The sequence below is a fragment of the Parabacteroides sp. AF19-14 genome (genome assembly GCF_003635485.1).
GTDB classification, from domain to species: Bacteria; Bacteroidota; Bacteroidia; order Bacteroidales; family Tannerellaceae; genus Parabacteroides; species Parabacteroides distasonis.
In genome coordinates, this window is sequence record NZ_QTMJ01000002.1 from 173,014 (window position 1) to 230,684 (window position 57,671).

Genomic DNA, 57,671 nt, shown 5'->3' on the forward strand with positions numbered 1-57,671 from the left:
ATAAGCTAACGCGATTTCGATAGAGTTCAAGTCCTCTCGTTGGATATTCTCTATCAAAGCCATCTCCACCACGTTCTCGTCGGCCGCCGTCTTAATATAAGCGGGAATACGCTCCAAACCTGCTTTAAGCGACGCACGATAACGGCGTTCGCCAGAGATGATCATATATTGCTCGGGGCCGATTTCCTTCAACGTAATCGGCTGTATCACGCCTAACGAACGGATAGAGGTAGCCAACTCCTCCAAGGTCTCTTCCTCAAAGACGGATCGAGGTTGTTCCGGATTAGGCTGGATCTTGCTTAACTCGATCTCACTAATAGACGATGAACCACCTGTCTTCAGGTCATCCATCGTAATTAACGCGTCTAATCCACGGCCTAACGCCGATCTTTTTAATGCTGCCATAATCCTTTATTTTTTTCAACAATCTCCTGTGCCAACTGCATATGGTTGATAGATCCTTTCGAATCCGCGTCATACAATAAGACAGGTTTACCGTAACTGGAAGCCTCGCTCAACTTCACGTTTCGTTGGATCACGGTAGTAAATACCAAATCGCGGAACGGACGTTTCACTTCCTCATAAATCTGGTTCGCCAAACGCAGGCGGGAATCATACATAGTCAAGAGGAATCCCTCTATCTCCAGTGCCGGGTTCAGCTTTGATTTGATAATCTTGATCGTGTTCAACAGCTTACTGATACCTTCCAAGGCGAAATACTCGCATTGTACCGGGATGATCACCGAATCGGCGGCTGTCAAGGCATTCACGGTTATCAATCCCAAAGAAGGAGAGCAGTCGATCAGGATAAAATCGTACTTCTCTTTCAGCGGTGTCAATATCTGCTTCAATATCCGTTCACGATTCTCCAAGTTTAGCATCTCGATCTCCGCTCCCACCAAATCGATATGAGAGGGGATGATATCCAGTCCTTCCACTTCAGTCTGTGTGATAGCGCCACTCGCGTCCTCACCGTTCACCAGACATTCATAGATAGAAAGTTCTACATTACGTATGTCCACACCCAGACCGGATGAGGCATTCGCCTGCGGATCAGCGTCTACGACCAGCACCTTTTTCTCAAGAGCGGCCAATGACGCAGCCAGATTAATCGTGGTGGTTGTCTTCCCGACTCCACCTTTCTGATTTGCTAAAGCGATAATCTTTCCCATACTATACCTAATTAATTCGAGGGCAAAACTAAACATTAAAAACTGAACCAAACAGGGTTCAATCAAAACAATGCTTGTTTTGTTGATAAATCGCCCTAACTGTTGATAACTCGCAAATATAAGCAGAATAAATCAAATAGAGGGTTATAAGGCTGGTATATAGGTGTTTTTTTGGAAATGATAACGAAGTTTTAAACAAACAGAGGCTCCTCTCACATCTTATTTCTCCCAATCAATACGATAATAATACCCTGCGTCCGGACGAGAGAGCATCTCCTTTTGCGTCATCATTGCTTGTTTTTATATGGAGAACAGCGCTTTCGTTAAAAGTGAGAGGTTTCTTGAACTTAATAATAGCGGTATGGTAATTATCGTCCGTCCTACAGGCTAGTTCCTCTATACGTTGATTTTCCGAACTGATCTTTGGCGAAATACTTCCAGACCACCTATAGTTATACTCTAGTTCCGTAAGCAGAGGTCTTTTACATTGAATCAAGCGATAAGTCTCAAAGGTGGAATGTACTCCATCATCACACTGGAAAATAAAAAAAGAGGAGATCTTCTTATACTCTACCGGATAATTACGAAGAATAACCCGACTTTCGAGAAAATTCTCTAATCACAGGCAAGCCTAGTGATTAATGCAAAGTTAGAATATATTTTCATATCGAAAAACAAAAGGGCTCATCAAAATACATCAGCAATGTTTATTTATTTATTCTTAGCCTTCCCCTTTGAGGATTTTCGCAATTATCATTCTGACAATTTGTAATATCAACTCCCGGAGAATCGATTTTTCCGGGCATACGGACAGTTCGTGCGCAAATACGAGAAAAAAATTCGACAATCATCTGCATAACAATCCTTTATCGAAAAATGGCCTTTCATTCTAGCGAGATTTATTCATCGTAATTCATATCCATTGAGTTCTTCGAGCGATTCCATAGGGTTACGACCGGGAGGTAACAGGGTTACGATGCCCATTCTAGAGTATTGACAACCCTATTCTTGACTACTTACGATGCCCAACGGCACTACTGGCGTTGCCCAACGCGACCTATCGCATATGCTTTAACCGCCTATCGTGTGCAAAAAGGGGACTTTTCCTGTCAAAAACGCCCGTTGAAGCCACCGCTTTCCCTCTATTTCTGCGTCTTTACAAGAGGGCTTTGTCACGCATATCCCCATTTATCCATCAAAAAGTTCGGATAACTGCGGTTTCGCTTACACCCAGACAAATAGGCAAAACCACAAAAGCCCCGCCGAAGTACATCGACGGAGCTCTATCTTATGAACTGTGTCTTTCCTTACGGAAATTCGATCAGTTTTCTACTTATTTAACGATCGTCTTAACAGCCTCTTCACCATCAACAGCTACAGCTACGATACCAGCAGGTACAGCGATAGTTGCGTTGTCTGAAGTAAGAACTGTCTCAGCAACAACCTTACCTAAGATGTTAGTGATAACTACTGACTTACCAGCAGCACCTTGAACAGTTACAGTACCGTTACCAGCTACTACGGATACACCTTCTACAGCTACTTCGTCGTTAGAAGTTACCATATCGTCAGCTTCATCTTTCTGGTATGCGTTGAATACCAATGCACCGTCGCTACCAGTCTTAGCAGCAGAGAACTGAGAATCACCACGAGTTAATACCAAGCAACCATTCTGCATCTTTAACCATGCAGCAAACTCAGGAGCGATTGAACCAGAAACTACCTTGTCATAACCAGCAGCAGCCTTACCAGCATTACCTGTAACAGCAGCATTAGCAGCCTCAGAGTAAATATTAGACTCGAACAAGAATTCATTAGCTTCGCCTTCTTTATCTACAGAACCAGCCTTATCAGGATTTACATAACGGAATGACCAAGTTACATTCTTGTGATTGTCACCAGTCAAGTCAACGATAAAGTTAGTCAACTTATTGTCACGATAGTTCTTGAAGATAGTAGCAGTATCTAATTTAGCAGGTTCCATCTTCTCGAAACCATTTGTCAAAACAACCAAGCTATCACCAACCTTAATAGCTTTCACGAAACCTACGCGAGTGTAACCACCATCGATATCCATGTACGGAGTCTTGAATTTCTTAGCAATCACTGAGTCAGCGAAGCTTACCAAGTACTTACCGTAGATGAAGCCTTCACGGCCTTGAGTTGCGTGAGAACAATGTGCGGCATCAACTTTGTTACCTGCGTTATCATAGTGATTATGCTCATATGTACAAGGAACACCCGGAATAGCGTCTTGATCATCGCGAGCGACAGAGATCAAATATTGAGGTTTAACCAAACCTGAACCACGTTTAACCCAAGCTGTATCTACAGTAAACGCTAACTTACCATTTGCTTTATCCTTAGCCCAGATACCTGCGTAATCAACAGTCTCAGCTGTCAAGTTCTTGTTCCACTCATCCATCAAGTATTCCTTACGGATCTTTTCAACGAAGATCAAGCTATCAGTTGAGTCATCAGTATTCTCACCTAAAGCGGCGTTGTTGAAATGACGATACAACGGAGTGTTGTCCGGAGCGATAGCAAATGCAGAGGTACGAGTCTCACCCAATACTTGAGCTTTCAAAGTAGCGGTAGCATCGTAGTCAGATACACCAGCCTTTTCTTGGCTAGCAGAATTAATCTTACCATCTTCAGCAGCCTCAACAATAGCATAATAGTGAATACCCTTAATATCATTATTCTCCTTGAAGTAAACAGAGTCAGTCTTTGTATCAGCATAGTGCTTGCTCAAGATATACTTGTTCTCAACAGCTCTACCGTGATTACGGAATGTCTTATCACCGTCCATGATGATATACATTGTTCTTACCGGCTGTACCAAGCCCGGGATACGACCTGTAATCTTCTTATCTGCGTTACCAGCAACCTCATCAGTCGGAGCATAACCATAAGCATGTTCTTTATAAGAAGACTTGATAGTGAAGGCCTTCTTACCTTCCAATACATTCATTGTAGAGTCCTTAACACCAATGAACTTATCATCTGCATACGGATGCCAATAGTTGAATGTATACTTGTTAGTGATCAACTCATCTTCAGTCAAGTGCTTGTAACCAATATACTTGTTAGTATAAATCTCCTTAGCAACAGGAATGAATTCCAATGAGTCAGTTGTTGCTATCGCGCCAGCAGCTGCAGAAACATACATATAAGAAGCACCCTCAGCCTTGTTCAATTGCATAGAAGCGATATTAACAGCAGTATTATCGAACTCACGGTTGATAGCCTTAACCGGAGAGATATTATTCTTATCGGTTACATTATTCTTCAATACAACCCATTGATAAGCTGGCATATGATTAGCATCCTGCAAATCCAAAGTTACCCATTCTGCAGAACCACCGTTATTATGGATCGGAGATGCCAAGAACTTACCCGTCTTATTGTTTTTGATCAAATAAACGCCATCAGCAACAGTTGTCTTAGTTGTCGGCATAGCCTTGCAACCAGAGAAACCTAACTCGATCTTAGTATTTTGATCTTTATCGACAGTCAAGATGCGAACCTTATCTTTAAGCAACTCTTGCAAAGAGATATGCTGATCTGTCTCTTTGGCAGCAGTAGCATCATTCCAGTAATCAACAGCAACACCAGCAGATGTTTCCTTCAATGTGACTTGCTTAACTTGGATCTCTAAGCTATCGTTTGAAGGCCAATAAGTAAACATAAACTTATATTGGTCTTTCAAATCAGAAGCTTCAATTGAATCCTTCGGAGTAGCATGAGTCTTCGTGCCAGTCTTATACGTATCTTTCAATTTGCTCCAGTTGTATGCTAAGAACTTAGCTCCACCTACCGCATTCGTATAAGCAGTATCCACATACAAATAAGAAGAGTCTGATCTCAACACATGGAAATAAGCCTTAGTAGTAGAAATGTCGGCAGCATCAGCTGTTGCCTCAACAGTAAACTTCTTTTCAACAAATGGATTCACAGCACCATCACCTAATACATCCGGAGTAAACTTCAAGGTGATTCCAGCTTTCTTATCTTGAGTACCGAAGATAGTGTTTAACTCATCGACACCTAAAATAGGTAATTTATCAGCTTCAACCAATTCAAACTCAGTAAACTTAGCAGCAGTGATTCCAGCAGAGGTAGCAATAGTTTTAACCATCTCTATCGCTGACCCGTTCACTTTCAAACCGATTACAGAGTCATTCGTGAAATAAGAATAGATTACTGATTTCTCAACACCATTCTTAAATACCGGAGAGAATTTCCAACCAGAAAGGTCACCACCTACAACAGCTGGAACAGAAACTAACGGAGATTCAGCCTTACCAGCGATCTTGTTAATGTCAAGACCTAAGAATTTTCCGATTTTGTTCGTAAAGTCAAACTTTGGATTCTGTCCTTGATTCTCAGAGTTAACTGTTACGCACCACATTGTACCACCTAAGTTTGCTGAAGTGTGATCAACCATTTTGATTTCATCAGCACCCGTCGTAGTCTCTGTAATGCTCAAGAATTGCGTACCGGCCTTAAGTTGATAAAGGCCGCTGTTCGCTCCTTCATTCAGTTTAATGGCACCATTAGCCGAGACCGCACCTAACAGTGCAGCACCAGCCAAAAGAGTAGAAAACTTTTTGTTCATAATTAAATAATTTAATATTAATACTAAAGTGTAATAAGCTCGTTCATTGGGCTGCCTTCACAAAACCATAATATTGGCAGCCGACTTTATCTATCATTTGCAAAGGTACGCGTTTCTTCGATTCGCGCAAATCTTCCCTATTATTTTTTTGTCATCCTACACGCTTTCTTATCAATCAAATAGGCTATTCATTACGAAATAGCGGATTATAACCACGAACTACCCATCCCTTACCTATATCCCCCACTCCATAAAAGCCATTCTCTAACCAAGGCCAAGCATAATAATCCCTCAACCACCAATCAACATAAATATAATGTACACGTACATTATTATTTATGTTATAAAGATTACTTCCACTGGAATTACCGTATCTTGAAAGGATACAAAGTACTATTTACCTCCCCATAGGATATATACTGCAAGTGCCAAAGGATATATACTTCCCCAACCGAGTAAGTATAACTACTCCCAAAATCCTCGCCCGTTACCGAGCCTTCCTCACACCCAATCCCAATACACATCATCCCTATCAGACCTACATCAAAAGCCTCATCCTTCAAATTCGTTCATTTTTTGTGATCACTCAAACGACTAACATGAAAAGAGATTCTATAAACGAGCTACTTAGATGGAAAGAAGAACATAGGAGAAAGCCCTCGCAAAAATCCCAGATTTGCGCCAAGAGAGGTCACTAACAATAAGAAACCTCCTTAAAAGCATAACGACGGATGCTTCCATCCCGTAACGCTAGCAAAAGATGCCCGGTTGATTCAATATCATGGATACAGGCCTCGAATTCTCCCGCCTCATCCCTATAGGCATGATAGCCCTCCCTTCTATACAACGCGAATTGATAGCGGATACGAATATCCTCGTATTCCTCTTGGAGGAGAGATAAATAATAGCGATAGAATACTGAGAGGAAACGATCTAAAACCTCTTCCCGGTTTACTTCATTGCCTGTTATTTGAAACAAGGAAACAGGATTCGGAGCATCTCCCCGAAACACCGCTTGATTCAAGTTTATGCCGATCCCGATGATGGAGCAATATAGATTATGCCCTGATAGATCGTTCTCGATCAACATTCCGCAAATCTTCTTATCTTTCCAATAAATATCATTCGGCCATTTCACTGTGACATGATCCGTATATAAGTCTAACGTCTCTTTCACGCTCAAGGCCGCTATTTGAGAAATCAAGAATTGGCGATTTGCCGGGATGCACGTAGGGTACAGGACTGTACTAAACATCAAGTTCTTTCCCGCCTCAGACTCCCAGACATTCCCGATCTGCCCACGTCCGGCTGTCTGGAAATCAGCGACAACTACACTTCCTTCCGGAAGAGATTCTTTGATGATCAACTCACGAAGCAGGCTATTCGTAGAAGTGGTTTCCACCACACGCAAGATGCGGGGAGATTCATTATCAGTGCTCATCATTATAAATCTCCCTTATATTTTTTGGTAGTTTAGCGATCACCTCCCGGTAAGAGTGGAAGATCCAACGTTTAACCTCCTCGTCCTCCATATCCCGATCCAGATAAATGCTATTCCAGTATTTCTTATTAAAATGATAAGCCGGCTCAACCGCCGTATACCGTTCCCGTAACTCTTCCACATAGTCCGTACTGCATTTCAAGGAGACATGAGGCTCCTCCGCATCCAAAGGAAGCAGCAGGAACATCTTATTCTCTACCTTAAAGACCAGCGATACCTCATCGAACGGGAAACACTCGATGGTATTCTTCAAGGAAAGGCAGTATTCACGTACTTCTTCTATATTCATAACTTTTATCTTTTAACGGCAAGGAGCATAGAAAGCATCTTCGATATGGTCGATCAGGAAACCCGTCTCTTTCTTGATCAATGTCACGATATCAAAACGGACTGGTAAGTCTATATTAAAATAACGGACATAGGCATCCGCAGCGGCGACAATCCTCCGAATCTTCTTGGTGTCTACCGCATCTTCCGGTGAAAGCAAAAAATCCTCAGAGCGTGTCTTTACCTCCACCACGATTAACTCATCTTCCTTGACAGCGATAATATCCAGTTCATAATGATGCCAATGCCAATTGGTATGCAACACGTTATATCCATGTTTTACCAGATAGGCACGAGCCTCAGACTCACCTTCCCGACCCATATCGTTCTGTCTTGCCATCGCATTAATTTGCACAAATATAGCCATTTTCTTTGTTATTCGGCTATTCACTCGTACATTTGCAAATGTATGAGAGAAGAACGTAAATATTCATCGGCTCACCCCAATCATCCGAGGGTACACAAAGTGACCTTTATGCTGAATGACGAAGAGCATAAAGCGGTAAAACGTTACCTTTCACGCTACAAGATCGAGAATAAGTCCCGTTGGTACCGAGAGACGATCCTTTCTCACATCCTCAAGACCTTGGAGGAGGATTATCCGACTCTTTTCAACGAAAATGAGATGAGAAGATGAATCCTTTCAATGACGAATATTTCATGAAGCAAGCGTTGGTGGAAGCTCGTGCGGCAGCGTCCGAGGGTGAGGTTCCCGTAGGAGCTGTTATCGTCTGCAACAACCAGATCATAGCGAGGGCGCATAATCAAACCGAATGCTTGAACGACGTGACCGCACATGCCGAGATGTTGGCGATTACGGCCGCCGCCGGAGTCTTAGGAGCGAAATACCTGACAAATTGTAGTCTATACGTAACCGTGGAACCCTGCATAATGTGTGCCGGCGCGATCGGATGGGCACAATTAAGTACGATCGTATACGGGGCATCCGATGATAAAAGAGGTTTCTCCAAATTCGCCCCTCAAGCCTTCCATCCGAAAGCGATTATCAAAAAAGGTATCCTTGAAAAAGAGTGCGCGGAAGAAATGCAGCGTTTCTTTAAGCAAAGACGCTAAGCTCTATTTAACTTCCTCGTAATCCACATACTCCCCTTCATCCTTGGCGAATATCTTCTTACGGTGCACATAAGGTGTACGATCATCATCATCGTCCCGGGCGGTAGTAGTCGTAGAACGATGTCCGGAAGTATTGCTATTTGTTTGACGACGTTGTTCTCCCTTACGAGTGCTGTTTCCGCTACCAAAAAAGATGTTCTTAAAGGTACGCAAGATGGAGAAACCCATCAGAAACACCAACAGGATAAAGAAAAAGAATATTACAAACAAAAACTTAAACATAATCCGATACTTAAATGATTCTTTACTATCACAAACACAAAGATAAGAATTCTTGTTTATCCCTTTTTGTTAAAAATAGACAAGACTATATATAACAGGATGGTTCCAGAGATTCCCAAGAATCCCCATAACGCCACGAAAATAATGGCACAAGCGATCAATATATAGCGAAGCTCATTACCCTTCCACGCTAAGGATTTCACCTTCAGCGAGAACATCGGTATCTCAGACACCAACAGCAAGGAGGTAATAAACGCCAAGATAACAGTCACCAACACGAACAAGCCTTCATTCGCATGGACAACCGGTAAAACAGAATACCCCGCCGAAGCCCAAAATAAAGCATGCGCCGGAACCGGCAAGCCGATAAACGAGGTAGTTTGCCGTTCATCAATATTGAACTTAGCCAAACGCAAACCTGAAAACGTAGGGATCACGAACGCCAGATAAGGGATATACGTATTCAAAGAGCCAAAAGGCAAAGCCGTAGAAGCCTCTCCCAACAACCAATAGACCACCATGCCCGGAGCGAAGCCGAAACTTACCATATCCGACAAGGAATCCAATTCCTTTCCCATCGGCGAGTAAGCCTTCAATAAACGAGCGGCAAAGCCATCGCAGAAATCAAAGACCGCGGCTATAATAATCCAAATCAACGCAGATAAAAGATTTCCGTGCAAGGCCATAACACTGGCGACACAACCGGACAGAAGGCTTAGACACGTAATTGTATTAGGAATATATTTTCTTATACTCATTTTGACAAACGGGCTATAGGCGTTTGATTGCCTGTTACTTTTTGATCCATCTCTATTAACACCTCTGTTCCTACCGGCAGGTAGACATCCACGCGAGAACCGAATTTAATAAACCCCATTTGCTCGTCCACATGACATTTCTCTCCCGGCTTGGCATACGTAACGATGCGGCGTGCCATCGCCCCGGCAATCTGACGAGCCAAGACATCCACCCCGTTCCTCGTGGTAATCACGACCGCCGAACGTTCGTTCTCCGTACTACTCTTCGGCAGATAAGCCGCCATAAAACGCCCGTTCTGGTGGGAAACATGCTTAACGGTACCGTTTACGGGAAACCAATTGGCATGTACGTTGAAGATAGACATAAAGATAGATATCTGTAGGCACTTCTTATGAAGGATCTCGTTCTCCATCACTTCCTCGATGGCAACGATCGTACCATCGGCGGGAGCGATCACCAAGCCTTCCGAATCATAAGGAAACCGACGGAAAGGACTACGGAAGAAGTTTAATACCAATAGGAACAATACGGTAGAAACAAAAGCGACAGAATAAAACAGCATACCCTTACCTACCGTATGGTACAAAGTTATATTCACAATAAATAATATTGTAAACAACGTAAGTAGTAAACCAGTTCCTTCTTTATGTACTTTCATTCTTCTTTGACTGTATCGTTTTATACTAAGAATCTGCAAAAATATTCATTTTTACCGAATATCAAAAATATATCACTTATTCACTGCCTCTATTTTACCTAACTCTACGTACCAAAGGTATCCATCGACCCGCTCGAAACCCATTTTACGGATTAATTGCAAGTAATTTCTTACCTGATTAGGATGGCGTTTATCTTGCCGTTCGCCAAATTTATAATCCACGACAATTACCTTGTCGCCTTTTATCATCACCCGGTCCGGACGTTTAGACAAGCCTTTACCGAACAGGATATCCACTTCATTCAAGACACGGGCGGAACCATCATACCAAGCCTTTACCTCCTCCGCTTGCAATAATACTTCCAGACGGTCGATTAACTCCACCGCTTCCTCCCGATTAATCACCCCGGCTAACCGATAACTTTCGACCGAAGCGGGAATATCTTTCGGCGTACGTATCCGGCTCAATACTTCATGCATCAAGGTACCGTGCTTCCGCCTAGCATTATCGAAAAAGAACCCTTTCCCATGCAGGCGTAATTGTAAACGATCATCCGGGGAAACGGAATACAGGCGGCTCATGGGGATTTCCTCCAAGGTATCTTCTGCCGTTCTACCCGAAGCTGGACGCCACCATTCACCCATTTCAAACGTATCATCCCCGATCTCCGTCTCCACCCCCGCCCACAATAGATCGGCGATGGAAGTTATCTTCTCAACCTTACCTTCCTTGTTGATCTTCCTCGGACGTGGGGAGAATACGATCAGTTCTTCTTTCGAACGGGTAAAAGCGACGTATAAGGTGTTCAAGTTATCGATGAAAGCATGCAAACGTTCCTTGAAATAATCCTTGGCGAAAATCGTGCTACTCAGGATCTGTCCGTAACGGACAGGAACTAAGTGCAGGCGGTCAAACGGCTTCTTCTCCGGGTGGCACCAAAGGATAACGGGCTTTGTCGGCTTATGGTCGATCTCCCAGTCCCCGAAAGGAATGATAACGACCTTAAAACCTAAGCCCTTGGATTTATGTACGGTCAAGATGCGGATAGCGTTTTGCCCATCCGGGGTAGCGATCGTCTTTCGATAACCGGTCTCGTCCCACCATCTCAAGAAACGGTTCAAATCTGCGCTTTCTTTTTGGGCGTACTCGGAAACCATATCCAGAAAGGCTTGCACGAATACCTGTTCCGTTTCCGGGAAGTAAGCGGAGAAGTTACGGAAGAGCCCTTCGGTTACCTCGTACAAGGATTGCCGGGAGATAGACTGAAGGTTTTGGAAAACAGACTCGTCCGCCTCGCTCTCCCCGAATTTTCCGGTTAATACTTGATAGGCATACATCGCCAATTTCCTGTTCGTCCGGTCCTCCGAATTTCGCAAATAGCGCAATACGGCGATCAGGAAACGGACCGCCGGAGAACTACCCACGAACAGGGCATCATCGGAGATGATATCGTAATTGTACCGGTCGGACGGATGCTCTTCCTTATAGGCTAGCAACGTATCAGCCACTAAAGCGCCTTCTTGATTGGTACGCACGAGTATGGCGATGTCTTTTAGCGCGTAACCGTTATCCTGCAAGCGCTCCAAGGTAGCCGGCAAGCGCTCCATCGCCTCTTGCTCCCACTTCTTCTCCTCATCGCCGGACAAGAAATCGATCCGTACATGTCCGTCCTTCTTCTGGAAAGGGGGAGGGACACGCTGAATGCTCTTATCATAAGCGGTCATGATCTTCGTGAAAAAGGCCGTGCGTTCTTCCTCGTTTAATGAGGAGGTTTTCAACGCTTCATTATATAGATCTTGCAGGATTGCCGGAGCGGTGGTGAAGAACCCGTTATTAAACTCCACGATATGGCGGCAGCTTCGCCAATTATCCATCAGGGTTTCCTCACGGACCTGTTCCTCCTCGAAATCCCTGCGGACTTGCTCGTCCAATAGCTTCCAATCCGAGTTACGGAAACGATAAATACTTTGCTTCACATCGCCAACGATCAAGTTCGCCCTACCATTCGCCAGACTCTCCTCCACCAAGGGCCGGAAATTATTCCACTGCATGCCGCTGGTATCTTGGAACTCATCGATCATATAATGATCTACGTGCGTACCCGTCTTCTCGTAGATAAAGGGGGCGTCGCTGCCACTGATGACCTTATTCAGCAACTCGGTCGTATCGGCGATCAGCATCACATTCTTTTCTTCCCGGTAAGAGGCGATTTGCCGGGAGATATCGGTTAAGATCCCTAACGTATAATAATAACGCACGATCTCCCGAGCCGTGTTATAGGCCGTCAGGTTGGCGAACAGGGATACGATATTCTTTACGCAGGCATTCAACCCTTCCTCATATACACACCCGATGATCTGCCGGAGACCCGGTGGAGTCGTCTTGGTCGTATAGGCCTCCGGATTATCCGGCAAAGCTTGGAACGTGGCTGTCGGCTCTTTCATCTCACCTTTCGCCAGCTTCTCGAAATAGAAAAACGGGGAACGGCTTCCCCCCTTAAAATCCGAGGGTTGTAACGCAAACTGTTTCAACAACGCCACTCCCTCCTCTCCTAAACGTTTCGCCTCCGCCTCTACGGAGCGGATAATGGCGTATAGCTCATTCTTATAGGCATTAAGGGCCTGCTTATCCGCGATATCTCTGCCTACCTCCTCGCTGAATGCCTTATAACTCTCTTTAAAGACCTCCCGACTGAGCGACATGATATCCTTCCGCAAGCTCCAGCCGCCACCATCCTCGATCTTGTCCTCGGCGAAACGCAGCAACCAACCTAGCAAATCCTTGCTCTCCGGCTTCTCCAGATCGGCCAGCAGGTTATCGATCGCCTCGGTCAAGACCAGTTCTTGGTCCATCTCGATGCCATAGCCGCCTTGCAAACCGATCTCGCGGGTAAAGGCACGCATCGTTTGCTGGAAAAAGCGGTCGATCGTACTGATATTAAAGGCGGAGTAATCGTGCAGGATAGCGACCAAAATCTTCCGGGCCTGCTCCCTCACCTGCCGCTCCGTTAAGGAATAGGCGGAAGAGAGTAGCTGGATATAATCGGACGTGCGGCCGGAAGCAAGGTGATAAAGTTCTTGGACGATACGGGTTTTCATCTCATCCGTCGCCTTATTCGTAAACGTCACGGCCAAGATCCGGCGGAAAGCGCCCGGCTGGGAGAAGAGTAACATCAGGTACTCCCCTGTCAATTTATGCGTCTTGCCCGCCCCGGCGGAAGCCCTATAGATTGTTAGCATAGCGATCGGGGATTAGATCGTACGGCTTTTCGAATAGCCCTCTTTCCGGAGGATATCCAACACCTTGGCACGCAGGTCCCCTTGGATGATTATCTCCCCGTCCTTCGCGGAGCCGCCTACGCCGCATTTCACTTTCAAGAGTTTCCCCAAGGCGGTCAGATCCTCGGAAGTGCCCCGGAACCCGGTGATCAAGGTAACCATCTTCCCTCCCCGGTTCCGTTTGTCCAATGAAATACGCAAAGCTTGTTTCTCCTTCGGCAACGTATCTTCCTCCTCCGTATCTCCCGTATTATATTGAAAATCGGGATTCGTGGAGTACATTACGCCTAATCGATCTTTCCAGTCGTTATCCTTCATATATACTATTGTTTTTAATGGTTCAAAGCTACGGATTTATCCCGAAATAGGCAAACAAGCATTTCTTTTCTCCCAATGATGTTTTTCGGGGAAATAAAACACGTCTTTTTGTGACCCAATATTATAATTTATTTCTTACGTTTACATATTCTAATTTTGGTTTCACTTAAATCTAGCAATAAGATGAAGAGTAGTTTGATTTACTATTCAGCGATATCCATATTTTTCTTTCTTTCTTGTACGGGATCTAAAGAAAAGAGAAATATGGAATCAGATATCATCACCGTGAATCTGGAAAGGAGAGATAAGATCTCCACAAAAGACCTATTCTCCGATATCCAAGTCATCCCACTGGAGACAACGCCGGAATCGCTGATCCGTGATATAACCCAGATCAAGTTTTTTGAGGACCGATATTATATCCATGATTATCGAAGATCCCAAATCTTCGTTTTCGACCGGGAGGGACGTTTCCAATTCGCGCTTAACGAAAAAGGAGACGGCCCGGGGCAGTACCTAAATCTATCTGATTTCGCGATCGATACAGTCCGCAGGAATCTTGTAGTACTCTGCGCCGTCAGCAACGCTCTCTTTTTCTATGACCTAGGGGGTAAATTCATCGAGAAAAAGAGACTTCCGGATATTACTGGAACCTACAATTCTTTCCAGTTCCAAAACAAGGATACGATCGCTTTCTTCACCTATGATAATGACAATCGCCTGAAGTTCTATTCCCTATCAAGAAATGAGATAATCGATGAATACTTCCCGGAAGAGAGAAAAGATATATTTTGCAGGGGTGTATTTCCATTCCCACACGCTCTCCGCAGATCTTTGACTAACACGATTTATTCACTTTCAGGAGCGACCTTGACTGAGCTTTATCGCTGGGATTTCGGAGATTTAAACAATGACATTGAGAATTTAAAGTTTCGTCCCAATATGAGCAAGCAAGAACAAATCCAATACGTAAAGGACGCCTATTCCTCCAAGAGCGTAAATTATGTAATAGATTCACAAGGGCAAAACAGGAGATACCGATATGCCATGGTTGTCCGTAAAAACAAATACATCCACTTGTTCTATAATAGGGAAAAACATGATTTGCTTCAATTCGAGCGAACCAAGGAAGGCTTGCAACTTTACCCGATCTACTTCGGAGAAGACTTCATCCTTTGTACCCCGGAAGGAGGGCTTCCACTAAATGATCTATTTCCCGAGAAGCTAAGAAATGAGGATCAGCAAAGAATCATTCAATCGCACTCGGAAGAAGAGAATCCAATCTTAGTAAAATATGTTTTCAAAAATGAAGAGTAACCAGAATACTTCTTCCTTCCACCCACAAAAAAAACTCTGCCGGATCAGCGCCTCAAACACTCGATCTGGCAGAGTAAACCTCAAATTCAATTATCTCTTAGCGAAATCAATAATCATTTTTCTTTTATACTTAAAATTCAAGTCTCCATCATCCGCATGTACAATCCAATCCCCCCCAACAAGATAATTAGAATAGATACACATTTTTTCATTTTCTTGTGTTTTTAGATTGATATAATAAGATTATGCTCACAATTCAGCGGAAATAGACTTAGAAAAAGTACGGTTGCAAGTTCGTGAAAAAAATATTAATACAGCAAAATAAATCAATCATATTCAAGAATAATTTCCATTTTCAAAACTCATCATAAAGATTTATCGAATGAACCTTTAATATCTAACACACTAGAACACCATATGCCGCTATCCAGAGATATGGAATATCTTTTGTTATTGTACACATTATATGTTTCCTTAGAATAGATACCCTAATAATCATGATTACTATCTATAGTAAACCCGATCTACTATACATAGTAATTCAAAATACTATGGATAGAAATTCGAAGAGACCAAGTCTCGTTTACATAAATAGTTAAATATCAATATTATGCAATTATAACAGGTAAAAAACAGACTTATTGTATATTTTTTCGAAATAAAATTCAGTACGATTGTCCAGCGCAAAAATATTATACGCCACCAAACATCATATGTCTCAACGAGGAGTCGCACACGTATCCGTATCAAAACCATTATTTTATGAAGATGACAGACAAAGCCTTTGCTTTATAAAAGCGGATTCACTACATTTGCTACAAAATTTTCTATTGATGCTTATATCGCTTAGAATCATCGACCATGAAAAATACAATTCCTCTCATATTACTTTTATTTTGTATCCATTTGGGCGTGGGCGCACGACCCTCAGAAGGCAAGTCGATCGTCGTACTGCACTCCATCAACTTCGAGGAAAGCTGGACGAAACAGACCTATCTTGATATAGAAAATAAATTCGGGAAGGAAGGGTTTACCGTAAAGGCGATTCCCTTACAGATCCCCGGAATCCGCACGATGGAAGGTTTTCAAGAGAAGAGAAAAATGATCCTAGAGAGAGTACCTGTGCCACCCACCTTAGTCGTATGCATAGGAGATCCCTCTTGGCTTATCACCCGCCCGTTGTTTGACAAGGAATGGAAAGATGTTCCCTCTATCATCTGCTATGCCAGAGATAATATGTACCCGAAAGAAGAATATCTGATAGATCTGGATACCAACGCGCTCGAGACCTTAACCCCCATCACGGACGTAGTAAAAGGCTATAACGCCACTTTTATAAAATACTCAGTCTATATCAAGCAGACGATCGAGCTAATCAAAAAGCTACAACCGGGATTAACCAAGCTGGCCTTTATTTTCGACCATCGTTATATAAGTCTGCAAACGAAAGCGGATGTGGAGGCCGTGCTACGGAAAGATTTCCCGGGCATCCAATTCGAACCGCTGTCTACGACTTCCATTTCCACCGAGAACTTATTGGACAGGCTGGCCTCTTTCGACAATAAGACCGGCGTCCTTTATTACTCATGGTACAGGACCCAGAAGGACAACGAGAATCGTTACCTAGTCGATAACGTCCAGAAAATGATTAACAGCTTCTCAGTTCCCCCCGTCTTTACCTTGCAAGACGTACAAACAGAAAACGGGAATTTCGCCGGGGGATATTATGTTTCTCCGGAGGATTACGCGCAGGTGACGGCCAACACGATCGAAATGATCCTCTCGGGAAAAGATTGCAAAGAAATCTCTACCCTGACTTCGGAAACCCCGAAGACTTACCTGAATTACCAACACCTATTGCTTCACCAAATCGATCCCGGCTTATATCCCCCAAACGCCACTTATTTCCAAGAGCCTCCCGGTTTCTTTCAGAAATACAAGGTCCATATCATAAGCCTACTCGTCATTCTGGTGTTATTGATAACGATAGGGATATTACGGGTACACCTCTTTATCCAAAAGCAAAAGGGCAAAGACAAGGAACTACGAATCGCACGCCAAGCGCAGGACTTAAACCAGAAATATCAACTCGTCTTGAAAGCCAGCAACATGATGACATGGACGTGGGACGTAAGAGCCGAGATCATAGAGTGCAATAATGTCTACCTCACCCAAAGATCCGCCCGTGACAAAGGCGTAAACGGGATATTCAAGATGTCGCCCGATGAGTTCTATAGCGGCGTGTACCCGGATGACCTAGACCGGCTCCGTGATAAGATGGAAGCACTTGCCTCCGGCGAGGGCCAACCGGTAGATGAGGAAATCCGCTACCTAGACGATACGGGGGAAAACTATATATGGATAGAAATTTACGCCATCACCGGCAAGACCGATCCCGTCGGTAAACCTATCTACCTGATCGGGGGAACTGCCCTGATCCACCAACGCAAGCTGATGGAGCAGGAATTGAGGGACAAAGCGAAGGTAGAGGAATCCAACCGGCTGAAATCAGCCTTCCTAGCGAACATGAGCCACGAGATACGTACCCCGCTGAACGCTATCGTAGGGTTCTCGAACCTGCTCGCCCAAACAAACCCCTCCGAGGAGACAAAAGAATTTTGCGAGATCATCGAGACGAACAACGAACTTCTCCTTCAACTCGTGAACGATATTCTGGATCTATCGAAGATCGAGGCCGGGCAAATGGATTTCATCTATTCCGAGTTCAACGTATCCACGCTATTCCGGAGCTTATACCAGACCTTCCAAAGCCGGGTGAAAGACGGTGTCACTCTCTATTGCGAGATACCTGAACAGGATTGTGTTATCTATTCCGAGAAGAATCGCTTGACCCAAGTGATCACCAACTTCCTCACGAACGCCTGTAAGTTCACGTTCCAAGGGTCTATCCGCATGGGATACAAGGAGAGGGAAGATGGATTATACTTTTACGTAAAAGATACCGGAAAAGGTATTGAGCGGAAGAACCTCCCGCACGTATTCGAGCGTTTCGCCAAATTCGATTCCTTTATCCAAGGAACCGGACTCGGGCTATCCATTTGCCAAACGATCCTAGATAATCTTCACGGGAAGATCGGCGTAGAGTCGGAAGAAGGAAAAGGGAGTACTTTCTGGTTTACGATCCCATGCGCTGTATCAAGACCGTAGCGTAAGCCGAGATCCCTTCCTGCCGTCCGGTGAAGCCCAGCTTCTCCGTGGTGGTGGCCTTGATAGAAATATCCTCCTCGTCCACGTTCATGACCTCGGCCAGCGTTTTCTTCATCAGAGGGATATGGGGATTCAATTTAGGGCGCTCGGCGGCTACGGTGGCATCGATATTACCCAACTCATAGCCCGCGTCTCTTAAAAGCCTCATGGTATCCCGGAGCAAGATCTTACTATCGATATTCTTATATTCACCGGCCGTATCCGGGAAATGATAACCGATATCCCGCATATTGGCCGCTCCCAATAAAGCGTCACAGATCGCATGGATCAGCACGTCCGCATCGCTATGTCCCAATAGGCCCAACGTATGCTCGATCTTAATCCCGCCCAGCCATAATTCCCGGTCCGGCACCAAGGCGTGGACGTCATAACCAAAACCTACACGTATCTTCATACCCATTTATCTGAAAAGGTTCTTGATTCCATCCATATCGAACGACAAGGAGAAGCGCAATGTCTGGTCCAACGGGTTACTCTGTACCGTACTGATCAGATAAGCGGCATCCAACTGGAAAACACTCATGCGGAAACCTGCGCCGACTGAGAAGTACTGACGGTTTCCCTGATATTTATTCTCATAGTAATAACCGCCACGAACAAAGAACTGCTGATTGTAATTATACTCCAGACCGATAGAGGCCATAATCTCCTCTAACTCGCCCTTGAAGCCATTCGGCGAGTCTCCGAATGATTTGAAGATACCCGTGATCGGCGACATATTGTTATAATCCTCTTTCCGTTTGTTGAAATCGGCCTCATCCTCCCCGCTATCCTGCCTAGGCTCGACTGGAACCAAGTACTTGCTCAAATCCACATAGATACCGATCTGGTTATAATCATCGATCGGATACAGCAAACCGGTTCCGACCTTCAGTGTCGTAGGCAAGAACTGGTTCGTATTTCCACCGTCGTAAGAGACCTTCGTACCGATATTGGAGACATTAAAACCAAAGCTCCACAGGCACTCGCTATTCCCTAAGATCACGTATTTCTCCAGATAACCGGCGATATCAGCGGCAAAAGCGTTATCCGGAACCATATCCGCATCCGACGAGGCACCCATGTCCGAACGAATATAGCGCAAGGCGACTGCCATAGAAAACACATCCGATAATTTACGGCTATAACTTACATCAAAAGCCATCTCATAAGGATTCAATATGAGCTGATTACCCATTCCTCCATCCCGGCTTTCCTGTACTTCTCCTAAAGAGAAATAACGCAAAGAAGCTCCGATCGCCTGCATATCGCTATCGCCTAATTTATAATAACCGGCCAGATACGCTAAAGCCACATCATTCACCAATTTACGTAACCAAGGCGTATAGGATAAAGCGACTCCGGCCTTACTATAGCTAAAAGCATACTTAGCCGGGTTCCAGTATTGGGAATTCACATCCGGCGTAGTAGCCACACCGTTATCACCCATAGCACCTCCGCGAGCGTCGGGCGCGATAGACAAAGACGGTATCGCCGTATTAATCGGGGCGAATTTATGTTTAACATCGTCTGCGCCTCCTTGGGCATATAAAGCCGTAAATGCCGTCAAAAAGCTGAAAACCGCTAGTAACAGACTGAATCTTGAAACTCTTACCATATATTCTATTCTAAAAATACATTTACATTTATCATTCCTAGAGGGTAATAAACATACCCCCATGCTTATTATAAACTAATTACCCGATACTTTATTGTGCGAGAATGATTAATTTATTCGCTTTCGTCGCCTCTTTCGAGTTATTCGTACTAATCGCCGCCCGATACAGATAAACTCCCGGGCGCAACCGCCTGCCACCGTTATCCGTCAAGTTCCAAGTTACGATATAAGCCTTAAACAACTCGGAGGAACCGCTCTTCTCGGTACTCCATAGGAACTTACCGGTCATATCATAAACCATAACCGTCACCTTTAAGTTCGACTCCGGACGATTGTGATGCAGAAAGAATTCCACTTGATCCCGTGCCGGATTCGGGGTGGCATACATCTCGATCAGATTAGGTTTCAACCCTTCCGCCACCTCAAAAGTAAAGGTATAGGTCGTGGAGTTATTTAAGATATCCCACACCTTAAACTCGGCCGTATGCATTCCCGGCTCCAGCTCGGGGATGGAGAACTGGACAAGTCCTTCCCCTTCTTTATCGGGTAATAGTGCATAGTAATTGTTCAAGTTATAACTCATGGAAGGCATACTGTCGATCGTCAGCATGATATCATGCCCTACACTACTACCTGTTATATTCACACCGCTCTTGTCCCACAGCCTAGCGACAAAATAAGGAGTCGTATTCACTTGATCACCCTCTACAAAACTAGAATCATTCAAGTAAATCTGCCGGATCTCAGGGCCGATCGTATCTGCCTCCGCATTATCAGCGGTACCGCCAACGATATAATTCAAGAAAGATCCTTGTGCTTCATGCTTGTTCACCTCATCCGAGGCGTAGAGATTCAGTTTTCCCTGCTTATTCGAATAAGAGATATCTTTCGGTACCATAAATGTAAAACTAAATTTTCCTTGCCGTACCGAATCTTGTCCGATATAGATCGTATTCGGGTAATCTGTGTAAGAGAAGCGGACCGTATCTCCTTTTTCATTCGTATTATTGCCCAAGGTGGTCAATGAAGCTTTACTATCCAGCACCGTAGCATTTAGGATACCGGTAAAATCGTTAGCCAAGCCCTCTTTCGTATCTAAGATCTCTCCCTCCACCGTTATTTTCTCCAAAGCCTTAAACGTAAAAGGCTCATCTGATATGGCCTTGCCGTTCACGGCTGTCACTTGCGCCTTATACTCCGGATAGGAGATTCTCAAAGCAGGGTCACCTATCAAAATAAAATTAAGTTTATTGATACCAGACAGTTTCCGCTTGGTCTCCATCATGGCCTCGCCCAAGGTACGGGCCCGTCCGTCACTCTCCCTCTCAAAGAGATTGCGGTAAAGTTCCTTATTCAGTGCCGAGTTACCGCTAGATACAACCACACGGGTTGTCGTAAACAATGCGATCCCTCCACTTTTCGCATTCAAGAAAACAGATTCTCCCGCCGAGGTATTCACGTCATCGAAACGGGTAAAATCGCAAGTCGCCGTCACCCAAATGGGTAGTTTCGTATAAGTAGATTGTAAGATATCCGTCTGTGTCCACACGTATTCGTCAGACCAAGCGGTCGTATTACCATGCCCCGTATAGTTAATCAACAGTTGCCCTTTCTTCAATAATTCAGAGATCCGCTTACGTACATCCGGATACGTTCCGCTATTATCTCGCTTAAACGCATCGAAATAAACTTTATTCGTTAGGAAAGCCCCATGATTTTCCTCTATAAACCGGGCCAGCTCATCAGCTTGTTCCGCATGACTACTCGTATAGTGATCCGCATTGTTACCATCATCCGCCACGAAGGTGATTTGGTTTTTCCAGCCGCCTCTGTCCTCGTTCCGCATATAACCGATTACCTTATCTACCATTTGGGTAGCCTCCGTTACCGTCCGCACGGGGAAACGTCCTACACCTATGCAAATACTGTTCGGCTTATCAAGTGCCTCCTCGGATACATTATCCAATAGCCCATAATAATCATCCGTTACATACGAGAAATTAGAATTATAGAACAATCCTGAATATTCAAACAAGGACGCTCTCGACTGATAGGTCAGCAACATATTATCCCTTGCTATATTTTTCACGTCCGAGCAAATTCCCCGGTTGTCGTAAATACCATCGCCAAACAATAACAGGTATTTTGGAGCGTTACCGGCAGACACGCTACGATCGTAGAACATTTTCATGAACCGGCGGTAAGCGGTAGCGTCAGGCGCACCGCTTGAGAACTCATTATAAATCGACTGAGGATCCACGACTTCCACGGTCAATCCGTCTGTTGCCCGGTGTTCCTCCGCCAACCGTTCCGCTTGCGTTTGGAAAGCTTTAGCCGCTATGATGATCATGTCTTTTTGCTCCAAGGCATGTAGGTTTTGATTCTCCACCTCACCGACAACCTCCGGAGAGATAAAGCTCTGATCCGTCCGTACCAAAACGAACTCCCGTAAGGTACCGGCAGGAATAGAGAAAGTGAGTTCGGAGCCATTCAATTCCGTCTCCATCAGTCTTACCCGCTGAGCATCCGTCACATCAAAGACCAAGGTATTCGCGTTTGCGCCCTGTACCACGAACCGGGAAACATTTCCGATAGAAGCTATACTACGAAAAAAAGTATAGGCCCCATACGGCTGCAAAGTCCTCTTAAAATGTAACCGAACGTAATTTAACCGTACATTGTTATGAGAAGCCGAATTATAAGACACGACCACACTGTTTTTCTCACTCTTCTCGCCTTTCCATACCGCCGTGCTTACCCCTTCTAGCGCCTTCACATATTCCTCTCTATTCGAGCGGATCGAAACGTCCAGAACATTAGACTGATTAATACTCAAAGAAGCGACTCCCGTACCGGAAGTGACTTTGGATACAAAGCTCATGGTTACCTTAGCGTCTTCATTCGTGATTCCCGGAATTGAAGAGAATGTTGATAGGGTTCGGGGGGTAGCTCCGCTAAAATCTTCCCCATACAGCTCCCTACCCGATTTCGCCAACGATACTAATTCTTGCTCATGCACCAAATAATCATCGTAAGTCGTGATCCGATTAGTCGCACCACTCGCTTGAGCCACGGAAGTCATATCATTCGTCGGAGTGGCATCGGTCACAAAATAATAGCCATACAATGAATAAGGATTATTCGTATGCACGAATGTCTGGCTCGACGAGTCATACTCCCATTTAACCGGCCCTTTCCCGTAGAATAACAGGTAATCACTCCCACGCCAAACCGGTGTAGAAGGGACATCATCGATATATTCCTTACTGAAATCCTCTTCCAAGGGCCATCCTCCATAGCCATGGACAGAGACTTTCGATGGGTCCGAGAAACCCATATTCTTCAAATCCGCATAGGATAATTTGTAGATTCCGGTCTTATCCACCCGGATCTTCACCCATTTCCCCTCCGATAACAGGGATTTAGAAGCATAACGGCTACCATCCGCCCATGTATATGAGCAAAGTAATAGACCTATAATGAATATATATATTAATCTTCTCATCTCACATAAAAATCCAGAAGCTTCCGCTCGCCAAGATATCCCTCCAGATGATCGTCGATCTTCACGGGACCTACGCCAGCAGGTGTTCCGGTATAAATCAAATCGCCTATTTTCAGCGTAAAGAAGCGACTTACGTACGCGATAATCTTATCTACCGAAAACAGCATATTCGAGGTATTACCTTCCTGTACCTTCGAGCCATTGATATCCAGATGGAACGGAAGCCGGTTTACATCCCCCGCTTGCTCCAGCGGAATAAAGGTCCCGATCACAGCCGAATTATCAAACGCCTTACTAATCTCCCACGGTAATCCTTGCGCACGCAATTTATTCTGCAAATCCCGTGCCGTGAAATCAATACCGACCGTAACCTCATTGTAATAACGATGAGCGAAACGCTCGGCTATATTTTTCCCCAAACGGTCTATCCGTACCACGATCTCCGTCTCATAATGAACTTCCGATGAGAAATCCGGAATAAAAAACGGTTTCCCATCTTTCAACAAAGAGGAGTCCGACTTCATAAAAATAGTAGGCTCTGATAATTCTAACGAATGATGCAGCTCTTTATTGTGAGCGGCATAGTTCATTCCAACGGCGATAATCTTCATATTTTAGTGATTCATTGAGTTCAATCGATTAAACATAACAGCTAAATGCGCATACATAGAAGTATTCTGGACTACGATATGTTCCGGCACCCGTATACGGAAGGGGGTAAAATTCCAAAGAGCCTTGATTCCTCCCTCGATAATCCGGTCTGTCACCTCCTGCGCTTTCTCCACCGGCACGGTGATCACCCCGATCGTCGCGCCATATTCTTTTTGCTTGGCAGGAAAATCATCCATATGAAAAACGGGAATGCCATTAATCATGCTCCCGTCCAAATCCTCACGAACATCAAAGCCCGCCACGATCTCCAATCCATATTGACTCAGTCCGGTGTCATGCAACAAAGAAGCGCCCAGACTCCCTACCCCAAACAGAAATGCCTTATGCTGGGATGTAAAACCGAGGAAATCCTCCAGTACGTCAACTAATGCGTTAATATCGTATCCCACTCTCGTCTTCCCGGAGATATTCACAAAAGAGAGATCTTTAGCGACCTGACTAGGATCTACATTTATCTCCTTAGCGATCTGGGTGGATGAGATAAACGCTTCTCCTTTCCCTTTCATCAACTTTACGAACGCAAGATACCACGGCAACCTCCTTAACGTAGGTTCCGGCACTTTCCATGCCTGTTTTATATCATCGCTGGCCATTGTCTAATTTTCCTATTCATGTATAACAAATCATAATTACGCAAGAAGAGATATTATCTCTTGATCCAGTTTTCTAGCCTAAGGTTTGTTATTCTTTGAAAGTGTTTTATATTATCTGTCACTAGAATATAATTACCAGATAAAGCCGTAGCTGCTATCAACAAGTCGAATTCATCAATCATAATGCCGGAAGCACGAAGTTGAGTTTTTCTAAAAGCATATTCCTCGGCAGAGTCCATCAACGAGACAACAGGAAAACGGTTCACAAATTCTTTCACCTTAAGAATTTCCTGTTGACTACGTCCAGAGTTATAGGCACCAAACATCAACTCATATAATGTAATGACCGATAAGAAGCACTTATCTTCACCTATCCCTATCAACTTTCGAGCAACATCCCTGTTACCTCTCAATAAGGATATACAGATATTAGTATCCAATAAATACTTACTCTTTTTCATCTGTCAACGGCATAATATGACGCGTCACATCAAACTGGCGCGAACCACGTATATCTGCAATTATCTGCTCTGTCGAACGTGGGTCATCCCTCCAAGCCCCACACATTCTATTAATGAAGTCTTCATAAGATTCACTTTGAGCGGCCTTCTTTTCTTTACGAGCTTCCTCTATAAGCTTTTCAGCTAGCCATTCTTTATTGCTCGCACTCAGTGACAATGACTTTAGAAAAGCTAAAATACCGTCTAATGAGATGGTTGCTTTCATGATAAATCCTCCTTTTAAAACTGAAAGCAAAGATAGCGCATTTCCCGCAAATCTCCTAATTGGGTTTCAATTATAAAGAATAGGCAAAAAGCCCCGATCGAGAAACCGACCGGGGCTTATTCTTTTTCCGCTTTCTTGCCTCACGGAAATACTGACGGAGAGCTTTAATTTTTTACTTTAGTATTAATATCCCCGCATGTTCAACCTCACGGTTTACTTGAAGACGAATCTCCGCACGGGAATCTTAGAATTATATATCTTCTTCAAATGCTTTTCGCATTCTATATCAATAGTGCTTATTTAACAACCACTTTCGTAGTCTCACCGTTAACGGTTACGAATACTACACCAGCCGGAGCAGCGATCGTAGCGTTATCAGAAGCAACTACCTCGTCAGCAACTGCCTTACCTAATACGGTAGCGATTGTTACAGTCTGGCCAGCTGCACCCTGTACGGTTACAGTACCGTTACCAGCGATAACCTTAACAGCAGACTCAGCCTCGATACCTTCGTTAGATGTCGGAGCCTCTACAACCTCAACCGTAAACTTGTAAGCACCCGCACGATTCGTCAAGTACATTACGTCATTGTTTACAGCGAAGTATCTTTCAGTTTCAGGTACAGTTTCCATGATCGGGTTGTTCCACTCGTCAACCGCATAATTATAATTATTAGGATCACGATATTGTCCATCCTCTCCAGTGTAAACTTTCTGTTGCGTACGAGTCAAGTTCGGAAGTTCGATCATGTACTCACCCTCGTTGTCTGTCAATACAAACGCTACAGCAGCCGGGCTAGCCTCAACATCTACAGTATCAGCCTTCTCCGGACCAAACACCAATGTATCCGTAGCGAAAATCTCGCCCTTAACAAATCCTAAACGAACTTTCTTAACTCCACTTACAACCGTATATTTCTTATCGGCTACAGAATCCGTCAAAGAAACCAAATAGTTCATCTTATTGGCAGCCTTGTCCTCATCTGACAAACCGCGAGAAGTAGCGATGTAATACAACGGCATTGTAGGATCAGCCAAGCAAGCCGTATCTAACCACATGCTCAAGTTCTCCGGAACTACAGCAGAGCTCTCGCCCAAAGATTGACCTTCACGCAATGTGCTAGCGAAGCCTTCGCCATCCATCGTCACAGCCTTGCCATCATCGGCGATTGTAGAGATGATCTTATGTCCCATCGACATCTCGGCATAAGCATCCTTCTTGCCCTCTACCAAAGAGAACAAGTCACGACTTTCATAACATTTAGCAGCTTGAGTTAAAGTAGAAGTCGTTACATTTACAGCGACCTTCCTGTCATTCAATCGGTAATATGCCTCATAAGAAATCTTATTGTCAGAATCCTCGTCTACCAATTCATATTTACCAGTTGTCGAATTCCATTGGATTTCACTTTCATCAATAATCTCAACAACCTGATCCGTTTCTTTATCAACTACAACAAAATCATTCGAATTCCAAAAGCCATCAGCAGTATTAATGCGAGTTCTTACTTTATCCGCTACAATCATTTTATACTGGCTTTCAACACCTGTTTCCAAGAACGCATAAGCATGATTAGCAGAAGCCATGTATTCAATATCAAAATACTTACCATTATCAGCTTTCAGACGATAAGCGGAAACAGTCAAAGAGTCAGTGCCATATACACCATTACCCTCTACATGAACAGCCTCCGGATAGAACATGATAGCCTCATCAGCCGTGATACCAGACTTAACAGCCGTAGCATCATCCTTGCCTTCTACTACGAAGATATCATCTCCTAAGCCTTCAGATACAACGTTCAGAGCTACACGGAATGTACTCAATACATCAAAGTGTTTGTAACCTACATATTTGCTTACATTCGTTACAGGAACCATCTTGATTGTATCGGCAGTACCGGCGATAGCATACGTGTTCTCACCTACAACATATAACTTCCGATTCTCAACCTCTATTTCTCCAACAGTCAAGTTACCCTCTATTACACGGTTTTTGATTGTATATGAGCCATTCTCTCCAGAAACAACCCAGTGGTTAGTAGCAACTGATTCATTACCGTCTGTCAAGATAGGTAAGTAATAATAACCTTCGCCATATTCCAAATTTTGCTCAGACCAACCAGAATTAGCCCACTGACGTTTAGCCAAATTATTATCGCAATCAGCACCAAACGCTTGTCCCTTAAACGGATTAGCAATCAACTTTTCATTGCCATCACGAGAAATACTCTTGATAGTCTCACGGGCATCCGTTACGATATAAGCAACCTTCGTATTCAAGCTAGCCTTAGTACCCTCTTTCAAAGTGATAACAGGATACTCAGGAACTCGTAAATCAGCTTCATAGATACCTGTAGACAACACCTTAGGACCACCAGCGAAAGAAGCCCATGCTACATACGGAATAGCATTAGCGTTCTGAGCATAATAGCTAGTGAATGCTTTATTATCCGTTGTATAAGGAACATCCTTGATCCGAATATCGAAACGATCACCAGCTACGTCATCAATATGCTTGATTACCTTAAACATATTCGCTCCCTCTACATACAACTTACCAAAGTCTTTCTGCTCTTTATCCGCAGGAGCTGTCGCTACGATTGTGTCAGTCGTAAACTTGTAACCTGCACCCGTCTTACCATTATCAGAAACAGATTGATAAGAGTAGTAAGCATTATCCACGTAGATATAAACAGGTTTATCTTTTTTATAACCGGCCTTTACTCCGTAATAAGCTAACTTATAAAACTCACCGTCTCCCTCTGCTACCAATTTCTTACCTGTAAAAGGATTATCCTTTACATCACTGGCAAAAGATAATTCGAAATAAGCTCCGCTATAATCATTCAAATCAGCGGCAGACATAGCGGAAGCCTTCGGCGAATAAACAGTCAACACCTGCCCGGCAGACTGACCTGCCTTTTTCACCTTTACTTGGCCACCAACTAAAGCTACAGTGTAAGTATCATTTCCCTGTTTGTTATACAAGGCTTGCCCCGGAGTCCATGCCCATTGATCCAAACCAGACGCAATAATAGATGTAGCACCATCTTTCTTTGCGAATTTCAATGTTGAGCCAGTAGCCTTATTAACGAAAGTGTAAACAGCAGAACCAGAAACTTCTTGGCTAACTTTCTTGATCTGCCATAACATAGAATCCGCATGAGCGAAGTCCAAATTAGAAAGAGACGCAACTTTAACACTATCCTTTCCGTCATGCTTTGTCATTTGCAAAGCTTCCGTTGTGGAAGTGCCTAAGAAATAGTACTTCGTACCTTTTACGTCTGTTACCGCGGTAGGATTCACGTCTACATTCGCAGCATTCATGGTTGCGAATGTTCCCAGTGACAAAAACGCAGCTACAAGAGTAGAAAACTTTTTGTTCATAATACTGAAATTAATATTAATACTAGTGTTTATTAAGATAATCAAGCTATTAAATCATTCGAAGGCATTCAATTCACCGTAAAAACGGCTAGCTTAAACCTTCGTTTAAATCTTGCGTTTTTTAGATCTTCGGAAGGGTGTTCGTAAGAGGAAGCGACGGGTTTGTCAGTGATAGGCTATTGTATTGATAAGAAAGCTAATAAGGATGTGAAAAAATAATGGGTAAGGGTTGCAAGTGTCAAAGAAACGCGTACCTTTGCAAATGCAAGATTTAAACGAAGGTTTAAACTAATCGTTTTATACCTTATAAATATCAATGTACGCACGTACATATTTAATAATATTCTCCATTCAGTCTAACATCTATCAAAAGCTTTCCTTTTTGACATTTTGACAAATTGTAAACTGAACCTCCCAAGAATCGATTTTCCTAGGCCAACGTACAACTCATCGCCAAATACGCAAGAAAAAATCAGTAATCCACTCATTGGCAGAACAATGTCCAAAAACCGCCTTCCGTTCTAGCGAAATTAATTCATCGTAATTCATATCTATTGACTTCTTTTGGCTATTCCATGGGGTTACGACTGGGTTCTAACAGGGTTACAATGCCCATTCACGACTACCGCCAATCCTATTCGTGACTGTTTATAATGCCCAACGGCAGTATAGGCGTTACCCAACGCGACTATATGCGCAGGCTTTTACCGTATATCGTGCGTAAAAAGCCATACTTTTCCATAAAAAACCCCGATTATCGTCTCCCCCTTCCCCCTATTTCACGATGCTAGCAAAAAGGGATTGTCACGATTCAAGCCTTATATCAATCAAAAAGTCAAGTCAACAACCGTTTTCAAGACATCTGATTCTTTCAAAGTCCTAGATATAACGGTAACATTATGACCTTCAAAAAACACGTACGTCTTTTTCCGGAAACACGTACATGTTTTTTCAAAAAGACGTACGTGTTTATTTTTAAAAGCGTATCTTTACCGCAAGAGATGGGAAAAGAACCATCCCTTTCATATTAATCACTAAAACCTATAAACACTATGGGGAAATTTATCAATCCCTTCACCGATTTCGGCTTTCACCGGATATTCGGGCAGGAGGTACACAAGGAGTTACTAATCGATTTCCTGAACCAGTTGTTCTTCGGAGAGAACCGGACGAGTGCGAGAATGATTTTGAACGTTGGATTTATTTATTGAAGCATATGGACACTTTAGAGAGAATGCCGTTCAAGGCGAAAAAGGCGGTCTTCGATAAGTTGCTGGAAGTAGCCGACGTGGCAAACCTCAGCAAGGAAGAACGCATACAATACGACGAGGCTCTGAAACGATACAGGGATTATAAGAATACGATCGATTACGCAGAGGAGAAAGGGATATTGAAAGGGAAAGAATCTACGGCCCGCAACATGAAAGCGGATGGATTATCCCACTCAATTATCCAAAAATACACTGGGCTCTCTCTTGAGGATATAGAGAAACTATAAAAATAAACTCTCCAGTCCTATTCTCGCTAACCGAATGGTTAGAAGAACAAAGGCTGGAGGGCTTGTTTAATATCTATAAGGAAAGAGATCCTTAGATTCTCTCCAATGTAGCTGTAATAAACTCCCAGATCTTCTGTACGGAATGAATATTCACTCGCTCGTCCGGTGAGTGCGGGTATTCCAAATCCGGTCCGATAGAAACCATATCCATATCCGGATAAGCACCTTGGATGATACCGCATTCCAATCCGGCATGCATCACCTTCACCTCAGGTTCCTTACCAAATAAATCCAGATAGGTAGATTTCATCAAGTTCAAGATCGGGGAATTGATATTAGGCTGCCAGCCATTATAATGACCGGACTCCTCCACCTTAGCCCCCGCCAAAGCGAATACACTTTCCAGACTTGAGCAAACAGAATCCCTGCGAGACTCGGATGAGCTACGCACCAAGATTTTCACCTCGATCAACTCATCAGATGTCTTCACGATCGCCAAGTTAGAGGAAGACTCAACCGTACCCGGGAAATCATGCAACATGCTAATCACACCATTCTGGCAACCCTCGATCGCATTGATCAAATCATCCTGTATCTCCTCCGGAATCAACGTAGACGGCAATTCAACCATCTCCGCAACGAAATCGATCTTATCCTCCACACCCATATACTCCGTACGGAACATATCTTGGTAATCAGCCACTAGCTCCCAAAGAGACTCCACGTTATCACCCGGAATCGTTATCACGGCAAAAGCCTCACGAGGGATTGCGTTAGGCAAGGAACCACCCGCCACAGAAGACAAACGAGCGCCATAATCGCATACCGCCTCTTTCAAGAAACGGAAGATCAACTTATTCGCGTTCGCACGCCCTAAATGAATATCCACACCGGAATGACCACCTTTCAAGCCAGCCAAGCTAACCTTGACAGCCACGTCACCTTCCGGAATATAAGTATCCTCCTTAAATTGGAAAGAGACATTCACGTTAGCGCCACCTGCGCAACCTACGAACAACTCCCCTTCCTTCTCGGAATCACAATTCAATAAAATATCACCCTTTAAGAAATGCGGCTTCAAGCCGAAAGCGCCGTCCATTCCCTGTTCCTCATCAATCGTAAACAGGGCCTCGATCGGTCCGTGACGCAAGCTATTGTCCGCCAACACGGCCATCGCCAGAGCGGCGCCCATGCCATTGTCCGCCCCCAAAGTCGTCTCACGGGCCGTCACCCAATCACCGTCTATGTAAGCGTCGATCGGATCTTTCTCGAAATCATGCTTTACGGAAGAGTTTTTTTGGGGAACCATATCCAGATGAGACTGCAATGTCACGGTCTTACGACCTTCCATTCCGGGCGTAGCCGGCTTACGGATCAATACGTTACCCACCTCATCTTGCAGGGTTTCCAATCCCAATCCTTTACCAAAGGATATCATAAAACGGGTTACTGCCTCCATATGTCCGGTCGGACGGGGGATTTGCGTAAGGTCATAAAAATAACCCCATACATGCTTCGGAGATAGATCTTTGATTTCTGCTGACATAGATGTTAATAATTTAGTTCAGTTCATATTTAATACATATCTTGTATTCATCACGAAACAGCGACCGGAGCCTCCTTGTTCTCCCGATTGGTGAGCGGTAAAGCTACCACTCCGAATAATCCGCACAATCCCGTCCATACCGTCTGTACCGTATGAACGACCAAGGCGAACGCCGCCGCGTCATTCTCGTTCACGCCAAAACAAACCAAGGTAGCGATCACCATGAAATGCCATGGTCCGATACCACCTTGAACAGGCACCGCCACGCCGATACTACTCATCGTAAACGTGATCAGCCCGACCACGATACCCAAGTCCTTGGTAAAGTCGAAAGCATAGAACGTAATATAAAAGTAACAGAAATAACCTCCCCAAATCAATAACGTCTCTATCACGAAACGCATCTTATGCTCCATGTACCAGATACTCTTCATACCGATCCATACATTCTTCAACATGCCTTTGGCTTTCTGTACCAGCGTAAAGTTACTCATATAAGTGAATACAAACCAAATTACAGCGACAAAAATTATCACCGCCACGTAAATCCATATCGAATTAAACATGGATTGGAACCCTTCGAGCAAAGCCGGGTTCTTAGCGAAGAAACTCGTAAAGAAGCTTATATTAAATATGAATATCATCAAGGTTATCAAACCGACCATGATCGTATCGCTCACACGGTCGATCAACAGCGTACCTAACAGCTTGGTAAACGAGATCTTATCGTATTTCGTGATCATGCCGCAACGCCATACCTCGCCGACACGGGGCAATACCAGATTCACGGCGTAATTACCCAGCACGGCGTAAATCACGTTACTCATCTTGAAGCGCTCGCCCAAGGAACTGATCAGTAACCCCCACCGTAAGCCACGGACGATATTGGCGAACAAGCCGAACAGTAAAGAAACCAGAATAATATCATAACGAACCCCCTCCTTGACTACTCGCCAAATCTCAGTGATATCCATTTTCCGATACAAAAACCAAAGGAGTAAACAGCCGAAGGCTAAAGGTAGAATTATCTTCAGAAACGTACGTAGAATGCTCTTAAAATCCATTAGGTATAGGGAACTTTAAATTATTTATTGTACTTTTGTGCATCCGCAAAGATAAGCATAATATTTAAAAACAAACACATTACACCGAAAAGTGGATGAGATTAGTTAAGCCAAAAAAAGCATTAGGGCAACATTTCCTAAAGGATCTGCAAATAGCACAGCGCATTGCGGACACACTCGATACTTTCAAATCCTTGCCGGTCTTGGAAATCGGACCGGGAATGGGAGTCCTTACCCAGTTCTTGCTGGAGGCGGGACATGATTTAACCGTTGTCGAGTTGGACATGGAATCCGTAGATTACCTGAACCAGAATTTCCCCGATCTGAAAGGACGTATCATCGCCGAGGATTTCCTGAAATTGGATCTCTCGAAGCTATTTCCGGGGCAGTTTTGTGTGATCGGTAATTATCCCTATAATATCTCCAGCCAGATATTCTTCAAGGTCCTCGATTATAAGGACCAGATTCCCTGCTGCTCGGGGATGTTACAAAAAGAGGTAGCGGAACGCCTAGCGGCGGGTCCCGGTAGCAAGACGTACGGAATCTTGAGCGTATTGCTCCAAGCTTGGTACGACGTGGAATACCTCTTTACCGTCAGTGAGAAAGTATTCGATCCGCCTCCAAAAGTGAAAAGCGCCGTATTGAAAATGACTCGTAACGACCGCAAGGAGCTGGGATGCGACGAGAAGTTATTCAAGACCGTAGTAAAGACCTCATTCAACCAACGAAGGAAAACGCTTCGTAATTCCATGAAACCCCTATTGGGTAAAGATTGCCCGGATTACGCCTTGCCGATATTCGACAAGCGCCCGGAACAGTTATCCGTGGAGCAATTCGTGGAACTGACCTTGATCAGCCAAAAGCATCTGGAGAAGCAGGCTGGTGATGTCCTATAATAATATAAGAGTCCAATGATCGAACTGACGAAAGATTACATCGAGAACCTGAAAAGCATCATCGAGGCCAAAGATGACGCGAAGGCACAGGAGGTACTTCATGAACTATATCCTGCCGATATAGCCGAGCTTTATCAAGAACTGAACTTGCAAGAGGCCATTTATCTCTATCTATTGATGGATGGCGACAAAGCGGCGGATGTCTTGATGGAGCTGGATGAGGAAGACCGTCATAAGTTATTGAAGGAACTTCCCAATGAGCTTATCGCCAAGCGTTTCGTCGATAACATGGAAACGGATGATGCCGTTGACTTGATGCGTGAGTTGGACGAGGATACCCAAGAGGAGATCCTTTCGCATATCGAGGACGTAGAGCAGGCCGGTGATATCGTGGACTTGTTGAAATACGACGAGGACACCGCCGGCGGTTTGATGGGTACCGAGATGATCGTGGTGAACGAGAATTGGAGTATGCCCAAATGTATCGACGAGATGCGCAAGCAAGCGGAGGAGATGAGCGAGATCTATTATGTATATGTAGTGGATGACGACGAGCGCTTGAAAGGTGTGCTCCCCTTGCAGAAACTGATCACCCACCCATCTGTCTCCAAGATCAAGCACGTCATGAAAAAAGACCCGATCTCCGTTCGCGACAGCGACAGTATCGAGGAGGTTACGGAGACGATCGAGAAATACGACTTGGTAGCCTTGCCCGTAGTCGATAGTATCGGACGTCTGGTAGGACGTATCACGATCGATGACGTTATGGATGAGGTACGCGAGCAACACGAGCGTGATTACCAGTTGGCATCCGGTATCTCGCAAGACGTGGAAACCTCGGATAATGTATTCACCCAAACCGCCGCCCGCCTACCTTGGCTGCTGATCGGCATGATCGGAGGATTGGGAAACTCCGTTATCCTCGGTGGTTTCGAGAGCAGTTTCGCCACTAACCCGAAGATGGCGCTATTTATCCCGCTGATCGGTGGTACCGGTGGAAACGTAGGCATACAATCTTCCGCTATCGTGGTACAGGGCTTGGCAAACAATACCTTGAAGGAAGGGAATATCGTACCGCAAATCCTAAAAGAGTCTGTAGTCTCGTTAATCAATGCCAGCATTATCAGTCTGGTCGTGTTCATTTACAACTTCTTCATGCTGGGAGACCGGGGGATTACGGCCTCCGTATCTTTAAGCCTATTCGCCGTCGTAATGTTCGCCAGTATATTCGGCACGTTAGTTCCCATGACCTTAGATAAGATGAAGATAGATCCGGCCTTGGCGACCGGACCGTTTATCACCATTACCAACGATATTATCGGTATGATGATTTATATGTTCATTACTTCCGCGTTAGCTTGATGCCACGGGTGGGCGAACCCCGCCCCTATTATGTTAAAATAATATGTTATAGAACATATCTACGAAATAACTGTTATCTTTGTAGCGGTTATCAAAAAAGGTAGAAAAACTATGCTAACAGAAGCATTTTACATTCTCTTCTTCTATTTCACGGGAGAGTTTATCAGCTACTTTATCGACGGTTTCATACCGGGTAGCGTAATTGGGATGGTGCTATTGTTTTTAGCCCTCGCGTTCAAGAAAGTAAAACCTGAAAAGGTGAAACGTCTTTCCACGGTTCTTACCCAAAACATGGGATTATTCTTCGTTCCTGCCGGTGTAGGGCTTATGAATTCCTTCGGGATCATCTCCGAGTATTGGGCAGTCCTGCTGATCGCTTCCGTAGTAAGTACAATTTTAGTCATCGCCAGCGTAGCGTTGGTGCAACAAAAACTGGAAAAGGGAAAATAGACCATGGATAATCTGGCGCATTCCGAGATTTTCGCTCTTACCTTGGTAATTGGTACCTACCTGACTTCCTTGGCTCTTTACAAGAAAGTCCATATCAGTCTTTTGCATCCTTTGCTTACGACCATCTTCGTGATTATCGTGGTACTGGAAGTCCTAGGCATTCAATATGAGTCGTTCCAGCAAAGCAGTCATTTGATCCATTTTATGCTGGGGCCTTCCGTAGTGGCCCTTGGCTATGTGTTATATGAGCAAATCCAATATCTAAAGGGAAATGTCGTTTCGATCTTGACTTCCGTATTTGTCGGGGCCATTGTCGGAATCGTAAGCGTAATCATCATCGGTAAATTGATGGGAGCCGACCAAGCGTTGATCGCCACGCTCCAGCCGAAATCCGTCACCACCCCGATCGCTATGGGGATAGCGGAGAAAGCGGGCGGCATACCTTCACTTACCGCCGTCATCGTCGTAGCGGTAGGAATCTTTGGCAGTATAGTGGGCCCTATCGTGATGAGGGTACTGGGAATAGATAGCCATATCGCTAAAGGACTGGCGTTAGGGGCTTCCTCCCATGGAGTAGGAACAGCAGCGGCCATTCAAATCGGGGCCATCGAAGGAGCATTAAGCGGACTGGCGATTGGCTTGATGGGTATCATGACAGCGGTCTTGGTTCCGGTTATTCGGTTGATTTGCAACTATTTTTCCATATAAATACGCAAAACTTTTTGCTACTTTAGCAGGAATGTACTACTTTTGCACCCGAAAATCGTTAAGGATTACTCTATAACATATATAAATAAAGAAAATAAATATGATCAATTCACAAGACATTAAGAAAGGAACTTGTATCCGTTTGGACGGAAAACTCTATTTCTGCGTCGATTTCCTTCACGTAAAACCGGGTAAAGGTAATACCATCATGCGTACCACATTGAAAGATGTTGTAAAAGGCGGTCAGATCGAGCGTCGTTTCAACATCGGCGAGAAGTTGGAAGATGTACGTGTAGAGCGTCGCCCGTATCAGTTCACTTATACGGAAGGCGAGCATTATCATTTCATGAACCAAGAGACATTCGATGACGTGATCATCGACAAAAACTTGATCAACGGCGTTGATTTCATGAAAGAGGGAGAAATTGTAGACGTTGTTTCTGATGCATCTACCGATACGGTTCTTTTCGCCGACATGCCTACAAAAGTTCAATTAAAAGTTATTTATACAGAACCGGGTATTAAAGGTGACACAGCTACTAACACCTTGAAACCAGCAACCGTAGAGACTGGCGCGGAAGTTCGCGTTCCGTTGTTCATCAACGAGGGCGAGATTATCGAGATCAATACGACTGATGGTTCTTACGTAGGCCGTATCCGCGAGTAATCCGGGTCTTGTCAAAATATACGGTTCCCGCTTGATAAGCAGGCGGGAACTATTTTTTTAACCAAATCATAAACCTTTCCCGACTATGAAAGAAAAGACAGGAAAACTTTCCATCAAGGAATGGGCCGAAGAAGACAGGCCCCGTGAGAAAATGCTTCAAAAAGGCGCTTCCATATTAAGCGATGCCGAATTGATCGCCATACTGATCGGATCCGGCAACAATGAGGAGACGGCCGTACAACTCTCTCAACGGATACTTCACTCCGTAAACAACAATCTGAATACATTGGGTAAACGTTCCATCAAAGAATTAACTTCCGGCTTTAAAGGTATCGGAGAGGCGAAGGCGGTCACGATCTGCGCCGCTATGGAACTAGGGAAACGGCGGGAAACCTCAGAGGCGTCTCCTCAAGATGCTATCCGAAGCAGCAAAGACTCCTATCTCCTATTCCGTACCCAACTATGCGATTTACCTTATGAGGAACTCTGGATCGCTCTAACCAATCCATTAAATAAGGTGATACAAAAGGTAAAAATCAGTCAGGGCGGAGTAAACCAGACTTCCGTGGATATCCGTTTGGTATTAAAAGCGGCGATCAACGCCTTGGCCTCCGGTATAATCCTATGCCATAATCATCCATCCGGTAGCCTCCGCCCCAGTACGCACGACGATGCCTTGACCGAGCGTATCCAAAAGGCGGCGAAGCTGATGGATATTAGGATACTGGACCATATCATCCTGTCCGATAGCGGTTATTATAGCTATGCGGATGAAGGAAGGCTGGTCCGGTGAAACAAATTCTCTTTTCCCCCGGTTTAGTATATAGAAGTATTAATGTATATTCGCGTATAAAACAAAAGAAGATGAACAACGAATTTCTCCAAACAGAAGAAGCGATCGTCGCTATGCTGAAGACGGTATACGACCCGGAAATACCCGTAAACGTATACGATCTTGGGCTTATATATAAGGTAGATATCGATGAGGAAAAAAATGTACGCATCGATATGACCCTCACCGCCCCGAACTGTCCGGCGGCCGATTTCATATTGGAAGATGTCCGTATGAAGGTAGAAGCGGTCGATGGGGTGAACAATGTAGAGGTAAACCTCGTCTTCGAGCCGGAATGGGACAAGGACATGATGACGGAGGAGGCTAAACTGGAATTAGGTTTTCTATGAAAATATATTTCGCCTCAGACGCACATCTGGGAGCCCGTTTCCACAAGGACCCTTTAGCCATCGAGAAGAAACTGGTACGTTGGCTGGATAACATCAAGGAAGACGCTTCCGCCATTTGGTTTCTGGGAGATCTATTCGACTATTGGTACGAATACAAATACGTCGTGCCGAAAGGCCATGTACGTTTTCTGGGGAAATTGGCCGAGTTAGCGGACAGAGGCATAGAAATACATATCTTTATCGGTAACCATGACATCTGGATGTTCGACTACTTGCCGAAAGAGATAGGCGCCATCATCCATCGGGATACCTTGACAGTCGATTTATTGGGGAAACGTTTCTTCCTCGGGCATGGCGATGAGGTAGATTTCCGGAGTAAGGCATTCCGTCTGATCAGGGCTATTTTCCGGAATAAGTTCTGCCAATGGTTATATGCGGGAATACATCCCCGCTGGACGTTCGGGTTCGCTTTAGGTTGGTCGCTCAACAGCCGGAAGAGCGGACTGGAAAAGCAAGAGGCTAAAAAGTATCAAGGGGAAGACGCAGAATATATGGTTGTTTTCGCCAAGGAATATCTAAAGACGCATCCCGATATAAACTTCTTCATTTTCGGCCATCGCCACATCATGTTGGACTTGATGTTAAGCCGTACCTCCCGTATTCTCATAGCCGGGGATTGGATGCAATTCTTCTCTTATATCGTATGGGATGGCGAGAATCTGTATATGGATCAGTTTCTGGAAGAGACGGACGGACAATCTTATCCCAACACATAAGACAGCGTTGTCTTAACACCTTAGACAGTACTGTCGAAGCACCTTAGACAGCGTTGTATGATGTGCTCATACAACGCTGTCCGGATTCTCCGCTTACTTTACCGGGATATAACCAACCTTCTTCACCGTCGCTTGTCCTTCGGCAGACATCACATAATCGATGAACGGTCGCACCTTTGAGGCATTCTTCGTCTCATAGTAGTAGAACAATGGACGGACAACCGGATAGGTCTTATTCCTCGCGTTCTCCAACGAAGGCTCCACGTAGGATTTTCCGGCATCATACGATACATGGATCGGCTTCACTTCTTTATTCAAATAAGCAAGACCTACATAGCCAATGGCTCCTTTCGTCTGGCTTACGCTTTGGATAATGGCACCTGTAGCCGGCATGCTCAAGATACCGTTCATATAGTTCTTATTTTTCAACACGCTCTCCTTGAAGAACTCGTAGGTTCCGGAAGAAGTCTCGCGGGAATAGGCCACGATCTTCATATCCGCACCACCCACTTCTTTCCAATTCTTGATCTTGCCGGTAAAAATGCCTTCCAATTGCTCCCGGGTCAGATTGGATACCTTGTTGGAAGGATGCACGACAACAGCCAGAGCGTCGTAGGCGATCACCTCCTCTTTCGTTTTCTTTCCGGCTTCTTGCAACTTCATGCGCTCGTCGAATTTCATCTTACGGGAAGCCATCGCTATATCCGTAGTGCCTTCCATCAAAGCGGAGATACCCACGCCGGAGCCACCACCCGTCACCGTGATCTTAGCGGCTTTGTCCTTATTCATGAAATTCTCGGCTTCAGTCTGGGTAAGAGGCAAACAAGTATCGCTACCCTTTATCTTCTGGGCAAACACATTCGTAGCAAACAAACACGCTGCCATGGCAGCTAATAAAATCGTCTTCTTCATTACTTTGTATTTATCTTTTATTTACGATACAAAATAAATACTTCGGTATTTCAATGGGATGAAACAGATATTACAATCCTATGAATTAAAACTTATATTGAAGACGGACTGTCAATACATTATCCTTCCGGTCGTTCTCGTAGCCCTTCACGAGGTTACTTTTCTCATTAAAGTTAAACTCGTAGTAAGCTTGTAGACGGATATGTTTATTGAAATTATAGATACCGCCGATACCTATCGTGCTTTGAGCCAAGTCGGTTTTTGAGGTGAAGCTATTTTCCGCCCCTACCTCATTTCCACTCACCTTCGTATTCGGATCGTAAACGTCATATTTCAATACGGCGGAGAAAGGAGAGGCGCCTATATCCTGTACCAAATAAAAGAAGTAACCAAGGAAAGGGCGCTTAAACAAAGAATTTTCCGGCAAATTCTCCGGTCGGGTACTGTAGTTCGGGCTTTTACTGCTCCCGGCGATACCGGGTTGGGTACCGATCAAACCTTCCGCACGGAGAGTGGTCTTTCCTAAAGATGAAAGCAAACTAAACTGTCCATCCAAACCTAAATACTGGCGCTTCATATAAGTACCCGTCTCTCCCATATCCCTCTTAACGAAATGATTGCCACGCATCTCATACGCCTCGGTAGTCGGGTTGTAGACAAAACCATGGTAATAGGAGAAACCGGCTCCCCATTTTCCCCAGTCGCCTATCGCCTTCTCGGCACCCAGACGCCCGATGAAATCTTTCCGGCTATCCGTCTCCCGGTTGATACTGTTTCCGGCAAACAGACCGGCATCCAATCGCAAGAAACTCAATGGGCTGGTAGTCTTGGTACGTAAGGTAAGCATCGCCCCCAAGTCACGCTCATCCGGGAAGAAATACTGGATAATAGTCGCTCTCTCCGGAGATTCGAGAGAACTCGTGGAATAACAGACCTCATAACCGAAAGGACGGTTGAACACACCAGCCATCAACTGGCTACGCTTCGTCCAAGGGTCCTTGATAACGATATACAGATCGCGGAAACTCACTCCCTTATCATTCACCTCGATCTGGACAGCACCTGTTCCGATCCCATCATTGTACTCGAACTTCATACGGCCCCGGCGGATACCGATCCGGTTAAACCCTTTATCCAAGTTCTCGTTCTTATCGCCCACCTTCAAGGTAGCGTCCTTCTGTCCATATTGGTATTGTCCTTGGATATAAGCGGAAACCTTGAATTTGCTTAGCTTCCGGACTACCTTATCCAAGGTAGTCACTTCCGTAGCCAAGGAATCGATACGTTTTTCCACCGACTGATCCACCTCCTGCGCTCCCATACTGAATGGAAACAGCACTAACATGAGCGCTATAACTTTTCCTAATTTCATTCCTAACTATAAAAACAATATTTGCGTCGCAAAATTACAACGCTCCTGTTTCACACCCGTTTCACATACATTACAATCCTGTTACAGACGTCTTGCCTAATTATTGAGGGACGAATTTACATAAAATAATCGGTTCGTTCCATACATTGCACACAACTAGAATATTTGCGCGATAATTCCGGTCCATTTCGCGCATCTATTGGGATATTGTGCTACCTTTGCCTCGCATTTAGTAAAACACTATATTTATTTTTTTAATGAAGACATTAACAATCGGAGACCTAAAGGCTCGTATTCCAATCATCCAAGGTGGAATGGGCGTAGGCATCTCTCTTTCCGGCTTAGCCTCGGCCGTCGCAAATGAAGGTGGGATCGGCGTTATCTCCGCAGCCGGTCTCGGACTTTTATATAAGAAATTGTCACCCAGCAATTATACGGAAGCTGGGAATCTCGGGTTAGCGGAAGAGATCCGCAAGGCCCGGGAAAAAGCGAAAGGTATCATCGGCGTAAACGTAATGGTAGCTCTTTCCGACTTCGCTGAACTGGTAAAGACCAGTATAGCGGAAAAGGTAGACATCATTTTCAGCGGTGCCGGACTGCCTTTGGACTTGCCTTCTTTCCTCAAGAAAGATAGCGTCACCAAGCTGGTTCCCATCGTTTCCAGCGCACGTGCCGTACGTATCATCTGCGAGAAATGGAAGAATAACTATGATTATCTTCCGGACGCGGTGGTACTAGAAGGCCCGAAAGCGGGTGGACATCTGGGATATAAGGAAAACCAGTTGGAAGACCAGCATTTCTCATTGGAAGAATTATTACCTCAAGTCGTAGAGGAAGTATCTCATTTCGAGCAGAAATACGACAAAAAGATCCCGGTAATCGCGGCAGGAGGCATTTATACGGGTGAAGATATCAAACGCATGATAGACCTTGGAGCATCAGGCGTTCAGTTAGGAACCCGGTTCGTTACCACCACGGAATGCGATGCCTCGGAAGCCTTCAAACAGACCTATATACAGGCAGAGGAGAAGGATATAGAGATCATCAAAAGCCCCGTCGGCATGCCCGGACGAGCCATCCATTGCAGTTTCCTTGAGAAAGTAAAGGCGGGAATCAAGCAACCGAAAGCTTGTCCCTTCAACTGTATCAAGACGTGCGATATATCACGCAGCCCTTACTGTATCGTCACCGCCTTGTACAACGCCTTCAAAGGGAATTTCGAGAATGGATACGCTTTCGCCGGCAGTAACGCTTGGCGAGCGAATAAGATCACTTCGGTACGGGAAACCATTACCGAGTTGATGAATGAATGGAAAGCGAAATTATAAACAATAACAAGACAAACAACCGAATAAAGCCCCGACTGGACAAACCAGCCGGGGCTTATTCTTTTACCGCCCTCGCTCCTCACGGAGGGAGCGGCGGATGAACTTTAATTTATTACTTTAGTATTAATATTAATCCATTCCCGCCTGTTCTTCCATCGCGGATTACTTGGCACCTTGCCGCACGGGAATGATTCTTGATTTATCTTATCTCTTTATACTTCTTATTTTACGATAGCCTTTACAGCTTCCTCACCATCGATAGCTACCGCTACGATACCGGCAGGTACAGCGATTGTAGCGTTGTCGGAAGTAAGAACGGTCTCAGCGACTACCTTACCTAAGATGTTCGTGATAACTACAGACTTACCTGCGGCGCCCTGAACAGTTACAGTACCGTTACCGGCTACTACAGATACACCTTCTACAGCTACTTCGTCGTTAGAAGTTACCATATCCTTCTCAGCTGCCTGATAAGCGTTGAAGATCAATGCACCATCAGAACCAGTCTTAGCATCATCAAACTTAGAATCACCACGAGTCAATACCAAGCAACCGTTCTGCATCTTCAACCAAGCCGCATATCTAGGAGCGATAGAGCCTTCAACCGCATGGTCGAAACCATGAGTAGCCTTACCTTCCTTAGAAACATCATTACTTATATATTGAGATTCAGCAGCCGTCTCATTGTAAATGTTAGACTCGAACATGAACTCATTGTTCACACCCTCTACACCGTCAGCGTATGCCTGCATAGCCTTCATAGGATCTACATAGCGGAATGACCAAGTCGCATTCTTGTGATTGTCACCCTTCAAGTTCACGATCAAGTTCTTACCAGCTTTCTTATAAGCGGCGATGATCTTCTCTACGCTCAACTTGGCAGGATCATCCTTAGCAACCTTAACAAACTCCTCATCCAAGATATACAAGCTGTCGCCATAGTGGATTGCCTCCACGAATCCTACGCGAGTGTAACCACCCTTAATATCCATATACGGTTTATCCAGGCTATTAACGATAGCGGAGTCACCAAAGCTGATTAAGTACTTGCCATAATGGAAGCCCGGACGACCCTTCGTAGCATGCTGGCAATGCCATTTATCCGTAGAGTGAGCGTTACCCTTCTCATCGATATAGAAGTGAGTACCATCAGCCTCGCTACAAGGAATCGTCTCGATAGCCTCTTGGTCGTGACGATCTACAGAGATCAAGTATTGCGGTTTCACGAAACCAGCGCCACGGCGTACCCATGCGGTATCAACGATGAACGCATATTTACCCTTGGAAGCAGGATTCATGGCAGCAGCCTCATTCTCGCTCCAAATACCGGCGTAGTCTACGTTAGAGTCTTGCAACTTCGTGTTCCACTCATCCATCAAGTACTCACCACGGATCTTCTCACGGAAGAACAACGTATCTGTAGCATCCATATTCTCACCGGCGTTCTCACCTAACAAAGCGTTGTTGAAACGACGATACAACGGTGTCTGATCCGGCTCTACCGTGAAGGCAGAAGTACGAGTCTCCTCTAAGTTCTGAACTTTCAATACAGCACTCATACCGTCATCAGCAGTACCTACCTTATAAGTCGTGTGTGCCAAGCTACGGATGATAGGACGTACATATTTTGTACCAGTCGGTACGGCTCCAGCAGAAATAGTACCATTAGCAGCAACCTTCAAACCATTCTTATAATAATACTCATCATTATCCCACTTTGGAGAAGTCTCTACGATCGCATAGAAATGCTTTCCTTCCCAGTGGTTGTTCTCCTTGAAGAAGAAGGTATCCACCATATACGGCTCGATGCTTTTATGCTCATTATAAGTGTCATAGTTAGTAACACCCATACCGTATTTTTCGTTGTAAGACTCAACCATTGACTTCTTGCCATCTACGCTCTTGATCACGTAGTTTGTTCTTTCCAAACGAACGAAGTTCAAACGTTTCATGACCTTAGCCTCTTGGCTATCATTATTCTTATCCCAACCGTAACCATATTTAGAAGTAACACCACTCTCCAATTTGTAACGATCAGCTGTCTTCTTCACATAGTTCACAGAATCCTTATCAGAACCATTGGCGATCCAATAATCCGGAGTGAACGGGTTCAAATAGTTGAATACATATTTGTTCACCTTCAAAGAATCCTCCGTTAAGAAACGGTAACCCAACTTCGAATCCTTCTTGTTCTCAAGTGGAACAGGCACGAATATATCCTCTGCCTTACCATTGAAGTTGATTACGAAATCAGTAATATCGTTATTATTAATCTTCACGTCACTTGCCACGATCTTACCATTCTCCTCAGAGAATTGTACGTTAGCCGTACACAAGTCCGGATACTCACGGTTGCGGATAACAACAGGAGAAGTCTTGATAGCCTCAGCCTTCGTCGTATTATCCGTGTTACGAACCTTAGTTACAATCCATTGATAAGCAGGCATGTGGTTCGGATCTTGAGCATCCAAAGTTACCCAATGAACCTTGTTGTCACCATTATCATCGTTCAAGTGGATCGGAGCAGCCAATACTTGACCCTTCTCGTTGTAGATCACATAAATATTCTCCTCGATAGAAGTCAAGTTCGGAGCCACGCAACTTTTCGTATTGAAGCTGATCTTCGTGTTAATAGACTGGAAACCAACAGTAACAACACGATCCGCCTTTGTAAAGTTATTCAACTTGATAAACAACATATCTGCCTCATGCTCATCAACAGCAGTACTTTCAGCCCACTCCTTCATTGGTATTGGGCAATTCAACACATGATACTTATACTGTCGATTCGGATCAGTAGACTGTGGATAATCATTACGGAATCTGGCCTCCTGGGTATTCGTTTCAGAATTCCAATAATTTCCTTTCTTTTCTGCCGTATCATCACGATGCAAGGCAGAAGCTACTTGGATAAAGATCTCATCGGAAGTCGGCTTGTAAGTGAACAAGAATTTGTGTTGCTCAGGAATTCGTGAGATAGTAGCAACGTTATTATTCACCAAATTGCCATTTTTATCTTTCGCTGTCAAATCCGTCCAGCCTAACTTCAAGAACTCGATGCCTACACCATTCGATAAGGTATCCACCTTCAAGAAGGTACCCTTCTCCATCGTCTCAACATCCGTGTTTTTCTTTGAAGCCTTAGAAGCTATATACAAGAAATTATGTGTAGTAGCGTCACCTACCGCAGGCAAAGCATAAAGTTGAGTATTAGAGAACGGATTCTCTCCATAAGAATCATCCGGTTCAAATTTCAACATATAGTTATTCTCCTTCAAGAACGCATTCAACTCATTTGCGCTCAATACGTAAGAACCGGCATCGTACAATTTGAAGGAAATAGCGTCAGCAGCCGTATTCGTTCTACGTTCCGCCTCTGCCTGATTCGCATAGACCTTCTCTGTGTCAATATTACCGCTAGTAGCGAAATCTGCGGCTTTCTTGATTCGCAACACCTCATCCGTACTGATATAGGTGTACATGGATAAACCTTTCTTACCAGCACCTCTATCAGACAAGCCTGCACCTTTCGCCCAAGTAGAGGAGAATGCCCAACCGGCAAAACTTTGACCCACCTCGGCTGTTCCCTCTTTATCAAATGCCAAAGGAAGCCCCGTCTCTTTGTTTATGAAATCATAAATAGGCTCTTTACCCGCATTTTCTTGTGTCAATTGCAAACACCACAAGGATGCTTTCAAGTTAGGAATCTGATCTGGGCTGACCGCACGATAAACGTACTTACCACCTACCTTGTCCACGATCAAAACCAAATCATCAGTCAAATCGTTAATCGTTCCATTATCATAACGAATTTGGAACACCTCTGACGGGGTCGCACTTTTCAGATACTCTGTAGGACTAGCATCCCCTCCATTCGGGCTATTCTCAATGTCAAAGGCCGACTGTGCCTGCACAGAAAATGCCGATAACATTAAGCTAGCGCACAAAAGTGTAGAAAACTTTTTGTTCATAAATCGAAAATTTAATATTAATAATAGTGTTAATTAAGTACTTATCCACTTCACGGATCGTCCACTATCATTTCAAAAACGACTAGTTTAAACGATCGTTTAGACTAGTCGTTTTCAAGGAGGGAAAACAAGGGTTCGTAAAAGAAAAAGGCAAGTTCGTAAGGCTTAGGCTATCCTATTGATAAGAAAGCGGATAAAGGGATAAAAAAGATTGTGGAAGCCTTGCGCGATAAAAAGAAACGCGTACCTTTGCAAATGCAAGATTTAGATGATCGTTTAAATCTTGCGTTTTTTATATATAATATAATGTACGTGCGTACATTAAATAGGGCGACAGGATTTCCCGCTCATATCTCCCAACAACTTATAAAGCAAGGAAAAAACAACTCCCTAAGTAAAGCGTCATCTACTTAGTAAGCAGTAGGGGTGTCTACTTACTAAGTAAAGGGGGTGTCTGCTTACTAAGCTGATGCCGGCCTGCTTACTAAGCTGTTTTCAATTCGCTCCCTAAGGAATCGCGAGCCCCCTGACCGGAAGCCGCAAGCGCGGGATCACTCCCGCTTGATGTCGCCCAGCTCGACCAGCTTATTGACAATCGCATAGATCGTAAGACCGCTGGCACTATGAATTTGAAGTTTCCGAGCGATATTACGGCGGTGGGTGATGACCGTATGCGTAGAAAGAAACAAACGATCCGCTATCTCCCGGTTTGTCATACCCTTCACGACGCAGACTACGATCTCTTTTTCCCTCGAGCTTAACGAGCGCTGCTCGTCATCCCCTTCCGGCTCGTCATCCGGAAGTACCTCGGCGTTCAACCGCTCCAGCTTGCCCTTGATCTCATCGGGGCTGTCGTATATGTTGATTTGCCCATCATACGAACGCAATAACATACTGTCTGAGACAGAATATAATAAAGCGATACATTTCATCTCGGCACAGCCGCTTTCCTCCTTCAAATGCCGCAACGTGAAATAGCCGGGCAAAGCCGGGTTCACGATCAACACATCCGGTTTGTGCATACGAAGCGAGTCGAAAAGAGATTCCACCGAATGAATCTCCACCATCTGGATACGGAAACCCGGTAACCGTTTCAACAGGTTCTCCAGTCCGCTCCTTATGATAACAGAAGGTTCGGCTATCGCGATCTTTAGATTTGTACTCATCGATTCATGCTTATAATTGCTTTTCCAAAGCCAATATGGCCGGTACAAACAAATAATCCTCCACACGGGTATGTGAAGCCAAGTCTTCCTCCGTGGCAAAAATATCGAACAAGACACTATTCAGTATATTCGTACCCGCTCCCGGATAGTATTTGATCAGGATATTTTTCAACTCCGTGATCTTCATCTCGATCTGATCATGACGCTTGCGGAAGATCGTAATATTGTATTTCGGATCTCTCTTTCCTTCCAACAAATTACGGACATAAGGGAAAACAGCACGTTCCTCATAAGACATATGTTTATTTACCTCCTCCGCATACTCATCGAAAAACTTCGTGATCACAAAAGCGACATCCTCCGGGCACCCGGATATAGCGTCTACCAATTTACGACGGATATGTGGCAAGCGGAAGTTCAAGAAGTAATCATGGGCATTATGCAAATAGCGGATCAAGTTCTCGATCGACAGGCATTTGCTGATATTCTCGACAGGCGTATTCACTTCCTCGACCAAGAAATTCACGACCGTCAGGAAAGTACAAGCATCCACCCCATTCTGCCGGCAAACCTCCCCGATATTCTTCTCTCCGAACCCGAGCGCTATACCAAAGCGGCTCATGACTAAAACCATCGGATAGTTCTCGCAGATCAGATCACTCATTTTATCGGTTTCCCGGTACATTCCATTTTTATACATAGGCTTCTTTCTAACTTGTCTTGGTGTTTGAATAGCCAAATATACTCCTTTTTCTTCCATATCTCGTACATTTATTATTATTTCACAAAGGCTTAAAGGACGACTCCATCGGCACGACCGCTATACACTCAGTCTCTATCAACCATCCGGGACGGCAAACGGGGGCCAAGACTATCAAATGTGGCAAATCCGGGTAATGCGCCTCAAAATACTTCTTAACCACCGCATAATCAGCCACATCTCTCAAATAGGTGATCGCCTGCGTAATATCACGAGTAGTAGCGTCCGCCTCTTTCAGCAACACGCTGATATTTTCCATCATCCGCTCGGTTTGTTTTACGATATCGCCCGGATAGACAATCTCTCCCCGGTTATCGATACTCGCCGTACCCGAGATGAAGACCTGTTTACGATCCCCATACGTAACAGCCGTACCCCGCTCGAAGGTTACTCCATATTCATAAGTAGGATTCAAGTGCGTGGGAGCGTAAAGGAACTGAACCTGTCCCGACTCCAACCCATCCACCGCATAACTGTCCATCTGTACCAACACCGAGGGATCGGCATGACGTCCCTCGATACCCGTACTAGCGATATAATGCGTCTTCTCCGTAAGATTCTGCGTGATAAAAACTTCTTTCCGGGCTTTCACCACACCGGCGTAATTCACGTCTACGTTTTGCACAAAGAACCAAGTACGGACACAATGAGAGGCCAACGTACAACGCTGCCCCATCAATTGCATCACATAGTCATTCAATAAAAGCCGGGTCTGGTATTCCGAATTGGCCGCCTTATTGAAGGCACCTCCCCCCCAGAGGTGCCTATAACCGTTATGCGATGCTTCCAGTAAACCGGAATCGTGCGTTTGTACCGACATGCCCGTTTGCAAATAAGTCCACATAGCGATCTTTGTTCCATTCAAAGGCGGTTGCTGCACGATAGAGAGCGGACAAAAGGCGCTCTCGCACTCCCACTCCATCACGTTATCCGTCTGATTAGCCGCATCACTTAAAAAATAACGGCGGAAAACGGCGGTAGCGTCATTCGATAGCTCTTCTTTCACGACAGTCACATAAACCCGCAAAAGGTTTTGCAATTGCTCCACGAAAGACAAACAAGGATCTGTAATCGATACCATCACCTGATATTCCGTTGTTCCACCTTTGCCCGTGAATGAAGAGATCTGAACCTCTACCGCTTTATCCGTATCTATTTTTCTCGTATAATTCATCATTTTCTTTCTTATCAATTATCCAATGCCCCTCCTAAGATCCAACCTTGGATCAAAGCAAGGACCTCCTGTTTCCCAGAACTATTGAACATATCCTTATGTACCGGATCATCCTCCAATATATCCAGCAAGAAACTATCGTTTATATCACCCGGGGTCACGTAGTTCTTACCCTCTTCCGAAAGGGGCGCCTTGACATTCACTAAGGATTTATAGGCTACATCGTCCCTAAGATCCAGCTGACCGGCCAATCCCGATCCCCCGCCATGACAAGACAGGCAATTCAAGTCGAACACCTGCGCTTGTACACGTTTGAAGCTCGCTAAATCCAATTCGCCCACAGACAAATCAAGCGGTTCGTCCGAATCATCCACCGGAGACGTATAATAGGAGTAAACCAACCGCAATCCCCTACTAATCACAGCGACCTCTATACTCCTCGTATCCGGAGTGACATTATTCAATCGGAGTTTTAGTCTTTTGCCGTCTTCCGCCGGCTTACTGATACGCTGGGTTTGCAAAGGTTTCGACTTATCCTCGCCAAAAGCGCATAACGAGAGCATATTCTCCTTCGGCCAAGCTTTCAGGCCAGTGAAAGAAAGTGACACGGTAGCGGTTCGCCCGGAATCAACCGTCTCATCCGGATAAATCTTACCCTCATCACAACCCAGCCCGAATAACAGGAATAAGGCATACATTATATATAGACTATATAGTTTCATACCCAAAGATTAGAACGTGAACTGCAACATAGCCGTAGCGGAGTGACGAGCCAATCCAATAGCGTCCTCATCCCGGTCATTCTGCGTAGCATGACCGCTACGACCTAAATATTGATACATAACCTGTAGTTTCAAATTATTATTAAAGAAATAATAATTCAAACCAGCGGCGGGCATATTTAACAAACCACCCTCATCCGTAGCGTTTCGATCATAGAAATCATATCGCAAAGCACCCTGTAATTTCGGAGTGATGAAATAGCCCAATTGAGCGTAAGCTCCCCAGAAATTCTTATCCGGCTTTTGCATGATCTTGGTAAAATGCATATTCATATAATAACCTTCGGCTGCTACATACCAGCGGTTCTTGATCCATGCGAACTCAACGCCCACACGGGTGTCGCTACTGGTCAAGAACTCAGCCTCCGCATTATAAGAGGCAGATACGGCGATAGACATCTTATCGTCGTTCAGATTCTCCGGCGAGCCTTGAGACGTTGGCATCTCCCCCTTCGGCATAAAGGCCAGACGACCCGCATATAACAGCGAAGGCAACCATTTATGATCATCGCAGTTTGTCTTAGTCGCCAAATTCACGTCGATACCCGTACCATTAAAAATACCGACTTGATAATTCCATTTATCATTGATCAAACCATGTACCTGTACACCCAAGTCGAATCCCGTGGACATATTCGGTATAACATAATTCACGTCGTAAGGAAGCAATACGGATTGGGAAGCGGAATAAGGCAGTACCGGAAACAACGTCTCCCCCAAAGTACTTAAATAGCCATGCATAAACGGTGTCTTGAACTTACCGACACGGATACGAAACGATTCCTTGATCGCTACGTCGAACCAAGCCTGTTGCAATAAGGCCCCTCCACTCTTAGCGGCATTCAGCGATAAATTGAAAGTAACCCGTCCAAAAGCCTTACCCGTAAAACCGAGAATAGCGTTAGGGATCGCGAAACCAGAGTTCGCTACGCTCTTGGCATAATGGCTTTCCAGCCCTTGGTCGTCATACCGGTTGTAGCAAGCGCTTGCCTGTACCAACGCATAGGGCTTAAACAAAAAGTCACCAGCCTTGGTAGAAAAGGAAAAGCCCTTCTTTCCCGCTAGTGAAACCACATCGTTCTCTACATATTTATCATCCATCTCTTTCTTTGTATCTTGAGCTTTCACGGAGAAAACACCCGCTGATAGAAGCACCACAAGCAACGTCCTATATATTTTTTTCATTTCGATTCTATGCGTTATTTATTCATAAACTTTGTAGGAATTTAATCAAAGCGGCCCGCTCGTCTTTTGTCATGCGAGAGAATAGGGTACGCGACGCAGCCCCTTCCCCACCATGCCACATAATAGCCTCCGTCAGGTTCCGGGCACGGCCATCATGTAAATAATAGGTATGGCCGTTTACGACCTCTTGTAATCCCAATCCCCATAACGGGGTAGTCCTCCATTCATTACCGTTGGCCAAGCCACTGGGATAATCATCCCCTAGCTCAACCCCCATATCATGCAATAAAAAGTCCGAATAAGGATGGATCACCTGATTACCTAATTGAGGCAATTCCGTATTATTCAAAAGGACAGATCCGCGAGGGCGTGTCTTCAAGGAAGTCACATGGCATAAATGACATTTCGCTTGATAGAAAAGTTGCTCTCCTTGAAGAACCGTAGGATCATCCACATTCCGACGGGCGGGTACCCCCAAGGTCTGGAGGTATAAATCCACATCTTCCATATCTTCCGTAGAGACCTGCGCCCCGGTCATGGCAAAACCCATCATATTACTCTGTCCTTCTCCTACCTCATGCGGGAAACGATCGTTCGTTACACCGAGGTCGGAAGAGAATCCCAATTCCACCGTTAAGTCGGCATGATTCGCCTTATTACCAGAGATACCGATCTGCTTCTTTCCCTTTTCCATCACATAGTTTATACGTCCACTAATACCATATTCCGGATAATTGCTTTTAGCAGCGATCTGCTTTAGCATATCCAAGTCGAGCGCCATCATCTGCCCCATTCCGACATGCCGTAAGGGTTGACGTACGGAAATCCGTAAATCCGACATCGGGATACTATCAGCATACCATTCCTTTATCTCATAATGAGGGGTGACCAACTCATATTCCTCCCCATCGGGGAACGTATATTTTTGGGAAGTAGTAGTAATCTTAACCCTTCCCTCCGGTTTCGTTCCGTATATCGCTTGATCATGTAGTACCCGGCCGTAATCTTGAAAATAGCCGCCACTTTTACGTGATATATAAATAAGCATGGATGAGAAGCCGGGGCCGGAACCTCCATCGGCTATAGCCGGACGGGTCCGCCCGGTACTTTTATGACAGGAACCGCAAGAATATCCGGCATAAAGCGGCCCTAGTCCTCCACCATCCACATTCTCAACACCGCGAGCATCGTCGTACAATCCATCACCACGATTAAATCGCGTCTCTAATTCGCCCGTAACCCAGTTTGCCTGCGTATCGTACGCATCCGGGGCATTGGAGAAAATGGTTGAGATACCCGCGGACAATTCCTTCTCGGAAGCTACCTGCCCATTGGGTTTCTTAACCTGCCAATTTTCCAAGTCCTCGGATTCGCAACTACACAGCAGACTACCGGATAAAGCGAATAATAGAAGTAATCTTCGTTTCATCGTATCGGCTTGTCCGATTAGTTCGTGAACTTAGACTTAACAACGCCCAAACCTGTCGTTAAATCAGCGCAAGCTTCTGTAGCTGTATTGATATGCTCCGTATCCCCTAGATTGTTACGGAAAGGATAGCCGATCGCATTGATAGCGTCGATTGTCTTATCAATTTGAACTACCATCAAACTATCCAACGTAGGATTAATCATTTTAGTCAACGCATGCAAGCTACTCTCGGAAGCGGATTCCTCATCCAAATCACGACCGCCGAAATAAGCGTTCTTGATACTTACGATATTGTTCTTATAGTCGTCCAAGGAATTCCAGCTATACCAAGACTCTACAGCCAAGACACCGGGGTTATTCGGGTCAGTAGCGTCTTTATTACTTCCATTCCATGCGGTCACCGGGTCAGTTATCTTAGCGGAACCTACTTCATTGGAGATTCCAGCCATACCATTATTTCCATTCAGCATAAGCTCAATCGCCTGATACACATTACCAATGGAATAGGCAGAACCGTCATGTTTCTTCATAGCCTCCGCATAAGAAGAAGGAACATCCGAAGTTCCTAAGCCTTTCAACCAACCATTGTATAAGTCTTGAGTATCAGATAACATACGTTCGGACACTAACTTCAAATACTCCAATTCATTCTTTGCGAACGGGCTTGTTTCCAGATCACGAGGCTCGCCGTCTAAGAATAACATCTTTTCCGCCGTATGGAATCCACGTAAATTTTGAGGACCATCTTCCGCGTCTTCGTCTACAGCTCCTGAAATCTTGCTGAATTCTCCTGTAGCTATAATCTCCTCTATACCGTTCTTATCCAAAGGCCAGCTATCCAAGCTCGGGTCGAGCTGTGCCAAATCCGCCACACCGAACAAGAATGCCTCACTTTGTTCCCAAGGTACACGAACCGCACGCCAAGCGTCGCAGGCATCCGCTAAATCATTCTTAGAACCAGACGCGATGAACTTGTCTACCGCATTTTTATAGGCGGTCATCTTTGTCAACATGTCCTTATAGGTAGGCAAAGCTACCTCATCAACGAAAGTAGCGACAACCGCACTCATCTGATCTTCTGTTGGTTTTGCACCCGAATCCGCAGGAAGATTCTTAAAGTCATAAGTTACAACATCGGGGTCCTTGCCCGGATCATCGTTGTCTCCACAAGAAGTGAAGCTCAAAGCCACACCCATCAACATCATGGGTAATAAAAGTACTTTTTTCATATTCTTACATATATATTTGTTAATAGTCTATTATCTTGATAAGAACCAGCCGATATAAGCGATACCGACAGAAACCATATTCTGGCTATTATAATCACCCTTACCTACAATACGGTGCGCATAATCCGCCTTTACGACCAGATTAGGCAATGCGTAATAGTTAAGGCCAGCCGTAATCACGCTCTTTTGAAGACGTCTATCCGCCAGTTTATTACTGCCTTTCTCCACGGATTGCATCGGATTATAATATTCGTAGCGAACGAAAGGATAAATTCTAGGGGCTTTCCGACTAAAGAAGGAACCTACATTATAGCCAACCTCAGCCGCATAACTGACAGCGGTCTCCGCCACGGTTGAATTAGGATATCCGGAAGCTGAAGATGAGTTATTGTTTACCTTTGTCAAAGCGTTGCTGTTGCCCAGATGGCCGTAAACGATATTACCTCTGGCGATCAAATTATTGTTCGGACTTTTATATTGAGCGTCCGCCGTCACGATGGTAAGCGGATATTTCTCACCTTGGTTACGCAGCGGTTTGCTACTATTCTTAGAGGGTTGGTTATAATAAAAAGAAGCGCCCACACGTAAGCCTTTAAATTTCTTCACTCCATTATAGTTGACACGAGCCACAAAGGCAGGATGCGTAAATTGAGTTTCCTCGAAAGCGCCTTGCGTACCTTTGCCAACCCAGTTCTCCATACGGAAACCTTGTGGGTCCAGACCGGAAACGACTTGTAACTCGTAATCGAAATTTCCTAAATCACCAAATAGAGCCACACCCGTCTCATGCCAAGTAGAAGGTAATATGGTAGTCTCTCCTTCCGGACGATATACACCAAAAAAGTTCAAGGGTTCATGATGTGCGTTGGTCAAGCCTACCGGTACGATCATATGTCCAAAACGGAAGTTTAAATGCTTGTTCATCAGATAAGAGATATGGAACTGCTCCAAGGCAACCTCGCCACCTTTCTCGATCTCGGTCTCATATTCTCCATTCTCCTCGTACCACTCCACTTCCCGTGCGGCGCCTGTTCCTCCATACTCAAACTCAATCTCGGAACTCAGTACCCATTTGGGAGAGAACTTATAATCAAAAGCTAAAATAAAACGAGGGATAGAGACAGTAGCCCGATTCATATGTGATGTACCTTGAGGTGTCACCCAATTCCAGTCATAATCCATATAACTGGCAGCCATCTCACCATATCCTCCAAAACGGAATTTAGAAAAACCGTCGGCATACATCTCCGATGCCTTTACGGTAGAGCTCATATTACTCTCTTGAGCATGTAGAGCGGTAAAGGAAAGTAATCCAATCGCTAATAAATTTGTTAACGTTCTCATTGCGTTTTATAATTTTTGGCAAAATTACAGGGGCTGAGAATTTGCTACAATCGCCCGAAGTAGGTAAAATGAGACCCTAATTACCTACTCATAGGTATCCCGGAAGAATATTTTCAAGACGTCATACCGAATAGGCCCCATTATTGACCCGCAAGACAACTTGATAGTTAATTTTGGAAAATACGGTTTTGTATTATTTCAGAGGTAAGCGTTAGTTATTACAAGCGAGAAGATCATTAAATGATTAACACTGTAGTGTCGGGAAGTTTTCCTCCATATTCTTTTGTTTTGCAACTAATATTAGTTACATTTGCAGAAAGAACAAGGATATGGGTTCTAAAGGAAAGTTGATCGAGCGTTTTTGTAAACTACCTAAAGATTTCACCTACGAGGAAACTTTAAAATTGCTTTCTTCTTATGGCTATAACGAGCATAATAAAGGTGCAACGTCAGGTTCTCGCGTGAGATTTAAAAATGAACAGACGGGACAATATATTGATATTCATAAACCGCATCCGGGTAGTATTATGAAGGAGTGGATGATGAAAGCGATATATCAGCATTTAAAAAGTAATGGTTTAATTAAATGAAATGATTCAATATGGACTATTTGGAATACAAAGGTTATAAAGGTTCTGTTGAGTACAGTAAGGCTGATAACTGTCTTTGCGGAAAGGTACTTGGAATGAGTAAAGATTTAATTCTTTATGAAGGTAATACTATCGATGAACTTCGTGCGGATTTTGAAGCCGGAGTAGAAAGCTATCTTGCCGGCTGTTTGGCTGATGGCGTGGAACCTCGTAAACCTTATAGCGGCACGTTAAATATCCGTATTTCACCAGAGATACATAGCCGAATCGCAGCATTGGCGCAAGAGGCGGGAACTACGATTAACGGGTATATAAAACAGGCTTTGGAGAATCAGTTGAAGATTGCCCATTAAAAATAAAGGCATAGATAGATTTAGGCGTGATTCCACTTGGTTTCACGCCTTTTTTACGCCATTTCACCGGCCATGAAGAAAAATATAACAATTAATAGGTATGAACTCTCCTTTTTTACATACATATAGGTATTGCGCACCCTTATAGGCCGACGTATCTTTGCAATGTCAAAAAGAATGTAACACTATTAGTATATCGCAAACCAAAGCCTTCTGCTAATTTTATGTAAGCATATAAGATGATTAACACCGTAGTGTCGGGAAGTTTTTATTGGTTATTTCCGGCATCACATAAAAAGGGCCTCCCTGTGAAGAGAGGCTCTTTTTGTGTTCAGCTATCCGGCTCATTGATGATGTATTGATAGAGATCCGAGTCTCCGGCCTTATTCATGATCTTATGCTTTTCCAGCTGAAATTTTAACTGGTCTAAACCGAGAGGGCCGAATCCCGGGATCTTCAACAAAGAATCGAGCCCTTTCTTCCTAGCGTAGCGCAATAGGTCCTCCATAGTTTCCAGCTCCAATTTTTGGAGGCATTTACGGATGTAGGGAGACAGGGTTAGGCTTGTGACCGGTAGGGAGATCCGTTTGGCTACATCCAGTATTTTTGCCCCAGAGGTTATTTCCGTGAATATATACCGATCTTGCTTATCATCTATAAATGTGGATAGTTCGGCGATGATTTGTTTAAGTAGGGGAGAGATGTTCTTTAAGGATCGTAGGCAGAAAAGGTAATCGTCGTACTGGGCGATAATCTCGTCGGCTTCCTCCTCCTTGTCTTGAATGACCAGTTGCAAGTATAGTTTTTGAATCCCTAGATGTTCGATATGGGCAATGAAATCACGTAGGTTCTCAGGATCTACCATACGTGTACCGGTTCTCGTATGGAAAGAGGTTATCTTTCGGGATT

49 protein-coding genes and 1 pseudogene (2 of these 50 only partly in view) are annotated in these 57,671 nt (G+C 44.5%); 17 read left to right on the top strand and 33 right to left on the bottom strand.

Going from position 1 to position 57,671, the window contains the following annotated elements:
* From DWX33_RS02455 to DWX33_RS02485, 6 genes are all read right to left on the bottom strand, one after another.
* Positions 1 to 405, bottom strand: the beginning of a protein-coding gene (locus DWX33_RS02455) for a ParB/RepB/Spo0J family partition protein (RefSeq protein WP_008773872.1). Its footprint begins 483 nt before the window's first position; 405 of the gene's 888 nt are visible here — the first part of the coding sequence; the start codon lies at positions 403 to 405; the stop codon falls past the left edge of the window.
* Positions 393 to 1,172 carry a ParA family protein gene (locus tag DWX33_RS02460; protein ID WP_005861254.1) on the bottom strand — a complete coding sequence of 260 codons (780 nt, stop codon included), beginning with the start codon at positions 1,170 to 1,172 and terminating at the stop codon, positions 393 to 395. Before DWX33_RS02460 ends, DWX33_RS02455 begins: the two co-directional genes overlap by 13 nt.
* A gap of 1,333 nt (positions 1,173 to 2,505) precedes the next feature.
* Complete coding sequence (locus DWX33_RS02465) at positions 2,506 to 5,793, bottom strand: DUF6383 domain-containing protein (protein WP_122379778.1); 3,288 nt, start codon at positions 5,791 to 5,793, stop codon at positions 2,506 to 2,508.
* Positions 5,794 to 6,487: 694 nt separating this feature from the next.
* Complete coding sequence (locus DWX33_RS02475; RefSeq protein WP_122379780.1) at positions 6,488 to 7,237, bottom strand: biotin--[acetyl-CoA-carboxylase] ligase; 750 nt, start codon at positions 7,235 to 7,237, stop codon at positions 6,488 to 6,490.
* Positions 7,224 to 7,583: an MmcQ/YjbR family DNA-binding protein gene (locus DWX33_RS02480; protein WP_005866809.1), complete on the bottom strand. Its 360-nt coding sequence runs from the start codon at positions 7,581 to 7,583 to the stop codon at positions 7,224 to 7,226. The genes DWX33_RS02475 and DWX33_RS02480 overlap by 14 nt, the downstream gene beginning before the upstream one ends.
* Before the next feature lie 12 nt (positions 7,584 to 7,595).
* On the bottom strand, positions 7,596 to 7,961 hold the full coding sequence (locus tag DWX33_RS02485; protein WP_008773876.1) for a YraN family protein: 366 nt from the start codon (positions 7,959 to 7,961) through the stop codon (positions 7,596 to 7,598).
* A gap of 69 nt (positions 7,962 to 8,030) precedes the next feature.
* Here DWX33_RS02485 and DWX33_RS02490 point away from each other — a divergent pair, with 69 nt between their 5' ends.
* Both DWX33_RS02490 and DWX33_RS02495 read left to right on the top strand, forming a co-directional pair.
* Positions 8,031 to 8,258, top strand: a complete 228-nt coding sequence (locus DWX33_RS02490) for a hypothetical protein (RefSeq protein ID WP_005866807.1) — start codon at positions 8,031 to 8,033, stop codon at positions 8,256 to 8,258.
* On the top strand, positions 8,255 to 8,695 hold the full coding sequence (locus tag DWX33_RS02495) for a nucleoside deaminase (RefSeq protein ID WP_008780688.1): 441 nt from the start codon (positions 8,255 to 8,257) through the stop codon (positions 8,693 to 8,695). Before DWX33_RS02490 ends, DWX33_RS02495 begins: the two co-directional genes overlap by 4 nt.
* A gap of 3 nt (positions 8,696 to 8,698) precedes the next feature.
* On the opposite strand, the gene DWX33_RS02500 is transcribed toward DWX33_RS02495, so the two are convergent.
* The 5 genes from DWX33_RS02500 to DWX33_RS02520 all read right to left on the bottom strand — a co-directional run bounded on the left by DWX33_RS02500 (position 8,699) and on the right by DWX33_RS02520 (position 13,991).
* Positions 8,699 to 8,977, bottom strand: coding sequence for a DUF4834 family protein (locus DWX33_RS02500; RefSeq protein ID WP_005861240.1), 279 nt, complete (start codon positions 8,975 to 8,977; stop codon positions 8,699 to 8,701).
* Positions 8,978 to 9,033: 56 nt separating this feature from the next.
* Positions 9,034 to 9,735, bottom strand: coding sequence for a phosphatidylcholine/phosphatidylserine synthase (locus DWX33_RS02505; protein WP_122379781.1), 702 nt, complete (start codon positions 9,733 to 9,735; stop codon positions 9,034 to 9,036).
* Complete coding sequence (locus DWX33_RS02510; RefSeq protein ID WP_005861238.1) at positions 9,732 to 10,394, bottom strand: phosphatidylserine decarboxylase family protein; 663 nt, start codon at positions 10,392 to 10,394, stop codon at positions 9,732 to 9,734. The genes DWX33_RS02505 and DWX33_RS02510 overlap by 4 nt, the downstream gene beginning before the upstream one ends.
* 72 nt (positions 10,395 to 10,466) lie before the next feature.
* A complete protein-coding gene (locus DWX33_RS02515) occupies positions 10,467 to 13,634 on the bottom strand; it encodes an exodeoxyribonuclease V subunit beta (protein ID WP_122379782.1) in 3,168 nt (1,055 codons plus the stop codon).
* Positions 13,635 to 13,646: 12 nt separating this feature from the next.
* The gene (locus DWX33_RS02520; RefSeq protein WP_008773880.1) at positions 13,647 to 13,991 is read right to left on the bottom strand and encodes a translation initiation factor; all 345 of its coding nucleotides are present in this window, start codon (positions 13,989 to 13,991) and stop codon (positions 13,647 to 13,649) included.
* A 183-nt stretch (positions 13,992 to 14,174) separates the two neighbouring features.
* On the opposite strand from DWX33_RS02520, the gene DWX33_RS02525 reads away from it, so the two are divergent.
* Complete coding sequence (locus DWX33_RS02525) at positions 14,175 to 15,308, top strand: 6-bladed beta-propeller (protein ID WP_121961996.1); 1,134 nt, start codon at positions 14,175 to 14,177, stop codon at positions 15,306 to 15,308.
* Positions 15,309 to 16,169: 861 nt separating this feature from the next.
* On the top strand, positions 16,170 to 18,476 hold the full coding sequence (locus DWX33_RS02530) for a PAS domain-containing sensor histidine kinase (protein WP_199713242.1): 2,307 nt from the start codon (positions 16,170 to 16,172) through the stop codon (positions 18,474 to 18,476).
* Here the strand turns inward: DWX33_RS02530 and ispF are convergent.
* The 8 genes from ispF to DWX33_RS02570 all read right to left on the bottom strand — a co-directional run bounded on the left by ispF (position 18,445) and on the right by DWX33_RS02570 (position 29,018).
* Positions 18,445 to 18,930 (bottom strand): 2-C-methyl-D-erythritol 2,4-cyclodiphosphate synthase, encoded by a 486-nt coding sequence (gene ispF / locus DWX33_RS02535; RefSeq protein WP_008773883.1) that lies wholly within the window; start codon positions 18,928 to 18,930, stop codon positions 18,445 to 18,447. The two genes, DWX33_RS02530 and ispF, sit on opposite strands and share 32 nt — an antisense overlap.
* A gap of 6 nt (positions 18,931 to 18,936) precedes the next feature.
* Positions 18,937 to 20,133, bottom strand: a complete 1,197-nt coding sequence (porV, locus tag DWX33_RS02540) for a type IX secretion system outer membrane channel protein PorV (protein ID WP_057326022.1) — start codon at positions 20,131 to 20,133, stop codon at positions 18,937 to 18,939.
* Between the two features lie 91 nt (positions 20,134 to 20,224).
* Positions 20,225 to 23,638 (bottom strand): type IX secretion system sortase PorU, encoded by a 3,414-nt coding sequence (porU, locus tag DWX33_RS02545; protein ID WP_122379783.1) that lies wholly within the window; start codon positions 23,636 to 23,638, stop codon positions 20,225 to 20,227.
* Entirely contained in the window at positions 23,635 to 24,249 is a 615-nt protein-coding gene (locus DWX33_RS02550) for a fumarylacetoacetate hydrolase family protein (protein WP_005861219.1), read from the bottom strand. The genes porU and DWX33_RS02550 overlap by 4 nt, the downstream gene beginning before the upstream one ends.
* A gap of 3 nt (positions 24,250 to 24,252) precedes the next feature.
* Positions 24,253 to 24,903, bottom strand: a complete 651-nt coding sequence (locus DWX33_RS02555; RefSeq protein ID WP_005861218.1) for a redox-sensing transcriptional repressor Rex — start codon at positions 24,901 to 24,903, stop codon at positions 24,253 to 24,255.
* A 53-nt stretch (positions 24,904 to 24,956) separates the two neighbouring features.
* Positions 24,957 to 25,364: a type II toxin-antitoxin system VapC family toxin gene (locus tag DWX33_RS02560; RefSeq protein ID WP_005866778.1), complete on the bottom strand. Its 408-nt coding sequence runs from the start codon at positions 25,362 to 25,364 to the stop codon at positions 24,957 to 24,959.
* Positions 25,351 to 25,629 (bottom strand): hypothetical protein, encoded by a 279-nt coding sequence (locus DWX33_RS02565; protein ID WP_005866776.1) that lies wholly within the window; start codon positions 25,627 to 25,629, stop codon positions 25,351 to 25,353. The genes DWX33_RS02560 and DWX33_RS02565 overlap by 14 nt, the downstream gene beginning before the upstream one ends.
* A 296-nt stretch (positions 25,630 to 25,925) precedes the next feature.
* Positions 25,926 to 29,018 carry a DUF6383 domain-containing protein gene (locus DWX33_RS02570; RefSeq protein ID WP_147425491.1) on the bottom strand — a complete coding sequence of 1,031 codons (3,093 nt, stop codon included), beginning with the start codon at positions 29,016 to 29,018 and terminating at the stop codon, positions 25,926 to 25,928.
* Positions 29,019 to 30,070: 1,052 nt separating this feature from the next.
* On the opposite strand from DWX33_RS02570, the gene DWX33_RS23120 reads away from it, so the two are divergent.
* Together DWX33_RS23120 and DWX33_RS02575 are read left to right on the top strand one after the other, a co-directional pair.
* On the top strand, positions 30,071 to 30,229 hold the full coding sequence (locus tag DWX33_RS23120) for a PD-(D/E)XK nuclease family transposase (protein WP_005866772.1): 159 nt from the start codon (positions 30,071 to 30,073) through the stop codon (positions 30,227 to 30,229).
* Positions 30,178 to 30,516, top strand: a pseudogene (locus tag DWX33_RS02575) (PD-(D/E)XK nuclease family transposase); the annotation flags it as partial. The gene DWX33_RS23120 and the pseudogene DWX33_RS02575, both read left to right, overlap by 52 nt.
* A gap of 91 nt (positions 30,517 to 30,607) precedes the next feature.
* On the opposite strand, the gene DWX33_RS02580 reads toward DWX33_RS02575, so the two are convergent.
* Complete coding sequence (locus DWX33_RS02580) at positions 30,608 to 32,062, bottom strand: aminoacyl-histidine dipeptidase (protein ID WP_005866769.1); 1,455 nt, start codon at positions 32,060 to 32,062, stop codon at positions 30,608 to 30,610.
* Positions 32,063 to 32,112: 50 nt separating this feature from the next.
* Entirely contained in the window at positions 32,113 to 33,126 is a 1,014-nt protein-coding gene (locus tag DWX33_RS02585) for a lysylphosphatidylglycerol synthase transmembrane domain-containing protein (RefSeq protein ID WP_121962001.1), read from the bottom strand.
* A gap of 95 nt (positions 33,127 to 33,221) precedes the next feature.
* Between DWX33_RS02585 and rsmA the strand changes: the two genes are divergently transcribed.
* From rsmA to DWX33_RS02625, 8 genes are all read left to right on the top strand, one after another.
* Complete coding sequence (gene rsmA / locus DWX33_RS02590) at positions 33,222 to 34,022, top strand: 16S rRNA (adenine(1518)-N(6)/adenine(1519)-N(6))-dimethyltransferase RsmA (protein ID WP_005861207.1); 801 nt, start codon at positions 33,222 to 33,224, stop codon at positions 34,020 to 34,022.
* A gap of 15 nt (positions 34,023 to 34,037) precedes the next feature.
* Positions 34,038 to 35,384, top strand: a complete 1,347-nt coding sequence (gene mgtE / locus DWX33_RS02595; RefSeq protein WP_005861206.1) for a magnesium transporter — start codon at positions 34,038 to 34,040, stop codon at positions 35,382 to 35,384.
* Positions 35,385 to 35,495: 111 nt separating this feature from the next.
* Positions 35,496 to 35,834, top strand: a complete 339-nt coding sequence (locus DWX33_RS02600) for a CidA/LrgA family protein (RefSeq protein WP_005861203.1) — start codon at positions 35,496 to 35,498, stop codon at positions 35,832 to 35,834.
* A gap of 3 nt (positions 35,835 to 35,837) precedes the next feature.
* Positions 35,838 to 36,542 carry an LrgB family protein gene (locus DWX33_RS02605; RefSeq protein WP_005861201.1) on the top strand — a complete coding sequence of 235 codons (705 nt, stop codon included), beginning with the start codon at positions 35,838 to 35,840 and terminating at the stop codon, positions 36,540 to 36,542.
* A 100-nt stretch (positions 36,543 to 36,642) separates the two neighbouring features.
* The gene (gene efp, locus DWX33_RS02610) at positions 36,643 to 37,209 is read left to right on the top strand and encodes an elongation factor P (RefSeq protein ID WP_122379785.1); all 567 of its coding nucleotides are present in this window, start codon (positions 36,643 to 36,645) and stop codon (positions 37,207 to 37,209) included.
* Positions 37,210 to 37,294: 85 nt separating this feature from the next.
* A complete protein-coding gene (radC, locus tag DWX33_RS02615; protein ID WP_122379786.1) occupies positions 37,295 to 38,002 on the top strand; it encodes a DNA repair protein RadC in 708 nt (235 codons plus the stop codon).
* 71 nt (positions 38,003 to 38,073) lie between these two features.
* Positions 38,074 to 38,391 carry a metal-sulfur cluster assembly factor gene (locus tag DWX33_RS02620; RefSeq protein WP_005861198.1) on the top strand — a complete coding sequence of 106 codons (318 nt, stop codon included), beginning with the start codon at positions 38,074 to 38,076 and terminating at the stop codon, positions 38,389 to 38,391.
* Positions 38,388 to 39,167, top strand: a complete 780-nt coding sequence (locus tag DWX33_RS02625; protein WP_122379787.1) for a UDP-2,3-diacylglucosamine diphosphatase — start codon at positions 38,388 to 38,390, stop codon at positions 39,165 to 39,167. The genes DWX33_RS02620 and DWX33_RS02625 overlap by 4 nt, the downstream gene beginning before the upstream one ends.
* 93 nt (positions 39,168 to 39,260) lie before the next feature.
* On the opposite strand, the gene DWX33_RS02630 is transcribed toward DWX33_RS02625, so the two are convergent.
* Positions 39,261 to 40,079 carry a PstS family phosphate ABC transporter substrate-binding protein gene (locus DWX33_RS02630; protein WP_122368937.1) on the bottom strand — a complete coding sequence of 273 codons (819 nt, stop codon included), beginning with the start codon at positions 40,077 to 40,079 and terminating at the stop codon, positions 39,261 to 39,263.
* Between the two features lie 85 nt (positions 40,080 to 40,164).
* Positions 40,165 to 41,451: a hypothetical protein gene (locus DWX33_RS02635; RefSeq protein ID WP_122379788.1), complete on the bottom strand. Its 1,287-nt coding sequence runs from the start codon at positions 41,449 to 41,451 to the stop codon at positions 40,165 to 40,167.
* Positions 41,452 to 41,708: 257 nt separating this feature from the next.
* On the opposite strand from DWX33_RS02635, the gene DWX33_RS02640 reads away from it, so the two are divergent.
* Entirely contained in the window at positions 41,709 to 42,779 is a 1,071-nt protein-coding gene (locus DWX33_RS02640) for a nitronate monooxygenase family protein (protein ID WP_005861189.1), read from the top strand.
* A 221-nt stretch (positions 42,780 to 43,000) separates the two neighbouring features.
* Here DWX33_RS02640 and DWX33_RS02645 read toward each other — a convergent pair whose 3' ends face one another.
* The 9 genes from DWX33_RS02645 to DWX33_RS02685 form a co-directional block, all read right to left on the bottom strand.
* Positions 43,001 to 46,750, bottom strand: a complete 3,750-nt coding sequence (locus DWX33_RS02645) for a DUF6383 domain-containing protein (RefSeq protein ID WP_122379789.1) — start codon at positions 46,748 to 46,750, stop codon at positions 43,001 to 43,003.
* A gap of 551 nt (positions 46,751 to 47,301) precedes the next feature.
* The gene (locus DWX33_RS02650; RefSeq protein WP_122379790.1) at positions 47,302 to 47,916 is read right to left on the bottom strand and encodes a response regulator transcription factor; all 615 of its coding nucleotides are present in this window, start codon (positions 47,914 to 47,916) and stop codon (positions 47,302 to 47,304) included.
* Positions 47,917 to 47,926: 10 nt separating this feature from the next.
* Positions 47,927 to 48,616 (bottom strand): hemerythrin domain-containing protein, encoded by a 690-nt coding sequence (locus DWX33_RS02655; protein ID WP_199713244.1) that lies wholly within the window; start codon positions 48,614 to 48,616, stop codon positions 47,927 to 47,929.
* Between the two features lie 82 nt (positions 48,617 to 48,698).
* Positions 48,699 to 49,853: a Rid family hydrolase gene (locus DWX33_RS02660; protein ID WP_122379792.1), complete on the bottom strand. Its 1,155-nt coding sequence runs from the start codon at positions 49,851 to 49,853 to the stop codon at positions 48,699 to 48,701.
* Positions 49,854 to 49,864: 11 nt separating this feature from the next.
* Positions 49,865 to 50,572 carry a hypothetical protein gene (locus DWX33_RS02665; protein WP_122379793.1) on the bottom strand — a complete coding sequence of 236 codons (708 nt, stop codon included), beginning with the start codon at positions 50,570 to 50,572 and terminating at the stop codon, positions 49,865 to 49,867.
* Positions 50,573 to 50,581: 9 nt separating this feature from the next.
* Entirely contained in the window at positions 50,582 to 51,817 is a 1,236-nt protein-coding gene (locus DWX33_RS02670; protein WP_121737033.1) for a porin, read from the bottom strand.
* A 22-nt stretch (positions 51,818 to 51,839) separates the two neighbouring features.
* The gene (locus tag DWX33_RS02675; RefSeq protein ID WP_122379794.1) at positions 51,840 to 53,246 is read right to left on the bottom strand and encodes a di-heme oxidoredictase family protein; all 1,407 of its coding nucleotides are present in this window, start codon (positions 53,244 to 53,246) and stop codon (positions 51,840 to 51,842) included.
* Positions 53,247 to 53,263: 17 nt separating this feature from the next.
* Positions 53,264 to 54,475, bottom strand: coding sequence for an imelysin family protein (locus DWX33_RS02680; RefSeq protein ID WP_008780678.1), 1,212 nt, complete (start codon positions 54,473 to 54,475; stop codon positions 53,264 to 53,266).
* Between the two features lie 30 nt (positions 54,476 to 54,505).
* Positions 54,506 to 55,819, bottom strand: coding sequence for a porin (locus tag DWX33_RS02685; protein ID WP_005861166.1), 1,314 nt, complete (start codon positions 55,817 to 55,819; stop codon positions 54,506 to 54,508).
* A 329-nt stretch (positions 55,820 to 56,148) separates the two neighbouring features.
* Between DWX33_RS02685 and DWX33_RS02690 the strand changes: the two genes are divergently transcribed.
* Together DWX33_RS02690 and DWX33_RS02695 are read left to right on the top strand one after the other, a co-directional pair.
* On the top strand, positions 56,149 to 56,409 hold the full coding sequence (locus DWX33_RS02690; protein ID WP_122379795.1) for a type II toxin-antitoxin system HicA family toxin: 261 nt from the start codon (positions 56,149 to 56,151) through the stop codon (positions 56,407 to 56,409).
* Between the two features lie 11 nt (positions 56,410 to 56,420).
* A complete protein-coding gene (locus DWX33_RS02695; protein WP_122379796.1) occupies positions 56,421 to 56,762 on the top strand; it encodes a type II toxin-antitoxin system HicB family antitoxin in 342 nt (113 codons plus the stop codon).
* Positions 56,763 to 57,093: 331 nt separating this feature from the next.
* On the opposite strand, the gene DWX33_RS02700 is transcribed toward DWX33_RS02695, so the two are convergent.
* Positions 57,094 to 57,671, bottom strand: partial view of a transcriptional regulator gene (locus tag DWX33_RS02700; RefSeq protein ID WP_087343578.1) — the 3' portion only. Its footprint extends 76 nt past the window's final position; the window shows 578 of its 654 coding nt (coding positions 77-654); its start codon lies off the right edge, out of view — the gene reads right to left on this strand; its stop codon occupies positions 57,094 to 57,096.

Excerpts from the sequence above, each read along its gene's own strand:
- DWX33_RS02460 (WP_005861254.1), bottom strand. The coding sequence starts at position 1,172 with ATGGGAAAGATTATCGCTTTAGCAAATCAGAAAGGTGGAGTCGGGAAG.
- DWX33_RS02465 (WP_122379778.1), bottom strand. The coding sequence starts at position 5,793 with ATGAACAAAAAGTTTTCTACTCTTTTGGCTGGTGCTGCACTGTTAGGT.
- DWX33_RS02475 (WP_122379780.1), bottom strand. The coding sequence starts at position 7,237 with ATGATGAGCACTGATAATGAATCTCCCCGCATCTTGCGTGTGGTGGAA.
- DWX33_RS02480 (WP_005866809.1), bottom strand. The coding sequence starts at position 7,583 with ATGAATATAGAAGAAGTACGTGAATACTGCCTTTCCTTGAAGAATACC.
- DWX33_RS02485 (WP_008773876.1), bottom strand. The coding sequence starts at position 7,961 with ATGGCAAGACAGAACGATATGGGTCGGGAAGGTGAGTCTGAGGCTCGT.
- DWX33_RS02490 (WP_005866807.1), top strand. The coding sequence starts at position 8,031 with ATGAGAGAAGAACGTAAATATTCATCGGCTCACCCCAATCATCCGAGG.
- DWX33_RS02495 (WP_008780688.1), top strand. The coding sequence starts at position 8,255 with ATGAATCCTTTCAATGACGAATATTTCATGAAGCAAGCGTTGGTGGAA.
- DWX33_RS02500 (WP_005861240.1), bottom strand. The coding sequence starts at position 8,977 with ATGTTTAAGTTTTTGTTTGTAATATTCTTTTTCTTTATCCTGTTGGTG.
- DWX33_RS02505 (WP_122379781.1), bottom strand. The coding sequence starts at position 9,735 with ATGAGTATAAGAAAATATATTCCTAATACAATTACGTGTCTAAGCCTT.
- DWX33_RS02510 (WP_005861238.1), bottom strand. The coding sequence starts at position 10,394 with ATGAAAGTACATAAAGAAGGAACTGGTTTACTACTTACGTTGTTTACA.
- DWX33_RS02515 (WP_122379782.1), bottom strand. The coding sequence starts at position 13,634 with ATGCTAACAATCTATAGGGCTTCCGCCGGGGCGGGCAAGACGCATAAA.
- DWX33_RS02520 (WP_008773880.1), bottom strand. The coding sequence starts at position 13,991 with ATGAAGGATAACGACTGGAAAGATCGATTAGGCGTAATGTACTCCACG.
- DWX33_RS02525 (WP_121961996.1), top strand. The coding sequence starts at position 14,175 with ATGAAGAGTAGTTTGATTTACTATTCAGCGATATCCATATTTTTCTTT.
- DWX33_RS02530 (WP_199713242.1), top strand. The coding sequence starts at position 16,170 with ATGAAAAATACAATTCCTCTCATATTACTTTTATTTTGTATCCATTTG.
- ispF (WP_008773883.1), bottom strand. The coding sequence starts at position 18,930 with ATGAAGATACGTGTAGGTTTTGGTTATGACGTCCACGCCTTGGTGCCG.
- porV (WP_057326022.1), bottom strand. The coding sequence starts at position 20,133 with ATGGTAAGAGTTTCAAGATTCAGTCTGTTACTAGCGGTTTTCAGCTTT.
- porU (WP_122379783.1), bottom strand. The coding sequence starts at position 23,638 with ATGAGAAGATTAATATATATATTCATTATAGGTCTATTACTTTGCTCA.
- DWX33_RS02550 (WP_005861219.1), bottom strand. The coding sequence starts at position 24,249 with ATGAAGATTATCGCCGTTGGAATGAACTATGCCGCTCACAATAAAGAG.
- DWX33_RS02555 (WP_005861218.1), bottom strand. The coding sequence starts at position 24,903 with ATGGCCAGCGATGATATAAAACAGGCATGGAAAGTGCCGGAACCTACG.
- DWX33_RS02560 (WP_005866778.1), bottom strand. The coding sequence starts at position 25,364 with ATGAAAAAGAGTAAGTATTTATTGGATACTAATATCTGTATATCCTTA.
- DWX33_RS02565 (WP_005866776.1), bottom strand. The coding sequence starts at position 25,629 with ATGAAAGCAACCATCTCATTAGACGGTATTTTAGCTTTTCTAAAGTCA.
- DWX33_RS02570 (WP_147425491.1), bottom strand. The coding sequence starts at position 29,018 with ATGAACAAAAAGTTTTCTACTCTTGTAGCTGCGTTTTTGTCACTGGGA.
- DWX33_RS23120 (WP_005866772.1), top strand. The coding sequence starts at position 30,071 with ATGGGGAAATTTATCAATCCCTTCACCGATTTCGGCTTTCACCGGATA.
- DWX33_RS02580 (WP_005866769.1), bottom strand. The coding sequence starts at position 32,062 with ATGTCAGCAGAAATCAAAGATCTATCTCCGAAGCATGTATGGGGTTAT.
- DWX33_RS02585 (WP_121962001.1), bottom strand. The coding sequence starts at position 33,126 with ATGGATTTTAAGAGCATTCTACGTACGTTTCTGAAGATAATTCTACCT.
- rsmA (WP_005861207.1), top strand. The coding sequence starts at position 33,222 with ATGAGATTAGTTAAGCCAAAAAAAGCATTAGGGCAACATTTCCTAAAG.
- mgtE (WP_005861206.1), top strand. The coding sequence starts at position 34,038 with ATGATCGAACTGACGAAAGATTACATCGAGAACCTGAAAAGCATCATC.
- DWX33_RS02600 (WP_005861203.1), top strand. The coding sequence starts at position 35,496 with ATGCTAACAGAAGCATTTTACATTCTCTTCTTCTATTTCACGGGAGAG.
- DWX33_RS02605 (WP_005861201.1), top strand. The coding sequence starts at position 35,838 with ATGGATAATCTGGCGCATTCCGAGATTTTCGCTCTTACCTTGGTAATT.
- efp (WP_122379785.1), top strand. The coding sequence starts at position 36,643 with ATGATCAATTCACAAGACATTAAGAAAGGAACTTGTATCCGTTTGGAC.
- radC (WP_122379786.1), top strand. The coding sequence starts at position 37,295 with ATGAAAGAAAAGACAGGAAAACTTTCCATCAAGGAATGGGCCGAAGAA.
- DWX33_RS02620 (WP_005861198.1), top strand. The coding sequence starts at position 38,074 with ATGAACAACGAATTTCTCCAAACAGAAGAAGCGATCGTCGCTATGCTG.
- DWX33_RS02625 (WP_122379787.1), top strand. The coding sequence starts at position 38,388 with ATGAAAATATATTTCGCCTCAGACGCACATCTGGGAGCCCGTTTCCAC.
- DWX33_RS02630 (WP_122368937.1), bottom strand. The coding sequence starts at position 40,079 with ATGAAGAAGACGATTTTATTAGCTGCCATGGCAGCGTGTTTGTTTGCT.
- DWX33_RS02635 (WP_122379788.1), bottom strand. The coding sequence starts at position 41,451 with ATGAAATTAGGAAAAGTTATAGCGCTCATGTTAGTGCTGTTTCCATTC.
- DWX33_RS02640 (WP_005861189.1), top strand. The coding sequence starts at position 41,709 with ATGAAGACATTAACAATCGGAGACCTAAAGGCTCGTATTCCAATCATC.
- DWX33_RS02645 (WP_122379789.1), bottom strand. The coding sequence starts at position 46,750 with ATGAACAAAAAGTTTTCTACACTTTTGTGCGCTAGCTTAATGTTATCG.
- DWX33_RS02650 (WP_122379790.1), bottom strand. The coding sequence starts at position 47,916 with ATGAGTACAAATCTAAAGATCGCGATAGCCGAACCTTCTGTTATCATA.
- DWX33_RS02655 (WP_199713244.1), bottom strand. The coding sequence starts at position 48,616 with ATGTATAAAAATGGAATGTACCGGGAAACCGATAAAATGAGTGATCTG.
- DWX33_RS02660 (WP_122379792.1), bottom strand. The coding sequence starts at position 49,853 with ATGATGAATTATACGAGAAAAATAGATACGGATAAAGCGGTAGAGGTT.
- DWX33_RS02665 (WP_122379793.1), bottom strand. The coding sequence starts at position 50,572 with ATGAAACTATATAGTCTATATATAATGTATGCCTTATTCCTGTTATTC.
- DWX33_RS02670 (WP_121737033.1), bottom strand. The coding sequence starts at position 51,817 with ATGAAAAAAATATATAGGACGTTGCTTGTGGTGCTTCTATCAGCGGGT.
- DWX33_RS02675 (WP_122379794.1), bottom strand. The coding sequence starts at position 53,246 with ATGAAACGAAGATTACTTCTATTATTCGCTTTATCCGGTAGTCTGCTG.
- DWX33_RS02680 (WP_008780678.1), bottom strand. The coding sequence starts at position 54,475 with ATGAAAAAAGTACTTTTATTACCCATGATGTTGATGGGTGTGGCTTTG.
- DWX33_RS02685 (WP_005861166.1), bottom strand. The coding sequence starts at position 55,819 with ATGAGAACGTTAACAAATTTATTAGCGATTGGATTACTTTCCTTTACC.
- DWX33_RS02690 (WP_122379795.1), top strand. The coding sequence starts at position 56,149 with ATGGGTTCTAAAGGAAAGTTGATCGAGCGTTTTTGTAAACTACCTAAA.
- DWX33_RS02695 (WP_122379796.1), top strand. The coding sequence starts at position 56,421 with ATGGACTATTTGGAATACAAAGGTTATAAAGGTTCTGTTGAGTACAGT.